A 57671-nucleotide genomic window follows, 5' to 3' on the forward strand; every position below is an offset into this window, starting at 1 on the left:
CGCGAAACGCCTTCGCATTGGCTTCCGGGTTGTCGTAGTAGCCGGCGAAGACGGCGGGCCCCGTGCAGCAGATCTCGCCGGTCTCGAACGGCGCGACTTCCCTGCCCGTCTCGTCCTGGATCGATACCTGCATGCCCGTGCGTTCGGCGCCGCAGGTGCCGAGGCGCACACCGTCGCCGTCCTCTTCCGCGTGCAGCGCCGGGGGCAGCACGGTGATGGCGCCCGTGACCTCGCCGAGGCCGAAATACTGCACCAGCACGGGACCCAGCGTCTTCAGCGCGCGCTTCTGGTCCTCGCGGTACATCGGCGCGCCGGCATAGATGACGTAGCGCAGCGAGGAATGGTCGTAGCGCCGGACGGCCTCGTGCTCGACCAGGAGCTTCAGGATCGTCGGCACGGTGAAGAGGGTGGAGACACGCCAGCGCTCGATCAGCTGCCAGGCCATGTCGATGTCGAAACGCTCGGTCGGCAAAAGGATCGTCTTCACGCCGCGCGCCACCTGCGTCAGCTGGTGGACGCCCGCCCCATGCGACAGCGGCGCGACGACGAGCGCGGCATCGTCCGCGGTGAGGCCCGGCATCAGGTCGCAGAGATGGTTGTTGATGACGAAAGCCATCTGGCCATGCGTCAGCACCGCCGCCTTCGGCCGGCCGGTGGTGCCGGAGGTGAAGAAGAACCAGCAGGGATCGTCGCGATCGACGCGGGCTTCCTCGACTTTCCGCCCGAGAAACGCCTCGACCAGCCCGTCATAGGAAGGGCCGAAATCCGCGTCGCCGATCGCGATGACGAAGCCGATCTCGGGACAGTCGCGCCGGCTGGCGGCGACATGATCAGGAAAGGCCGCATTGCAGATCATGCCGGTGGCGCCGCTCGCCTTGGCAAGAAAGGCGACCTCGTCCGGTGTCTGGCGGAAGTTCGTCGGCACCCAGACGGCGCCGAGGCGGAAGCAGGCGAACATCGATTCGAACATCTGGTTGCAGTTCTGCGACTGCACCAGGATCCGGTCGCCCTTGGCGACGCCGAAGCGCTTCGCCAGTGCCGTCGCCATCGCATCGATGCGGGCGTCGAAGGCGGTCCAGCTCCACGTCGCCGCGCCCCAGACCAGCGCCACGCCCTCCGGCTCGCGGCGGGCGGCCTGGGTGACGAAGCGGGCGAGATTCATCACCCGCACCGACTGCGGCGCCACCCCGCCCTTCGGATCGCCCGTCATTTCGTGCGCTCCAGGATCGACACGTAGTTGGCGACGGCGGCGCCGCCCATGTTGAAGACGCCGGCCAGCGAAGCGCCCTCCAATTGCATCGTGCCGGCTTCGCCGCAGAGCTGCATCGCCGCCATCACATGCATCGAGACGCCGGTGGCACCGATCGGATGGCCCTTCGATTTCAGACCGCCCGAGAGGTTGACCGGCAGCCGCCCGCCCCGCTGCGTCACGCCTTCGCGGATGACGCGATGCCCTTCGCCGGGCTTTGCCAGCCCCATCGCCTCGTATTCGATCAGCTCGGCAATGGTGAAGCAGTCGTGCGTCTCGACGAGGTCGAGATCGTCGAGACCGACGCCGGCACTCTCCAGTGCCGCGCTCCAGGCGCGCCGCGCCCCTTCGAAGGCAATCGGATCGCGCCGCGACAGCGCCAGGATGTCGTTGACATGCGCTCTTGCCCGGAACGCCACCGCGCGCTGCATCGTCGCCGCGACCTCCGCATCGGCAAGGACGAGGCAGGCCGCGCCGTCCGAGACCAGCGAGCAGTCGGTGCGCCGCAGGGGCGTGGCGACATAGGGGTTCCTGTCGGAGACCGTGTTGCAGAACTCGACGGAGAAATCCTTCTGCATGTGGGCATAGGGATTGGCGAGCCCGTTGTGGTGGTTCTTGGCGGCGATCATCGCCAGTTCCTCGGAACGGTCGCCATGGCGCTGGAAATAGGCGCCCGCGATGCGGCCGAAGAGGCCGGCAAAGCCGCCCTCGACATCGGCTTCCTCCTGCCGGAAGGAGGCGCTGAGGAGGATGTCCCCGGTCTCGCGCGTCGGCAGGGCCGTCATCTTTTCCGCGCCGACGACGAGCGCGATCCGCCCGCGCCCGGCGGCGATGAAGTCCATGGCCGAAAAGAGTGCCGCCGAGCCGGTCGCACAGGCATTCTCCAGCCGCACCGCCGGCACGTGGTCGAAGCCATCGGACGCCATCGCGACAAGCGCACCCTGGAAATCCTGCTTGGAGAAGCCGTTGTTGTAGACGCCGACGAAAATGCCGTCGACGTCGCCGGCCGCGATGCCGGCATGCGCCAGCGCCGGACCGATCACCTCGGCCATCAGTTCGCGCGTCGAAGGCGCCTCGGACTTGCCGAATTTCGAATGGGCCCAGCCGACGATCTGCGCTTCTGCCATGGGTATTCTCCTTCAGATCCGATCGCCTCAGGCGGCGGAATGGGATTTCGTGTCGGGGAGAGTGATCCTCGGTGCCCGGGGAGCGGGCCGCCCGTCGCGGAACAGCCGCGCCAGCTTGGCTTCCATGCGGCGAACTTCCTCGCCGAGCAGCGCCGCCAGCTCGGGCTGCCGATCGCGCGTCATCCGGCTGTCGATGGCGGCGATGGACAGCGCCCCGGCCACACGGCCGTCGGGAAACCGCAGCGCCATGCCGATCCCCCAGGAGCTGGCCAGTACCCGTCCCGGATTGAGCGCAAATCCCGTCTCGCGCGTGCGGGCGATGTCGGCGCGGATGATCGCCTGGGAGTAGCCGGGATAGCGCGTGGCCATCGGCTCGACGATCCGCTCGATGATCGCCTCGACTTCGCCGTCGGGCAGCGCCGACAGCATCGCCAGCGAGCCGGCGCCGACGCCAAGCGGGTTCTGGTCGCCCTGTAGCAGCGCATGCGTTCGAACGGGATGCGTGCCCTCCTCGCGGTGCAGGCAGACCGCATAGTCGTCGCGCCGCATCGACAGGAAGCTGGTATCGGTGGTGACGGCCGACAGCCGCCTGAGACTTTCGCCGGCGATCTCGAGAAGTCCGTGACGGCGGGCCGCGAGGAGACCGAGGACATAGAGCTCGCCCCCGAGAAAATAGCGCCGGCTGACCTCGTCCTGATCGACCATGCGCGCCCGGATCAACGCCATCAGGAGACGCCGGGCGGTCGGCTTGTTGAGACGGCTCTCCGACACCGCCTCGCTCAGCGTGACGCCGCGTTCGGCGCCGCGGCCGACGGCGGAGAGCAGGCTGAGGGCCCGCTCCACCGCCTGAGCGCCGGAACCGGCGATGGCGCCCGCAGCTAGGTCCCCGTCAGGAACACCGACCGCAGCGTCGTTCATCGCTTTGCCCACCGCCGCCTGCCCTCGATCAGCCGAGCGGGCGCCCGACAGCCTTTTCGAGGATGGCCCAGGCCTCGTCGCCGTACTTGCTCTTCCAGTCGCTGTAGAAACCGGCCGCCTTGAGTTTTTCCTGGAAGGCCGCGGGATCGGGATCGTTGAAGGCCATGCCCTTGGACTCCAGCTCGCCCCGCAGCGAGGCGTTGAGATCCATGACGTCCTTGCGCTGCATGTCGGCGGAGGCGTTGAAGTTCTTCGACACGATCTCCTTGAGATCGTCCGGCAGTCCTTCCCAGGCGCGACGGTTGGCCAGAATCCAGAAGCCGTCCCACATGTGGTTGGTCATCGAGCAGAACTTCTGCACCTCGTAGAGCTTGAAGGTGGAGAGGATCGCCAGCGGGTTCTCCTGGCCGTCGACGACGCCGGTCTGCAGCGCGGTGTAGACCTCGGCGAAGTTGAGGCTGGCCGGTGCCGAGCCGAAGGCGGTGAACATCGAGGTCCAGAGCGGGCTCACCGGAACGCGGATCTTGAAGTTCTCGAGGTCGGCAGGCGTCGCGATCGGCGCCTTCGACGAGGTGATCTGGCGGAAACCGTTGTCCCAGATCTTGTCGAACGTCACGAGGCCCTTCTTGGCGATCTCGGCGCGGACATAGGCGCCGAGGTCGCCATCCATGGCCGGCCAGACGGAATCGTAGTCCGGGAAGGCGAAGCCGATGCCGCTCAGCGAGGCATTCGGCACCAGGGTCGAGAGGATCAGCGGCGACAGGCTGAACAGTTCGACGCCGCCGGAGCGCACCTGGCTCAGCATGTCGGTGTCGGCGCCCAACTGGCTCGAGGGGAAGATCTGGATCTCCATCCGGCCCGAGCTCTCCTCGGCGATCTTGTCCGCGGCCTCCTTGGCGCGGATGTTCAAGGGATGCGTCACCGCCTGGTTGTTGGCGAACTTGAAGGTGAACTCGGCGGCGCGTGCCGGGGTCGTGCGAATCGAAAAATGCGTCGCGACGCCGGCGGCGACGGAGCCGAGCAGGATCTTTCTGCGGGTGATGGTCATGTCGTTTCCTCCTTTTGAAATGCAGTCTTTTGTTGTTGGCAGTGCTTCAGGCAGACCTCACAGCAAGGCCGTGGACAGGAAGGGGAAGGCGGCGATCAAGAGCAGCCCGATGAACAGGGCGCCGATATAGGGCCAGATCGCCCGCATCACCTGATCAGGCGGCGTATCCCCGATCTTGCAGGCGATGTAGAAGCCGATGCCGATCGGCGGCGCCATCAGACCGATGTTCATCGCGGTGACGACGACCATGGAATAGTGCACGTCGTTGATCTCGAGGCTCCTGGCGACGGGGAACATGATCGGCGCCATCAGGACGATCGCCGGCAGGCCTTCCAGCACGCAGCCGAGCACCATGAAGATGACGATCGACACCCCCATGAAGCTGATCCAGCCGCCGGGCATGACCTGGACGAGGCCGACCAGCTTGCCGGCAAACCCCGTCTGCGTCAGCGCCCAGGCCATGGCCGACGCCGTGCCGAGGATGAGGAGGATGGCGCCCGACAGGGCGGCCGTCTCGGTCATCATGGTGTAGATCCGGGACCAGCGGATGCCGCCATAGACCACCGCGCCGACCGCCATCGCGTAGATGACGGCGATGGTCGACACTTCGGTCGCCGTAGCGACGCCGCCGCCGACGGCCGAGCGGATCAGAAAGGGCAGAACCAGAGCGGGGATCGCGATCAGAAGCGTCTTGCCGACCGTCTTCATCGGCGCGCGCCTGATCCCCTCCATCAGCTCGGCCCTGGCCTTCCAGCGTGCCAGCAGCGCCAGGACGACGAGCAAGACCATCGCGATGACGAAGCCGGAGGTGAAGAGACCGGCGATCGAGACACCGGCCGTCGAGCCGAGCACGATGAGAACGATCGACGGCGGAACCGTGTCGGCCATCGCCGCGCCGGTCGCCAAAAGCGCCGTCATCTCCTTCGGCTTGTGGCCGCGCCGCTTCATCTCGGGAAACAGCGCCGGCGCCACCGTCGCCATGTCCGAGACCTTCGAGCCGGAAATGCCGGAAACGAGGAAAAGCGAGCCGAGGAGGACATAGGACATGCCGGCGCGGACATGGCCGAGGAGGGAAGCCAGGAACTCGACGATCGCCTTTCCCATGCCGGTCGCGTCGAGCACGCAGCCGAGAAGGACGAAGATCGGCACCGAGAGGAGGATCATGCTCGACATGCCCTCATCCATCCGCCCGATCATCACCATCACCGGCACCGAGGTGGTGGTGGCGAGGAAGGCGAGCGTGCCAAGGCCGAAGCAAAAGGCGATCGGCACGCCCATGACGAGGAACAGGCCGACGAAGCCGACGAGGAAGATGGGGATGTTCCAGTTGCCGAGCGTGCGCAGGCTTGGGCCCACCTGCCACAGCACGGCGGCGACGATGGCGATCAACGCCGCCGAGAGGATGAGATGGACAAGCCTCACGCCCCGGAACGCGTTGACGAGAGCGAGCAGCAGCATCAGCGCGATGCCGGCCGGCAGGGCCGAGGCCCGCCAGCTCATCGGAATGTTCAGAGCGGCCGAGGTCACGTAGGATTCCTCGGCGGCGTAGTCGATCGCTGGCCGCAGCATAACGGCCAGGAACAGCGCCATCAGGACCAGGCCCAGCGTGGCGACGAACTGCCGCCGCTCCGGGGCCAGCAGGTTGAGGAAGATGGTCAGGCGCAGATGCTCGCTGCGATCGACCGCCATCCCGGCGCCCAGCATCGCCAGCCACAGGAAGGAGATCGAGGCGACCTCGTCGATCCAGATCACCGGGACGGAAAACACGTAACGCGATACGACGCCGGTCAAAAGCAGGCCGATGATGCCGACGAGCAGCAGGGCCGCGATCGCTTCCACGGGTCGCATCCAGCGCGATCCGGACTGAACCGACGCGCCTTCGAGTCCGGCGAGGAGCGCGGCGTCGCCGGCTGGCTCGTTGACTAAGCTCACGCTTGCATCCTCCCCTCGGCACCATGCCGCATCGATCGGCAACCGTTGTCACCGGGAGGTCTGCAGCGGGGTTTGCACCTTGCGATCGGACTGGCGCCCGAACGCGGATGTGCCGCTCCCCTCCTCCCCGACAGCCGCCTTTGCCGCCCGGGCATCAGGTCCACTGGGTGGATCTTGTTCTGATGCCTTGCCCATCGTCATGGGCGAAACGCCTCAAACTGGCAAGAGACAAAGCCCAGCCACGCCGAAAAGGCGAAATCTCACTCCACAATATGGAACAGAGGGGCGACGCCCTCGCGCCGTTCGCCTCTTCTGGTCTCCCCGCTCAGGTCGGCAGGCTGCCGGACACGGTGACATGCAGCCCGCCATCGACCGGAAGTTCGATCCCCGTGATGTATTTCGCCTCGTCGGAGGCAAGAAAAACCGAGGCCCAGGCGATGTCCCAGCCATCGCCCTGCCGCCGCATCGGCGCGATGGCGTCTCGCTTGCGCCGCATCTCGTCCGCCGACTCGTAGTAGCCGCTGATCTGCTTCTGGATGTGCGGCGTATCCATCACGCCGGGCAGGATGGCGTTCGCACGAACGCCCTTGCCAGCGTACTCGACCGCGACGGCGCGGGTGAAATGATTGAGGGCCGCCTTCGAGGCGTAGTAGGAAATGTAGGGATAGCCGGTCCAGCGGATCGAGGCGAGCGAGGAGATGTTGACGATCGCGCCCTTTCCTTGCCGCTCCATGATCGGCAGGACGGCCTTGCAGGCCAGGAACACGCTGGTGAGATTGACGTCCATCACCAGCCGCCAGCTCTCCTCGGTCGCATCCGCCGCACCGCCCGGCAGGTTGATGCCGACATTGTTGTGCAGCACGTCGATGCGTCCGTAGCGCACCATCACCGCGTCCACCACAGCCGCGATATCGGCCGCCTTGGTGACGTCGGCGCAGAGGGCCAGGCCCTCGCCGCCCTCGCTCTCGATGACGCCGAGGGTGTTCAGCGCGGCATCGAGATGGATGTCGACGCAGGCCACCTTCGCGCCCTCGCGGGCATAGGCGACGGCCGCCGCCTTGCCGTTGCCCCAGCCCTCCCCCACCGAGCCGGCCCCCAGCACGAGCACGATCTTGTCTTTCATTCGATCCATGGGCGTCCTTGGCTGTCTGGTGGGAATTCGGCACGAGGCGCGATGGCTGGGCGATCCGGCGCGGACCGGTGTCGTCTAGCCGGCTCGCGGCGCCAAACCGCGGACCCGCGCCCCGACCCGCGAGGGCGAGGCCGGTACTGACGAGCCTTGCCACAGGCCGCTGCCGCCTGCCGTCGTCCCGGCCGCATTTTGCTGCTCCCGAATGGCCTGACATCGCCCCATCGTCAATATCCGTCGCGGATATCACGGGACGTGGCGGCCACCGGCCCCAGGTCCCGCCATCCTTACTTCGGCTTCGCCGAGGCGACGTTCTCCGGCCAGATCAGCTGGTTCTTGCCTTCCTGGATCTGCGCTACCGGGATCGGCACGAAGTCGGCGCCGGCCTTGATCGCGTGGTCTTCGGCGAACTGGATGCGGCCGAGCAGGCAGTCATAGTCGGTGGCGCCGATCTCCTTCGCGAGCGCCTCCGGCTCGGTACCCGCCTTGTCGATGGCACGGAGCGCGATCTCCATGGTGCAGAAGGCGTGAGCATGGCTGTAGTTGGCCGGCGCGCCGAACTCGGCTTCGATGCGATCGGAAAAGGCCTTCTGATCCGCGTCGAGTTCAGGGGCATACTGCAGCGCCGCCCAGTACATGCCCTCGGCGATGTCGGCGGCTTGCGCCATGAATTCCGGCTTCGTCGGATAGTAGATCGCCAGGTGCGAGGTCTCCAGCGCCTGTTCCTGCAATTGGCGGACAAAGGCGACACCCGAATTGACCACGGTGAACACCGAGACCAGCACATCCGGATCGGCGTCGCGGAGCTTGGAGAGCTGCGGGTAGAAGTCCGTCGTCACCGTCGGCACGGTCTCGGTGGCAACGACCGACCAGCCGTCCTTCTCGAACAGTTCGCCGATCTTCTTGGCATTGGCGATCCCGTAATCGGTGTCCTCGACCACGAAAGCGATCTTCTTGTCGCCGGGGGCAAGGGTGCCCTTCTCGAAGGCCCAGGCATAGAAATCGTGCACCGCGATACCGTAGCCGTCGCTGTTGTAGCCGCCCTTCCAGAACAGCTTGAAGCGGTCCGGGTCTGCCATCACCTTGTCGGCGATCGCCGAGGCGACCGGCTCGGCGCTGAGGATCGGGATGTTGTACTGCGGTGCCATCTCCATCAGCGCCAGCGTCACGTGGCTGTGCAGCGTGTCGCCGATGATCAGCTTGACCTGATCGCGGGTGATCAGGCGCTGGGCCGCGCTGATGCCGACTTCGGGCTTGGAGTTGGAATCCTCCATCACCAGCTTGATCTTCGGCGGGTTCTGGGAGACGTAGTCGCCCTTCCCCTCGTTCCATTCCTTGACGGCAAGTTCCAACCCCTCCTTGTGGGCCTTGCCGGTATTGGCGGCAGGCCCGGTGAGCGGCCCGATCGCCCCGATCGTGACATCCTGTGCGACGGCGGCGGGCGTTGCAGCGGCCATCAGGGCTGCCGACAGAAGGCCTGCCGACAGGAGGCCCGGGATCTTCAATCTTGGCATCGGCTTCGTCTCCTTTGGGGTTTCACGAACTGGCGGTTACGGGTCCAGCGCCTGCGGGCTCAGGTCGCGCGGGCGGCGTCGGTGGCGGAGCGTCCGCGCCACGGGCGCGTCAACCCGGCAATGCCCTGCGGCGCGACGAAGACGAACACGACGATGAGCGCGCCGTAGAACAGCATGCGGTAGTCGCCGACCTCGCGCAGCGCTTCCGACATCACCGTCAGCAGAAGCGCGCCGTAAATCGGTCCAAAGAAGCGTCCGACGCCGCCGACGATGATCATCGCCAGGAGCGTGATCAGCATTTCCGGCCCGGCCACCGAACTTGGCGTCAGGATCAGGACGTAGTGGGCATAGATCGCGCCGCTCAGCCCGACGACGGCAGCGCTGACGGCGAAGGCCAGCAGCTTCCACGTCGACAGATGGATGCCGAGACTTTCGGCGGCGGTCTCGGAATCCTTGATGGCGAGAAAGGTCAGCCCGGGGCGCGACGTCAGGAGCGTGAGGAGAGCAAGGTTCACCGCCAGAAAGAACACCGCCGCCAGGACATAGGAGCCGATCGCATTGCCGATGCCGAAGCGCAGGGTGAGGTCGCCGATCTGAATCGGATCGAAGGGCGGAATTCCCCAGAAGCCGAGTTCCCCGCGGGTGATCTCCTTGAGATTGGAGAACACCAGCCGGACGATTTCGGCGAAGGCGAGCGTGACGATCGCCACGTGCGGCATGGAGCGGATGCGCAGGATCGGCAGGCCGATGAGGAGGCCGGAGACAGCGGCCGCCAGGGCGCCGATCCAGATCGTGATCCACGGGCTGACCCCGCCGTAGAAGGCCACCAGCGCGGAGACATAGGCCCCCATGGCAAAGAAGGCGTGGTGGCCGAGGGTCTTCAGCCCGAGAATGCCGAGCGTCAGGTTCCAGCCGGTGGCGAAGACGGCGAAGATCAGAAACAGCGTCAGAATATGCAGGATGTAGTCGTCGACGGGCAGGAAGGGCACGGCCAGCAGCAGCGCCGCATACAGAAGGAGGAGGAGAAAGGGTCGCTTGCCGAAGACTTCGAGCATGATCTTCCTCAGGCCTCGCGGCCGCTGAAAAGGCCGTTCGGGCGGACCCAGATGACGGCGATGAGGAATGTGAAGGCGATCACGTCCCGCCACTCACTCGGTGCAAAGGCGACGGAGAAGGACTCGATCAGCCCGAGCAGGAAGCCCGCCGCGACCGCCCCGCCAAAAGAGCCGAGACCGCCGAGGATGACGACAGCAAATCCCTTCAGGAGGTAGGAGGTCCCCATCCACGGGTTCACCGAGATCAGCGGTGACAGCAGGATGGCCGCGACGCCGGCAAGCGCTGCCGAGATCGAGAACACCGCCGTGTGGACGAGGCCGGCCGGGATGCCGACCGCCAGCGCCGCTTCCGAATCCTGCGCCGTCGCGCGGATGATGCGGCCGAGCTTGGTGCGATAGAGCACGAGCGCGCAGGCCGCCATCACCGCCACCGCGATGAGGCAGATCGCGATCCGCTGCCAGGGCATGCGCAACTCGCCGATGACGACGATGCCCGGGAAGAAATAGGGCACTGCCTGGAATTGCTCGCCCCAGATCAATTGGGCGCCGCTCTGCAGGAAGATCGACAGGCCGATCGTCGCCGCGACGACCTGGAACGCCCAGTCGTCGCGGCGCAGCAGCGGCGCGATGGTCAGACGCTGGATCCCGGCGCCGAGGATGACGATGATGGCCAGCGTGATCACCGAGGCGACGAGAAGCGGCCAGCCGAGCGTCACGGCAAACAGCAGGATGAGATAGCCCGCCAGCATCAGGAGTTCGCCATGGGCGAAGTTGAGGACGCGCGTCGTGCCGTAGACGAGCGCGATGCCGGAACCGACCAGCGCATAGATCGACCCGGTGATCAGACCATTGATCAGGAGTTCCAGGAAGTTCGCGGTGCTCACGACGCCTCCTCGCGCAGGCCAAGATAGACGCGCTTCACCTCGGGATGCTCCAGCATCTGTTCGCCCGAGCCGCTGAGGGCGACCCGCCCGCCCTCCAGAAGATAGCCGCGATGGCTCATGGCGAAAGACATTTTGGCGTTCTGCTCGTTGAAGAGGATGGCGACGCCGCGCGCATTGATCATCTGCATGATGGCGTAGACGTTCTTCACCATCGCCGGCGACAGCCCGAGGAAGGGCTCGTCCATCAGCAGAATCCGGGGATCGGCCATGAGCCCGCGTGCGATCGCCACCATCTGCTGCTGACCGCCGCTCAGCTTGCCGGCCGTGGCATTCAAATGGCTGGTGATCTCGGGAAGGATGTCCAGAACCCAGTCGAAGGAGCGGCGCGCCTCCGCGCCGGTGCGCGTGTAGGCGCCGAGCATGATGTTCTCGCGCACGCTCATCCGGGGAAACAGCCGACGGCGCTCGAGCACGATGCTCATCCGCCGCTGCGGGCGGACCGTCGCCGACTTGCCGCGCAAATCCTCGCCGTCGAGCATGACCCTGCCGGCAGAGGCCTTTTTCAGCCCCATGGCCGCCTTCAGGATGGTGCTCTTGCCCGAGCCGTTCGGCCCCATCACCGCAACCATCTCGCCCGCGCCGACGGAGATCGACACGTCCCAGAGGACCTGCGTGGCGCCGTAATGGACGTCGATGTTCTCAAGCTCAAGCATCGCCATCGCCCAGATAAATGCGCCGGACGCTCTCGTGCTCGGCGACCTCGGCCATCGAGCCCGAAACGATCACCTCGCCGCGATTGAGGAAGATCGCATCGTCGGCCAGACCAAAGAGCACTTCCATATTGTGCTCGATCACCACGATGGTGATGCCGCGCTCTTCGCGCATCCGGCGTATCAGATCGAGGATCTGCGGTATGCTCGGGCGATCGACGCCGCCGGTGACCTCGTCGAGCAGCAGGAGGCGCGGCTTGGTCGCCAGCGCCCGTGCCAGTTCCAGGCGCTTGCGCTGACCGGTACTCAGCACCCGCGCCGGATCGTCCACCTTGGCCGACAGGCCGACGAAATCGACATAGCTCGCCGCTTCCGCACGCGCCTGCTTCATGGGCGTGGATTTCGCCGCCAGCGCGACCATCACATTCTCGAGGACGGTCAGCCCGCCGAAGGGCTGGGTGATCTGGAAGGTTCGGGCGATCCCGAAATGACACCTCTTGCTGGGGGATTGGTTGGTGACGTCTTCGCCCTGAAACACCACCGTTCCGGATGTCGGATTGACCGCCCCCGCAATGACGTTGAACAGTGTGGTCTTACCGGCCCCGTTGGGCCCAAGAATTGCAGTGGTCTTCCCATCTCGAACAGAAAGATGCACGTCCTTCAATGCGACGATGCCACCGAAAGCGACGGTTACTATCTCGATGCTCAGAAGATCTGCCAGCATTCAACAACCTTTTCTGCGAAGGCAGGCTAGCCGTGCAATTCTGATATGGCAATATGTCCGCGAATTAACTCGCCCAGAATCTGACCACCCGCCTATCCATGTATATTTTGTGTGCTTTCATCTCTTCCGACGGGTTGACGCCCCGCCGCCACCCACCCTATCCAAGGGCGACGCGGCTCGATCGATTGCTCGTTTTTGGAAGAGTTGGCCATGCCCCTCGACCCCGTTGTCCGGCAGGAAATTCTGGAATCGGTTGCGACCGGCTTCGAAGAGCAAGTGGCTTTCACCCGTCAACTCGTGTCGTTTCCTTCCACCCGGGGCGCCGAACACGCGGTCCAGGACTTTGTCTTCCGGGCGATGAAGTCTCGCGGCTACCGTGTCGATCGTTTCGCGATGGACGACGCGGCGCTGGCCGGTCATCCCGGCGGCGCGCCCTTAACGCCAGAACATTCCGACGCGCCGATCGTCGTCGGGATCCATCATCCGCGCGAGGAGACTGGCCGTTCGCTCATCCTGCAGTCGCATGTCGACGTCGTGCCGCCCGGCCCCGCCGCCATGTGGACGGCCGGCGCGTTCGAGCCGAGGATCGCCGGCGACTGGCTGTTCGGGCGCGGCGCGGCGGACATGAAGGCGGGGGCCGCGGCCAATCTCCATGCACTGGACGCGCTCCGGCGCATTGGCCTGCAGCCGGCGGCGACGGTCTACATCCAGTCGGTCGTCGAGGAAGAGTCGACCGGCAACGGAGCGCTGATGACGCATCTGCGGGGCTATGCCGCCGACGCCGCGCTCATTCCGGAACCCGAAGACGAGATGCTGGTGCGCGCCAATACCGGCGTTCTGTGGTTCCAGGTCGAGGTCAACGGCCTTCCGGCGCATGTCCGCGAAATGGCCACCGGCACGAACGCGATCGACGCGACCTACCGCATCATCGGATCGCTGCGAGAGCTCGAGGCGACCTGGAACGCGCGCAAGGACGATCACGCCTATTTCGACGAGACTCCGCATCCGATCAATCTGAACATCGGCAAGATCGAAGGCGGCGACTGGGCCTCGTCGGTGCCCTGCTGGTGCCGGATCGATTGCCGCATCGCCATCTATCCCGGGACCGACGCCTCCCTTGCCGCCGAGGAAATCAGCGACCACATCGCCGCTTTCGCCCGGCACGATCCCTACCTCTCGAACAACCCGCCGCGGGTGGCCTTCAACGGCTTCCGCGCCGAAGGCTATGTGCTTGCTCCGGGCTCGGCAGCGGAAGAGGTTTTGGGGCGGGCGCACGAGAGTGCGGTCGGCGCACCGCTGAAGAGCTTCACCACGCCGGGCTATCTCGATACCCGCGTCTACGCGCTCTACGACCGCGTGCCGGCGCTGTGCTACGGTCCGATCTCCCGCAACATTCACGGCTTCGACGAATGCGTCAGCCTGTCCTCAGTCCAGCGCATTACCGGGGCCATGGCGCTGTTCATTGCCGAATGGTGCGGGACCGAGACGCTGTCGTGAGGGGCAAGGCTTTTGCGCCCGCAGGGCATGAGGCGGCCGGGCGGCTCGGTGCCTTGGCCGGCAGCAGGCGCAGGCCGTAATCTGCAGGGATGGCAGCCGGCAGTCGGGCAGGGCCCGGCCAGGTGGAACTGCCGGGCGAGGAGTTACAGAGATGAGCACGATCAGGACGGTCGAGGAATTGCGGACGGTCTACAAGGCACCGCTGGAGCGGGCGGTCCTGAAGGAGATGACTGGGCTCGACAAGCATGCCCGCGCGTTTTTGCAGCGCTGTCCCTTCGTGCTGATCGGCTCCTGCGCCAAGGGCGGCCGCGCCGATGTCAGCCCCAAGGGTGATCAGCCCGGCTTCGTGCACGCGCTCGACGATCGGACGATTGCCATTCCCGACCGGCCGGGAAACAACCGGCTCGATACGTTCGAGAACATCCTCAGCAATCCCGAGGTCGGGCTGATCTTTCTCATCCCGGGAATGAACGAGACCCTGCGGATCAACGGCAAGGCCGAGATCAGCACCGATGCGGCTCTGTTGGCGAGGTTCGAGTACCAGCGCAAGTTGCCGATCAGCGTCATGGTGGTGCGCACGGAGGAGGTCTATCTCCATTGCGCAAAGGCCTTTCTGCGATCGGGCCTGTGGGACCCGTCCACCTTCATCGAACGCGGCAGTTTTCCCTCTTTCGGCGCAATGATGAAGGATCAGATTGCGCTTGAGGAGACCGCCGAGGAGCTCGACCGTCATCTCGCGGAACGCTACAAGGCCACGCTTTACTGACGGCACTGTCAAACGGGCAAGCCAGCCGGATGTCGCCCCATCCGGCACGCTCCGCGTACCATTTCGGTCTCGGGTTCGATGAGGCCAGCGCCTTCGTACAGGCCTCGCGCGGGTTGGCAAGGAGCGCGGCGGTTTCGCCTTTCTCCACCACACGGTCCGTGCGCATCACCAAGATCCTGTCGGCGAAATTGCGGATCACGGGCAGGTCGGCCAGGAGGGCGATGACCTGTGCCCGGACCGAAACGTCGAGGGCCGGGACGGCTTCGTCGCGGGCGATCAGGCCGGGATCGCTGGCCGACGCCGCAGACCGCCTTGATGTGCCGGAAGGCGCCGCCCTGTCGTCATATGACCGCGCAAAGCCTCGGTTCTGGCGTGGGGACGGTCCGACTGACCGCTCCGGGTTTCACCCGGACGGCAGGAGACGGGCGGCACACGCGGAGGGCGCGGCATCGGCGGTGGCGACCTGGAGGCTCAATATCCAGCAGGACTAGCCAATCCCGAGCTGCGCGTTGAGGTCCCCGAACCGCTCGCCCTGGACGATAATATGCAAGCGGAGCGCATGTTCCGCCGCCGGACCGTCGCCGGCCGCGATGGCGGCGACGATCGTCTCGTGCTCGAGCAGGGACTGACGCATGCGGTGAGCAACGCGCAGCTGCAGCCGGCGAAACGGCTTCAGCCGCTGATGCAGGCGGCCGGCCTCGCCCTGCAGAAAAGTGTTGGCGCTGGCGGCATAGATGGCGGCGTGGAAGCGCTCGTTCTCGTAGTAATAGGCGTCCGGATCGTTGCGGGCCGCTGCCTGCCGACAGTCCTCCAGCCGCAGCTGCAGCTTTGCCAGCGCCGCGCCGTCGATGCGCCGGGCCGCGAGGCGCCCGGCCAGCCCCTCCAGCTCCGCCATGACCTCGAACATCTCGACCATCTCCCCGATACCGACGCGGCGAACGAAAGCGCCGCGGTGACGGATCTGCTCGACCATGCCGATCGAGGCGAGCTGGTTGATCGCCTCACGCACCGGCGTTCGGGACACGCCGAAACGGTTGGCGATCTCGCTTTCGTCGAGCCGCTCACCGGCGGCTCGCTGCCCCATCGCAATCTCCTGCTCGAGATAGTCGCGTATGTCGGCCGCCTTCGGCTGTGCGCTCGCCCCGTTGCGCCGTGCCGGGATGAAGTCGGTGACTGGTTCTGGGGCGGATGGTGACCTGGTTATCATGGAAATCGTATACAACATCGTTGACAACGCATGCAATGAGTCGTTTTCTGACGAACAATGCGCCAATGAGCGCCTATCCTGGGAGGGAACCATGAAGACCGTTGTGACCGCGCTGGCCTGTGGGCTGGCCCTGACGACCTCATCCTTTGCCGCCGACGTGGTGCTGCGCGCTTCCCATCAATGGCCGGGCGGCAAGGGCGACGTGCGCGACGAGATGGTCCAGATGATCGGCAAGGACGTCGCCGCGGCCAATGTCGGGCTGTCGATGCAGGTCTTCCCCGGCGAGTCGCTGTTCAAGGCGAAGGACCAGTGGGGCGCCGTCACCAAGGGCCAGGTCGACATCACGGCCTTTCCGCTGGACTACGCCTCCGGCCGCCACCCGGAATTTTCCGCCACGCTGATGCCGGGCCTCGTCGGCAACCACGAGCGCGCCGCGCGGCTGAACGATTCGCCCTTCATGGACGACATCAAGGCCTCGATCGACAAGGCCGGCGCGATCGTCCTGTCGGATGCCTGGCTGGCCGGCGGCTTCGTCTCGTCGAAGGGCTGCATCACCTCGCCGGAAAGCGCCAAGGGCCAGACGCTGCGCGCCGCCGGTCCCGCCTTCGAGCAGATGCTGGTCGGCGCCGGCGCCTCGATCTCGTCCATGCCGTCCTCGGAAATCTACACCGGCATGCAGCAGAACGTGCTGGACGGTGCCAACACCTCGTCGGGTTCCCTTGTTTCCTATCGCGTCTTCGAGGTCTCGAAGTGCCTCACCGCTCCCGGCGAGAACGCGCTCTGGTTCATGTACGAGCCGATCCTGATGTCGAAGCGCTCCTTCGACCGGTTGTCCAAGGAGCAGCAGGACGCCCTCGTCGCCGCCGGCGAGAAGGCAGAGGCCTATTTCGCCACCGAGGCCAAGAAGCTCGATGCCGAGATGATCGAGGTGTTCAAGAAGAGCGGCGTGGAAGTCGCCGAGATGTCGAAGGCCGACTACGACGCCTGGCTGACGATCGCCAAGGAGACGTCGTACAAGGAGTTCGCCGCCAAAGTGCCGAACGGCCAGAAGCTGATCGACGACGCCCTCGCGGTCGAGTAGGCGCGCGGCCTGACGGGCGGCGGCCGGCGCCGCCCCCGCCCGTCTCCGGCACCGCAGCGTGATGACCTGTCGCGAGATCGGCATCCCGGTGCGGTTCGTTTGTTTTCGCACGGTTCCTTCGGCCGCATTCATGGCGGCCGACGACCGTGCACCAGCAGGGGACGCGCATGCGGCTCTATATCGCCATCGTATCCGCCCTGTCCCGCCTCCTCGCCGTGGTCGCCATGTTCGCGCTGCTGGCCGCGGTCCTGGTGGTCAGCGACATGGTCTTCGAGCGCTATGTTCTCGGACGCTCGACCGCCTGGCAGACCGAATTTACCGCCTATGCCATTGTCGCCGCGACCTTTCTCGGCGCCCCCTGGACGCTGATCGAGCGCGGGCACGTCAATGTCGACCTCCTGCAGATCTCGGTTCGGCCGCGCCTGCGCGTCGTGCTGGAGACTTCTGCAGGGCTCGCCTCGCTCCTCTTCGTCGCGCTTCTCGCCTATGCCGGCTGGCTGCATTTTCACGAAGCCCTGTCGAGCGGCTGGACCAGCGACACGGTGACGGCGACGCCCTTGTGGATCCCGCTTCTGCCCATGCCCGTCGGCACCGGCGTCCTCGCTCTGCAATACATCGCCGAACTGATGCGTCTGTTCAGCGAGACACCGAGCGAACGGGCGACGCGCCACGCGCCCTTTACCGACACCACGAAGGCGGCCCGGCCATGAGCCCCATGATCAGCGGTCTTTCCATGCTGGCGGCCCTTCTCGGACTGCTGGCCATCGGCACGCCGATCGCCTTCTCGCTCGGCCTCGTCGCCATGGGTGCGCTGTTCTCGGTCTACGGCGCCTTCTTCCTCGAGACGCTGGGCGAACAGTTCTTCACCGCCCTCTCCTCCTTCAGCCTCGTCTCGATCCCGATGTTCATCCTGATGGGCGCGGCCGTGGCCTCCTCTCCGGCCGGCAAGGATCTCTACGAGGCACTGGACCGCTGGCTGAACCGCGTTCCGGGCGGCCTCGTCCTCTCCAATCTCGGCGCCTGCTCGATCTTCGCCGCCCTGTCCGGCTCCTCGCCCGCCACCTGCGCGGCGATCGGCAAGATGGGCATTCCCGAGATGCGCCAGCGCGGCTATCCCGCCGAGATCGCCGCCGGCTCGATTGCGGCGGGCGGCACGCTCGGCATTCTGATCCCGCCCTCGGTGACGATGATCGTCTACGGCATCGCCACGGAAACCTCGATCGGCCGGCTGTTCCTGGCCGGCGTGCTCCCCGGCCTGATGCTGACCGTGCTGTTCATGGCCTGGACGATCATCGCCTGCAAACGCCGGGGTCTCGGCCTGTCGGAGCTCAGCCAGCGTTTCACCATGTCCGAGCGCTTCCAGGCCCTGCCGCGGGTGCTGCCCTTCCTCGCCGTCATCGTCGCGGTGCTCTTCGTCCTCTATGGCGGCGTCGCCACGCCCTCGGAGGCGGCTGGCGTCGGCGCGCTGTTCTGCCTCGTCCTCGTCGCGGTGATCTACGGCATCTTCTCCAAGACCTGGAAGTTCTCCCAGATGCGGACGATCTTCCGCGACACGCTGAGGGAGAGCGTGATGATCATGCTGATCATCGGCGCCTCCGAGCTCTTCGCTTTCGCCCTGTCCTCGCTCTACATCACCCAGTCGATCGCTCAATATATCGGCGATCTCGACATCAATCGCTGGGCGCTGATGGGCGTCATCAACCTCTTTCTGCTCTTTGCCGGCTTCTTCCTGCCGCCGGTCGGCGTCATCCTGATGACCGCGCCGATCCTGCTGCCGATCATCATCGGCGCCGGCTTCGACCCCTACTGGTTCGCGGTGATCCTGACGATCAACATGGAGATCGGGCTGATCACCCCGCCGGTTGGCCTCAACCTCTACGTCATCAACGGCATCGCCCCCGACATCTCGCTCGCCCAGATCCTCAGGGGCTCCCTGCCCTATGTCATGTGCATGGTGCTCGGCATCGTGCTCCTGTGCATCTTCCCGCAGATCGCCCTGTTCCTTCCCGATCTCGTCATGGGCCCCTCGCTATGAGCCGGACCTCCTTGCTCCAGGACCTCCTATCGTCGATCGCCACGCGCACCGGATTTCTGTCCGACCCGCGCAGCAGACGCCTGACGCTCGCCGAGACGGCAAGGCTCTGTCACGATCTCGTCTCAGCCCGTGGAGAGCCTTCGGGCGTCAGGATCGCCACGCAGATCCTCCAGACTTTCCGGCAGATGGACGCGGCCGAGGCCGACGGTTTCTTCGCCATCCTGGCGGACGAATTCGGCCCGCCCGCCGAGCCTTTGCGCAAGGCGGCCGAGGCCTATGCCGCGACCCCGACGCCAAAGACCCTCTCCGCCCTACAGCATGCCGCCGAACCCCCGCGACAGGAGCTCTTCCGCCGCCTCAATCTGGCCGCCGGCGGGACAGCGGAACTGGTGCGCCTGCGCGAGCGCCTGCTGCCGCGCCTGAAACAGGACCCGTCCCGCCTCGAGGCCGTGGACGAGGACCTGCGCCACCTCTTCCAGTCCTGGTTCAACCGCGGCTTTCTTGTCTTGAAACGTATCGACTGGGATACGCCGGCCAGTGTGCTCGAGAAGATCATCCGCTACGAGGCGGTCCACACCATCGGCAACTGGGACGAGTTGCGACAGCGGCTCGCCCCCGGCGACCGGCGCTGCTTCGCTTTCTTCCATCCCTCGATCCCCGACGATCCGCTGATCTTCGTCGAGGTCGCGCTGACCGGAGAAACGCCCGCTTCGATCACCGAGGTGCTCGACTCCAACCGACTGGTCCGTCCGGCGGCGGGCATAAACACGGCGGTGTTCTATTCCATCTCCAACTGCCACCGCGGCCTTGCCGGCATTTCGTTCGGATCCTTCCTGATCAAGCAGGTCGCCGAGGATCTCCGGGCCGACCTGCCGGGCTTGAAGACCTTCGTCACCCTCTCGCCCGTCCCTGGCTTCCAGCCCTGGCTGCAAAGCCTCGACGCCACGGCAAACCCGCCCCTCGACGCGGGGGAAGGCAGGGCGCTGGCCATCATCGCCGAAACCGGCTGGGCCGCCGACCCGGCCAAGGTCGAGGCGGCACGGCCCGGACTGCTGGCGCTGGGCGCAAGGTTCCTCGTCAAGGTCAAGCGCCCCGACGGCCAGCCGCGCGATCCCGTGGCGCGCTTCCATCTGGGCAACGGCGCCATGCTGAACCGGATCATGCATCTTGCCGACCCCTCGCCCCGGGGCCTGGCGCAATCGGCCGGGCTGATGGTGAACTACCTCTACGACCTTCCGAAACTGGAGCAGTACCACGAGGCCTATGCGGCCGAGCGGCAGGTGGCCGCGAGCCGCGCCGTCACGTCGCTCCTCTCCAGCCGCTTCAACGATAATCCCAACAGGGAACCGGCATGACCAACCATCTCTATGACGGCCTCCTCGCGGTCGGCGCGGCGACCCCCGACAAGACCTTCGCCCTCCTCCCGGATGGGCGGCGCTTCACCTATGGTGATGTCGGCACCGTTTCGGCACGGCTGGCCCATGCGCTTGTCGCAGCCGGTCTCACACCGGGCGACCGGGTCGCGGTGCAGGTCGAGAAGAGCCTCGAGGCGCTGATGCTGTATTTCGCGACCGTGCGGGCCGGCGGCGTCTTCCTGCCGCTCAACACCGCCTACACCGCCACCGAGATCGACTACTTCCTCTCCGACGCCCGGCCGCGGATCTTCGTCTGCGATCCCGGCAAGGTCGGCGAACTCACCCCCGTGGCAGAAAAGGTCGGCGCCCGTGTCGAGACACTGGATGCCGACGGGTCCGGCTCCCTTGCCGGCGCGGCCGAGACCCAGCCGTCGAGCTTCACCAATGTCGCCCGATCCGCCGGCGACCTCGCCTCCATCCTCTACACCTCGGGCACGACCGGTCGCTCCAAAGGCGCCATGCTGACCCACGCCAACCTTTTGTCCAATGCCGAGGTGCTGCGCGATACCTGGCGGTTCACGGCGGACGATGTGCTGCTGCACGCTCTGCCGATCTTCCACACCCATGGCCTGTTAGTCGCTTCCAACACCGTGACCATCGCTGGCGGCTCCATGATCTTCCTGCCGAAGTTCGCTCCGGACGCCGTCTTCGCCCACCTGCCGCAGGCCACCACGATGATGGGCGTGCCGACCTTCTACACCCGCCTTCTCGCCGATCCCCGGCTGACGCCGGCCGCGACCGGTCACATCCGGCTGTTCACCTCGGGCTCGGCGCCGCTTCTGGCCGAGACCCACCGGGCCTTCGAGGCGCGGACCGAAAAGCGCATTCTCGAGCGCTACGGCATGACCGAGACCAACATGAACACCTCCAACCCCTATGAGGGCGAGCGCCGGCCGGGAACGGTCGGCATGCCGCTGCCGGGCGTCGACCTGCAGATCGCCGATCCGGACACCGGCGCGCCGCTGCCGCAGGGCGAGATCGGGGTGATCGAGGTGAAGGGGCCGAACGTCTTTGCCGGCTACTGGGAGATGCCGGAAAAGACGGCATCGGAATTTCGCGACGGCTGGTTCATCACCGGCGATCTCGGCCAGATCGATGCGGACGGCTACGTCGCCATCGTCGGCCGCGGCAAGGACCTGATCATTTCCGGCGGCTTCAACATCTATCCCAAGGAGATCGAACTGGCGATCGACGAACTGCCGGGCGTCCTGGAGAGCGCCGTCATCGGCGTGCCGCATCAGGATTTTGGCGAGGGCGTCGTCGGCGTGGTGGTGAAGGACGGCGAGACCAGCGAGACGGAGATCATCACCGCCCTCGGGAACCGCCTCGCCCGCTTCAAGCAGCCCAAAAGCATCGTCTTCGTCGACGAGTTGCCGCGCAACACCATGGGCAAGGTGCAGAAGAATCTCCTGCGCGACCGTTTTTCCGATCTCCTCGGCGACAGCCGGAAGGCCGGCTGAAACCTGCCGAAAATCACAGGGTGCATTTTGCGTTGGGCATGCGCCGAAAGGGGCTCGATGCGCAACAGGGGGATCACGGCAAACCTCGACGAAGGTATGAACCAAGCCCAATTTCGCAGAAATGGTCGAAGAACGCAGAGGGCGACCCGTTGCGGACTCGGAGAAATAAGCTGCAGCAGTAACGGGTGCCTGCGGCGCACCACGCAGCGGCACGTCGAACGAGGTCTTCCGTGCCTTTGGCTCTGCGCCGCAGTTCCTGCGTCGGGCAGTAGATCGGCTCCAGCCGATCGCTCTCGCAGGCTGGACGCCCCTCCGCCGTCATCCGGAGGTCGTCATCAGTCCGGCATTCCGGACACAGGGACGGCACGGCCAGAGGCCCTTCATGTCTCCGCAACGCCAGATCGGGTCAGGACCGCCGCCATCCATAGAGATGGACCCCAGTTGTTCGCCCGCGCAGTGGCTGGAGGCCGAAGTCTTCCGCATCGATGGCGACGTCGAGACCATCCTCGCGCTCGAGCGCCTGCATCACCTCAGCTGTCAGCAGGATGTTGGTGTCCAGCGATCGATTCTTGCCCTCAACCCTGCTGGCAATGTTGACGACATCACCGAGAACGGCAAATTCCAGCCGTTTGGCGCTGCCGATGTCCCCAAGGATCACGTGACCCGTGTGGATGCCGATCGCGACGCGGATAGCATCTTCTCCCCGCCGCCCCTTGCCAACGTTCCAGTCGTCGACAGCCGCCTGCATGGCGCGGGCGCAACATATTGCATTCGTCGCGTCCCGCCGCCCCGGTTTTGGCGAGCCGAAGACCGCCATCATGCCGTCGCCCATGAACTTGTCGATGGTGCCGTCATGGGCGAACACCTGCTCGCTGAGGAGTGCCAGCAGCTCTCTCAGCATGTCGATCACCGTTCGAGGATAATTGTCCGCGCAAAACGATGTGAACCCGATCATATCGGCGAACAGGACCGTTGCCGGCTGGTAATGGTCGACCGAAAGCGGCTTCTCGATCGAGATCATGTGCTCGACAAGCTGCGGCGAGAAGAAGCGGGCAAGGTTGGCGCGATCACGCTCCGCCCGCCGCATGCCCTCCTCTGCCGCTTGGCGTTCGGTCAGGTCACGGATGAACAGCGCATAGATGAATTCTTCGCCTCGCGCGATCTGGACAAACGAGGCTTCCGCGAGAAACTCGGTCCCATCCCTTTGCATCGCTATCATCTCGCGACGTTGGGCGGGCACCCCGCGCTTGCGCTCGCGCACGGCTTCCCGGAAGCGCTGCATGTGGCTGGCGCGCAGCCTTTCGGGAACCAGGTGATCGGCGATCCGCTCGCCGATCAGCTCCTCGCGCGAGCGTCCAAACATCGTCTGTGCAGCCGGATTACATTCGAAGGCCACTCCTTCGTCGTCGACAAGGATGATGCCGTCGAGCGCGACGTCCAGCATCGCCGCTCGCATCTTCTCGTTGTCACGCAGCCTGCGGGAGACTCCCTCCCGCGCGACGGAGGCACCGATCAGCGCGGCTGTCGTCTTCAAGAGATGCTCTTCGTCTCGCGACCACTCCCGTTCGTTGATGCAGTCGTCAAAGCCGAGATGGCCCCACCATTCGCCCTCGACATGGATTGGTACCGACATGAAGGACTGGATCTTCTGGTAGTCGAAGTCCTCCCTGAGGGGGCCGCTCAGTTCCCGCGTGTGACCCTTGATCAGTTCGCCGCGGCGTCGCCTCTCGATCCAGCAATCAAACGTTGGACCGAACTGCTCGACAATCTCGCGGGCATAGCGAGCATGGCCGGCAAGTCGCTCGAGCCCCGGCGCGGCCCAGTCGTGAAAGCAGCCCTGGGTGAGGTGTCCGGTTTCAGTACGTCCGATCTCGAAGAGGTAGACCCGGCTGACCTCTGCCGCTTGTCCGAGGCGTGCGAGGAGGACATCGATACCGTCGCGCCAGTTCACCGCCTGCGCCATTGCAGTCGCAGCCAGGGCGATTTCTTCCAAAAGGACGCTGTGTGCAACCTGCTCGCTCATGGGCCGAAATTGCCCGGAGCAATGCTCGATGTCTACTTGGGTTCTGGCACGGAGACGCAGTTCATCCTCGATCTGGTCGATCGTTGTCTGACGTCAACTTTCCACCGAGCACGTAACGGACTCCGCCTGACAGGTACTCTGTCCCGCCGGTTCCATCGAAATATGCCGGGACGACGCGTTCGGTGAGACGAGAGCCGAACCCGTGACGTGTCGGCACCTTCACCGCGGGCCCGCCGCGTTCACTCCAGCTGAAGCCAAACTCTCCCGACGGGCCGTGCGTCCAGGAGATGGACACTCGTCCCTCATCGACGGAAAGTGCGCCGTATTTCGTGGCATTGGTCGCAAGCTCGTGAACCGCCAGCGACAGTCCGAGACTCTGCTGCGCGGAGATGGATACGGACGGCCCGTCGAACGAAAAGCGCTCCGGGCCGTCGGCATGGGCGGCCGTGGCAGCTTCGACCACATCCCGGATCTGGGAAACCTCCCAGTCGCTTTTCGTCAGCATGTCCTGTGCCCGAGACAGGGCCTGGATGCGCTCCGAGGCCAGCCGACCGGCCTCCTGGATGGAGGATGCATGGCGCAGGCTCTGCGTCACGACGGCCTGAACCATGGCCATCGAGTTTTTCATGCGATGCGCCATCTCCTGCGATACCGCCGTACGTTCTTCCTCGGCGCGCTTCATGAAGCTGATGTCGCGGGACACGGCGAGAATGCGGTTCGGACTGCCAGAGGCATCGACGATCGGCGTCACCTGCACATCCCAGAAGCGCCGGTTGCCGCCCATCGTATCGGCAAAGCCTTGAAAGCTGCTGGCCCTGCCTTCCTTCGCCGCCTTGATGGCCGCCGTGGCGTCCGCATTGCCTGCCCCGGCCCAGAAATCGGGCCATGGGCAACCCGCGATGGCGTTGAAGTCCGAGACCTCCATGATGGCCTTACCGCCCTCGTTCATGAAGACGAGCTCGGCATCGAGGTCGAGCACCTTGATGCAGTCGTTCGACGACGCGAGGACACTCTGGAGGAACTGCTCACGCTCGCGCAGTTCCGCCTGGGCATTCGTTCTGTCGGTGACGTCCGACCCTTCGACAAAGATGCCGGCGACATTGCCCGCTTCGTCCCTGATCGGCTGATAGACGAGATCGACGTAGCGTTCGGCGAACGAGCCGCCCGGCACCGCCTGGACGTCGAATCTGGCCCCTGTCAGCGTGAAGACTTCGCCGGTCCGGAAGACATTGTCGAGGAGGCCGACGAAACCCTGCTCGACGGCTTCCGGGAGGGCTTCGGCAACGGTGCGCCCGATGACATCGCGATGTCCGATCAGACGCATGTAGGCAGGGTTGACGACTTCGAAGACGTGTTCCGGTCCGCGAAGGAGCGCGATAAAGCTCGGCGCCTGGTCGAACATCTGCTCGAGACGCTCGCGCTCGGCGGCGGAATGTCGTACCGACCTGACCCTTGCCGTGGTCTCCTCCAGCACGCAGAGAACTCCCCGCACCTCGCCGGATCCGTCCCGCAGCGGCATGTAGGAGAACGACCACCAGGTATCCTCGGGGCGTCCGTTCCGCGTCATGACGAGCGGCATGTCCTCGAAACGCGAGCCCTCACCGGCGAGCGCCTTCCCGACGATCGGCTCGATCTCCGTCCAGATGTCCGACCACAGATCCGCGAACGGCCTGCCGAGCGCACCCTCGGCCTTGGCTCCGAGAAGCGGCCGATAAGCGTCGTTGAAGAAGGAAATCAAGGCGGGGCCCCAGGCCATGAACATCGGGTGCGGCGATGAAAGCATCGTCGCGACCATGGCCTTCAGGGTCTCGGGCCACTGTTCCGGCACTCCCAACGGAGTCAACCTCCAGTCGATCGACCGCAGGATGCGGCCCGCTTCGTTTCCACCGGAGAGAAACCTGCGGGTCGACCTTTCATCGCGGGGAATATCATTCGCCAATGTGAATTCTGCTCCGGACCTTGGGGGCTTCGCGAGCGTGGCAACAATTCGAGTGCAAAATCAAGGAAATCGATGTCCGAACGTCGCTGACGGCAGCATGAACCCGTTGCGAGGACCTGGCGGACCCTCGCTCACGCCTATCCTGGCCTCGGACTTCTTCCATCGACCCAAACCGTTTGCGCGTTGAAAGCGGATGGTCGAGCTGGGCTTCGAAAATGCCACTTGCCGCGAGCCGTTCCATGACATTTGGGGTGCCAATCCCGGCCGAATTCCCAGGGGCGGACCGGATGCCATCGTGAGCTCCGGGTGACCTCCGGCCTTTTCGCCCCGCCGCCCGGCGTCAAGGCTGCTGCGCCATTCCGGGTCGTGTCCGTCAACGTGGTGGAAATTGAGTGTAGCTGAAGCGGCTCCGTTTCAGGCGACTTCGGTGGAAATCTGTTCGGGTTTTGCAGTGTTGCCCATGGCCATGAGGTCGGCCATGGGTTCGGTCTGCATGTAGCGGTTCTGGATCTGCCATTCGTCGTTGGCCTCGAGAAGGACGGCGCCGATGAGCCGGATGATGGATCCCTCGTTCGGGAAGATTCCGACGACGTCGGCACGCCGCTTCACCTCCTTGTTCAGGCGCTCCAGGGAATTCGTCGAATGGATCCGGGTCCGGTGCTGACTGGGAAAATCCATGTGCGCCAGCACGTCGGTCTCGCTGTTGTCGATGAAGGCCCCGAGCTTTGGACACTTTCCCCGAAGCTGGTCGGCGACGTGGCGCAGCGCCTGGCTGGCGCTAGCACGATCGGGCTGGGCGAAGGCTTGGCGCAGCGCGGCCGCCGCCATGCTCTGCTGCGCCTTCGGGACATACGACAGGGCGTTGCGCATCCAATGCACCCGGCAGCGCTGCCAGGAGGCGCTGAACACCCGGCGAATGGCGGCTTTCAGCCCTTCGTGAGCATCCGAGATCACGAGCTTCACGCCGGACAGGCCGCGGCGCACGAGGCTCTTGAGGAAGCTCGACCAAAACGTCTCCGCTTCCGAGGGGCCGATGTGAAGGCCGACGATCTCGCGCTTGCCGTCCGTGTTCACGGCCACGGCGATTATGGCGGCGACCGAAACGATGCGTCCACCCTCGCGCTGCTTCAGGTAGGTCGCATCCAGCCAGAGGTAGGGCCAGTCGCCAGTGAGAGGACGGTCGAGGAAGCCGCCGACGCGTTCGTCGATGTCTTTGCACAGCTTCGATACGGTGCTCTTGCCGATCCCCGACAGCCCCATGGCCTGTACCAGATCGTCGACCCGCCGGGTGGAAACGCCGCTGATCCAAGCTTCCTGAATGACGGCAACCAAGGCCTTCTCCGAGAGCTTTCTCGGCTCCAGGAACGGCGGGAAGTAGCTGCCCTGCCGAAGCTTGGGTATCCGAAGCTGCAACGAGCCGAGCCGCGTGTCGAGCGAGCGGTCGCGGTAGCCATTGCGATAAGTCGCCCGTTCCTGCGTCCGTTCGTGGCGCCCGGCGCCGATCATGCCTTCAACGTCGACCTCCATAAGGAGCTGCATCACGCTCTCGGCTATCGTTCTCAGGAAATCGCCGTCCCCGGCTTTCGCAAAAAGCTCGGCAAGCGGTAGTCTGTCCTCGGTCATCGGGTTCTCCGGTCAGGTTGAAGTCTCGCAACTCCACCTTAGCCGCCCTATCCGGTGACCGCCTCAGCCACACCTTTCAATGTCGGAATTTCCACCACGAGCGCGGACACTACCCCATTCCGCGGCAGACAACGGTCCCTCACCGCCGAACCTTCCTTGTCCTGAAGCGTTGACCTTCGATTCTCCCAAGGTCAGATCCCAGCCGGCAGGTAGTAATGGCTCGTTCCCAGATCATTGCCATTGGTGCTTCAGCTGGAGGTGTAACGGCGCTGCGGGCGATCGTCGCGGCACTGCCGGGAAATTTTCCAGCCCCGATTCTCATTGTTCTTCATGTCGGCGCTTACCGAAGCGAACTCCCCGGTCTGTTGAACACCGCTGGATCCCTCCCCGCAAAACATGCGGAGGACGGCGAAGCAGTACTCCCTGGCCATATCTACATCGCGCCACCGGATAGGCACATGGTCGTCGCCGACGGTCTCCTGCGCCTGTCGCGCGGACCTAAGGAAAACTGCGCGCGACCTGCGATTGACCCTCTGTTTCGGAGCGTGGCCGAACATTACGGCCCGGACGCGGTGGGCGTGATCCTGACGGGCAATCTCAACGACGGCGCACTGGGTCTGTTCGCGATCAAGGAACGCGGCGGCGTCGCCATTGGCCAGGACCCGTCTGATGCTGCCTATCCCGAAATGCCACGCAGCGCCGCTGAGCATGTCGCGCTCGATTATTGTGTCGCGCTTGCAGAATTGCCGGAACGGCTGACTAAGCTTGTTGATCAAATAGAGGAAAGGGACGGGGCCATGTCGGAAGCCTCCCCGCAGCGAGAGGGGCAAGAGTCCAAAATCGGCTATGTCGAAACGTTCGCTCGCCCGTTAACCGTGACCTGCCCAGACTGTGGCGGTGCGCTGAAGAAGTTTCACGTCGGTTCGATCGTCAAATTCGGCTGCCACATCGGGCACAACTACACGGCAGAGGCTATGGCCACGGCGCAGTTCCAGGAGATGGAAAAGGTCATGCGGGCCGCCGTGCGGTTTCTGAACGAACGGGCCGAGTTCTGTCTCCAAATGGCTGAGCATGGCGGGAGCGCCGAGAACGGTGCGTCCAGCGAGTGGCACGCCGCCAGCAGACAGGCGCTCGATCGGGCATACAAGCTGCGCGACCTCGTGCAGCAGGACTGGCTGACGCCCGAGACGACGCGCCGATACGCCGTGGACCCTGACGGCCGCGATCAGGCGCGGTTTCTGGGGTAGGCGGCGGCGTGGTCAGCGTTGGACGCGGGCTCGTTACGCAGCAAAACTCTGCGCGATCGCCCGCTCCAGATCGTCCTGCGCATAGGGCTTTCGCAAAGTCGTACATTGGCGATAGCCATCCATCAGGCCCTCGGCCCCATAACCCGTTGCGAAGGCAAACGGGATGCCGCGCGTCCTCAGGATATCGGCGACGGGAAAGGATTTGATCCCGGCCACGTTGATGTCGAGAACCGCGAAGTCGAAATCGCCGTCGCGGGCGAACACTATGGCCCCGTCGACGCGCGTGGCGTGGGCAAATACCTCATGCCCGAGATCGATTAGAAGATCTTCCAGGTGCATGGCGAGCAAGACTTCATCCTCGACGATCAACACCCGTTTCACTGCCATTCCGGTCAACCCGCCTCGCTCCTCTGTTGACCATCGGGCATGGGTGCGTCGATCGTGCAGACAACCCCGAGTTTCGAATACGCCATGTCCACCTTGCCGCCGAGTTCAGCTGCCAGCACCCTCTGGACCATGAGGGAGCCAAATCCCTTCCGCGTCGGTTCGACCACCGCAGGCCCGCCGCTCTCGGACCACTGAAGCGAGAGCCTTCGATCCCGGCCATCGCCCCTGAGCTGCCAGACAATGTGAACCTCGCCCTTGTCGCTCCTCAGTGCCCCGTATTTCGCCGCGTTCGTGGCAAGCTCGTGCAAGGCCATCGCAATCGACAGCGCGACGCTCGGGGAAAGAAAGAGGTGCGGTCCGTCGATGCGGAAGCGGTTTCGCCCTCCCGAATGCGGCTCGACAGTGTCCGAAACGATGTCACGCAATTCGGCGCCGGCCCAGTTTTCACGGGTGAGCAGGTCGTGCGACTTGCCGAGCGCGATGAGACGCGAGCCAAACACCGAACGGGCCTCCTCCATCGAGGTAGCGCTGCCGAGCGTCTGCGACGCAATGGCCTGTATCGTCGCCATGACGTTCTTGATGCGGTGATTGAGTTCGCCGACGAGGATCTCCCGGTGCTCCTCGAAGCGCTTGCGCTCGGTGATGTCCTCGATGGCGATCAGGATCAGCTCTTCCCGGTTCCCTCCCTGCGAGAGCTTCGATGCGGTGAGCAGCATCGATCGCCGTCCCGTCGTATGGAAATCCTGCTCGAATTCGAAATTGTGAAGTTCCTTGCCCAGCGAAAGAACTGTGTCGAGGAGTGCCCGCAAAGGCGGGTTGTTCCACTCTCCCGTCCCGAGATCGAAGATCAGCTGGCCCTCAAGATCCTCGTCAAAGACCGCGAAAAGTTTGCGAAAGGCCTTGTTGGCGGTCTGAACGTGCAAAGAGCCGTTGAGCACCAACAAGGGATGCTGGACCGTCTGAACAATGGTTTCGGAGTAGACTCGCGCATCGTTAACCGCATCGGCCGCACGTTTGCGATCGGTGATGTCGCTGAAGGTGATGACGACGCCGGCGATGCGGTTGTCCTGTGTGCGATAGGGAAGAATGCGGCGCACATACCAGCGGCTTGCATCGCTCAGCACCTCTGCATCGATGGTCGACAACTTCTCGAGCACCGTCTCCACGTCCTGCAGCAGGTGCTCGTCGTAAAACTTCCGCGCCAGATGCGAGATCGGCCTGCCGATGTCCGACGCGACGAAATCGAAGAGGTCCCTCGTCGCAGGGGCGAACCATCGAATGCAGAGTTTTTCGTCGAGGAACAACGTCGGCGTCTCGGAGCCGGTCAACAAGTTGTTGAGGTCATTGGTCGCTGTTTCCAGCTCGCTAATCTTGTGCTGAAGCTGGCCGTTGACGGTGTTCAATTCCTCGTTGAAGGATTGCAGCTCCTCTTTCGAGGTCTCCAACTCCTCATTGGTCGACTGAAGCTCCTCGTTCATCGAGGTGGCTTCCTCGTTCGCCGCCTTCAGCTCCTCGTTCGTGGTTTCCTGATATTCTATGGTGCTCTGCAATTCAGCGCGGATTGCACTCAGTTCCTCCTGAAGAGCCAGCTCGCCAGCCGAGGCGGCGCCCCCCTCCCGGCGCACGAGAGACGGGGACGTCTCGGTCTCCAGCACCACGGGCGCAAAGCTCACCAGTAGAAAGCTGCCCTGCGGCGACACCGGCATGGGCATGGCCGTGATCGCCACGGCCCGGCCGGGCCTGCTTTCCCGGGTGCGGGCGTTGACCGTCACACTCCGGTTGTCTTTCCATGCTTCCCGGATGGCCCCGCGCAACTTGGCGGCCAGCCCATCGCGGGCCATGGTCAGCAGGTCCCTCGTGGGCTCCCCCGGCGGATTTTCCAGATAATCCCGGGTGGTGCCATGGAAATAGAGAACGCGGCCCTTCCGGTCGATCAGCACCGATGCGGGGGCATAGCGCTCCAGCAAGGCGCGACGCGCCATGTCCGCAGCCGAAACGATCGGCTCGGAATCGAGGGGGGGGAGGCGTTCCATGGTGCGCGGCTCCGATCGGCCGCGCGGCGGCGGATATTCCAAGAGGTCGTGCCGGGTCGATCCCAGACGCCGGTATATGCGCCATTTCTTCGACACCGTCTCGAACAGTTCTTCGTGCCGCCCGATGGTTTCGGCATTGCCAAGAAACAAATGGCCTCCCTGCCGCAGCGCGAAATGACACAGCGCAATGATCTTCTGCTGGGCGTCGGGCTCCAGGTAGATGAGAAAATTGCGACACGACAGGAGGTCCAGTCGCGAGAACGGTGGATCGCGCAACAGGTTCTGCGGCGCGAACACGACCATGTCGCGCAATTCCTTGCTCACCTGATACGAGCCGTCGAGCTTCTCGAAGAAACGGGCCAGTCGCCCGGCCGGAAAGTCGGCCAGGGCGGCCGCGGGATAGATGCCCGCGCGCGCCCTGCGCAGATTGATCTCTTGCGCGTCGGTCGCGAAGACCTTCAGATCGAAGCGCTTTCCCGCCGCCTCGGCAAGCTCGGTCACCAGCATTGCGAGGGAGTAGGCCTCCTCGCCCGTTGAGCAGGCCGGCGCCCAGATCCGGAAAGATGCGCCCGTCTCGCGCTCGGCGACCATGGGCGTGATCACTAAGTCGGCGAGAGCCTCCCAGGCATCGGCATCGCGGAAGAATCCAGTGACGCTGATCATCAGGTCGCCGACAAGCGTGGTGACCTCGTCGGCGTTGGTGCGCAGCTCTTCGATGTAGTCGGCAAGCGTCTCGATGTTCCGCAGACCCAGACGACGGTGAATGCGCCGCTTCAGCGTCGATGGCTTGTAGCCGCTGAAATCGTGTCGGCCGTGGGCGCGCAGGAATTCGAGGAGACGGCCGATCGTCGCTTGGCCGCCCGGCAAACCGGTCTCGATCTCCGCGGTTGCGGCGACATAGCCGTGCCGCATGAAGGCCAGAAGCGTCTCGGGCATCTTTTCGGGCGCCAGCACGTGATCGGCCAGATCAGCCGCAATCGCGCTTCTCGGCATGCCATCGAATTTCGCGGTTTCGGGCGACTGGACGAGAGCCATACCGCCCTCCGCCCTGATATCTCTAAGGCCAGCGGTCCCGTTGCTGCCGGTTCCGGAAAGTACAATGGCGATCGCCCGCTGTTGCTGGTCCGCGGCGATCGAGGAAAACAGGACGTCAACGGGATGGCGATGGCCGCGCGGCTCCTCGGGCGGCGAGACGTGCAGCCCGCCAGCGCGGACCCTCAGATCGGAATCCGGCGCGATCACATAGACATGGTTCGCCTCGATCCGCATGCCGTCCTCGACCTGGACGACCGGCATCGCCGTGTGGGCGCTGAGGATATGGGCCAGTTCGCTTTCACGCTTCGGGTCGAGATGAAGCACGACCACGAGAGCACAGCCGCTGTCGCTCGGCATCGCGTCGAAGAAGCCAATCAGGGCCTCGATTCCGCCCGCCGAGGCGCCGATGCCGACAATCGGCACTGCCGATTTCACGCCGGGATCGGCATCGCCGGCGGCAGAAGGCTCGTCCACCTCTGGCTGGAGGGCAACCTCGCTGCCTCCCTCATCCGCATAGCGGATCGGCGTCACCCTTGGCTTGGGCGCGGGGCGATTGCTCCCTCCTTGAGATTCGTCGGGCATGGCCACACATCCCAAAACCTACGTTTACTCTTATGGATAGGCGGTTCTACTCTTATGGATAGGCGGTTCCGCACGGTCGGGCCGCCTGGCCGTTCATTCAGCGAGGCTTCATGGCACAGCTTCGCACGTCCCTCCACATGGACCAAGCGCATACTGCCCGCCCGCTCGGAGCGCCCCGGCAGACGCGAGAAGAAAATCTGTTCGAAGCCAGAGTTCGCTGCCAATGCGGAGATCGCCGGCCAGCGTCAGTACCGGCGACGTCCCCTCCTGTGACGAGAAGGTCACGGGCCCATCGGCAGCATTCCTGCGGCGATTGCCCGGAAGCTGCCAGTGGGCTGATCCGAGACGATGAAGCAGCGGCGGGACATCCCGCGCTGGACCTTGATGAAGTCGATCGCCTGGGCGAAGGAGGCTGGGCGCGGCGCTTCGCAAGTTCCGCGTCGCGGTCTCGAGCCGTCTCTGCGGCCCCGCCCCCAAACGCTGTCGCCATGTTCTCGATGGCCAAGCGTTCCATTGGCCGACCGCGTTCGGATGCACCCCGCGCCTCTTGGCCAGCTTCGCCAGCGTCAGCTCGCCCCGGTTCGCATCCAGCGCGACCTTGGCCTTGATTTCCGCGCTATATCGCGCCCTCTTCGACATTCTTGGATCATCCCTGTCAGCAGGCAATCCACTTTAAACACTGGTCCGATTTTCCGGGACCATCTCTCTCCGGGGGTGACCGATGCAGCCGTCCCAACCCGCAGTTGGACGACGCTGCAGAGGCCGGACGGCCATGCTCGGTTGACAGTGCCAAGGCCGGGCGTATTGTTAGCATACAAACGTCATGTAAGATGCGGCGGCGGGTGCGATCGATGTCCCAGGAAGAGCAACCCGGCACCCAGCTCGGCGAAGCGAAGGTCCGCTGCGACGCCTGCCCGGTGATGTGCATTATCAAGCCGGGCATGACCGGCGCCTGCGACCGCTACGCCAACCGGGCGGGCGAACTGATCCGCGTCGATCCGCATATCCTGCTCGAGCGCACCGTTTTGAAAGACGGGGGCCTCGTGCCCTTCAGCCAGCCGGCGGACTGGGACGGCACCATCCTCCCGCCGCCCGACCGCTTCGTCACCGCCATCGGCGCCGGCACGACCTATCCCGACTACAAGCCGGCTCCTTTCATCGTTTCCTCCGAGGTCGACGGCGTCGACATGGTCACCGTCGTCACCGAGGGCATCTTCAGCTATTGCGGCGTGAAGGTGAAGATCGACACCGACCGCTTCGTCGGTCCGGAGACGAACGCGGTGCGCGTCGCGGGCGAGATCGTCGGCCATGTCACTACAGGCGAATACGGCTCGCAGATGCTCTCACTTGGCGGCGTGCACCATCTCACCGGCGGGTCGAAGAAGGAGGGTCGCGTCGCCTGCCAGGCGCTGCTCGATCTCTGCAATGGCGGGGCCGTCGAGATGCACGTCGACGCAGGCGCGACGCTGGTGGTCCAGGCCGGCCATCCGCCGATCGTCAACGGCACGACCGAGCAGCGCATGCGCGTCGGCTGCGGCTCGGCGACGATCGGCATTTTTGCCCGACAATGGCTGGGGAAGGTCGACGAGGTGGTGGTGGTCGACGACCACATCACCGGCGTCCTCTCCGAGCACCAGGCCGGCAAGCTCCTCGACATTCCCCCCACCGGCATCCGGCTGAAGGGACGCCGCTCGACGCCCGGCCGCTATTTCCAGGTGGCCGAGCCCGGCACGGGCTGGGGCGGGACGAACATTTCCGATCCGCTGGATATCCTCGGCCCCTTCGACCCGAAGACGGCCTTTCCCGGCCTGCGCCTGCTGATGGTCTCCACCACCGGCGAGCATTCCGGCTATTATGAGCTCGACGAAAGTCTCGTACCGGTGGCGAAAGCCATGCCCACCGACCTCGTCGGACCTGTCGACAAGATCGCCGAGAACTGCGAGCCGGCCATGTGCACCGTGCTCTTCGTCGGCGGCGCTGGCGGCTCGCTGCGGGCGGGCGTGACCGATAATCCGGTCCGCCTCACCCGCTCGGTCAAGGAGGCGCTGACGAAGGTCACCTCGGGCGGCGCGCCGGTCTATCTCTGGCCGGGTGGCGGCATTACCTTTATGGTCGACGTCACGCGCCTGCCCGCCAACGCCTTTGGCTATGTGCCGACCCCGGCCCTGGTCGCCCCGATCGAGTTCACTCTGCGCCTCGATGACTACGAGGCGCTCGGCGGCCACATGGACCATGTCCGCCCGCTCACCTCGCTCGGCGACACCGGGCGCCGACAGGTCGCTCCGCATGCGGAAAATCCCTGGCCCTTTGCTCGCGGCGTCGCGGACAGGCGCCCCAGCTGACGGGAGTGGCAGCCATGCGGCGCGGACCCCAGGTCGCCCTCCTTGCCGACGGCCGCCGGCTGCACCTGCAGGACGGGCCGATCGACCTGATCGTCGAGGCCTTCGGTTCACCCGGTGCGGTCACCGCGGCCTACGAGGCAGCCATCCGGCGGCTGGATGGCCTGCTCGAGGCCCTCTGCCAGGAACTGTCGCTGCTGCGTGCACCGGTCACTCCCGGCAGTGCGCGTCCCCTTGATCCCGTCGGGCTGCGCATGCACGCTGCCGTCGCGCCGTATGCCGCGGAAGCCTTTGTCACGCCGATGGCCGCCGTCGCCGGCGCGGTGGCCGACGCGGTCCTTGCCAGCATGGTCGCAGCCGCGCCGCTCGACCGTGCCTATGTGAACAACGGCGGCGATATCGCAGTGCACCTTGGCCAGGGCCAGCGGCTGGCCGCGGGCCTCGTCGGCCGCAGCGACCGCCCTTTCCTTTTCGGGCGCTGCGAGATCGCCGAGGGCGATCCCGTCCGCGGCGTCGCCACCAGCGGCCGGGGCGGCCGCAGTTTTTCGCTGGGGATCGCCGACGCCGTCACGATCCTGGCGCGTACCGCCGCGGAGGCCGATGCCGCGGCGACGATCGTCGCCAACGCCGTCGACCTGCCGGGTCATGCCGCGATCACACGGGTTGCGGCCGCGGACTTGCAGCCGGACAGCGATCTCGGACATCGTCTGGTGACGCGTGGCGTCGGCCCACTTGCCCCGGACGAAATCGATCTGGCCCTGCGGCGCGGACTGCACAGGGCCGAACGGCTCGTCGGCGCCGGCCTGATCGAGGCCGCCGCGCTTCACCTTGCCGGCCAGACGCTCGTCACCGGCCGCCACGCGATCATCGCCGCTTGAGGGAGAACAGACATGCCGGACATCCTGATGCGCAAGCGCATCCTCGTCGTCGAGGAGATCTTTCACGAAGGCGGCCCGCCAGCCGACAGGCCGCTGCGTCGCGGCGCCGTGCTCGCGGTCCTGCATAATCCCTATGCCGGGCGCTATGTCGAAGATCTCATGCCGTTTATGGACGACCTGAAGCCCTTCGGCCTGGAGATGGCGAGAACGCTGCTCGCCGCCCTTGGCAACGATCCGGCGGCGATCGAAGGTTATGGCAAGGGCGCCATTGTCGGGGCAGGCGGCGAATTGGAGCACGGCGCGCTCTGGCATGCGCCGGGCGGCTACGCCATGCGCGAACTCCTCGGCGCGGCCCGCGCCATCGTGCCCTCGGCCAAGAAGGTCGGCGGCCCCAGCACGCGGCTCGACGTGCCGATCACCCACATCAATGCCTCCTACGTGCGAAGCCATTTCGACTCGATGGAAGTCGGCCTCTGCGACGGGCCGCGCGCCGACGAGATGGTCCTCGTCCTTGTCATGACGACGGGCGCGCGCATCCATGCCCGCACCGGCGGGCTGAAGGCATCGGAGATCAAAGGCGAGGACGGACTGCGATGAAGGCCACTATCCGCAAGATCGTGACGATCACCGAGGAAGTTGCGACCGAGATGGGCCGGCCCGTCGATCCGCCGACGCGGCGTGCCGCCGCCATAGCGGTCATCGCCAACCCCTTTGCATCCACCTATGCCGAGGACCTCACGCCGCTGATCGAGATCGGCGAGGAGCTCGGCGCCCTCCTGACGGCCCGCGCCGTCGCGGCGCTCGGCATCGACGGCTCGCGCGTCCAGAGCTACGGCAAGGCCGCGGCCGTCGGCGAGAACGGCGAGCTCGAACATGCCGCCGCCATCCTGCATCCGAAGATGGGGGCGCCGGTGCGCGCCGCGCTCGGCGGCGGCGCCGCGCTGGTGCCTTCGTCGAAGAAGCGCTGCGGCGTCGGCGGCACGCTCGACGTGCCGCTCGGCCACAAGGATGCGGCCTATGTGCGCAGCCATTTCGACGGCATGGAGATCAGGATCGCCGATGCGCCGCGCGCGGACGAGATCATGGTCGCCATCGTCGTCACCGACAGCGGCCGCCCGTTACCGCGCGTCGGCGGGCTGAAGCATGACGAGATCAAGGGCGAGGACGGGTTGCGCTGAGGTGTCGGTTGGGTTGGCGAGAGGCACCGGCGCCAAGTTTGATAGGCGCCCTCGGTTTTACCCCGCCACGACACTCGGCAGTTTCTCCGCCGGCGGGGTGTTGCGGCTGCGGGAGGAGCGCACGATACCGTCGATGACGGTCATGCCGATGCCCGGCAGATCGCCGAGTTCGATCGAATGCAGGAAATCGCGCCCGGCCGAATGCTGCGCCTTGTCCATGAAGACGAAGTCGGCGGCGCGGCCGACCTCGATCAGCCCGCTGTCGAGGGCGCGGATGCGGGCGGTGTTGCCGGTAGCGAAGCAGAAGGCGGTTTCGGCCTTGACGTCGCCGAGGGAGGACAGCATCGAGATCATCCGGATGATGCCGAGCGGCTGCACGCCCGAGCCGGCGGGTCCGTCGGTGCCGAGCATCACGCGGTTGAGCTCGCCCATCTCGCTGGCGATCCGCAGCGTATAGAGCGCGGCGCGTTCGTTGCCGTTGTGGACGAGTTCGAGGCCGCGCTTGCAGCCTTCGCAGATGCAGCGGATCTCCTTGTCCGGCAGTGCCGTGTGTCCGCCGTTGACGTGGCCAATGACGTCGGGATCGACCTCCAGCACCACGTCGGCATCGATCAGCCCAGAGCCCGGGATCGACGGACCGCCGGTGTGAATGGTGGAATTGAAACCGTGCTTTCGGGCCCAGGCGACCATCTGGCGGCCGGTCGCCCCGTCCTTGACGCCGCCAAGCCCGACCTCCCCGAGGAGATGCACGCCGGCATCGGCCATTTCCTTGAAATCGGCCTCGACCATTCCGGGCTCGATCACCGGCGCGCCGGCCAGAACCTTGACCCCGCTCGGCCGGTAGCCGGTGAAGATGCGCTGGGCATAGATCGCCATCGCCTTCAGGCCGACGATATCGCGCGGCCGGCCGGGGGTGTGGACCTCGCCGGCCGAGATCATCGTCGTCACGCCGCCATGCAGGGACGAGTCGATCCAGTTCAGCTGGCTCTGCCGTGGCGTCCAGTCGCCCGAAACCGGGTGGACGTGGCTATCGACCAGTCCGGGCACGACCACCGTGCCATTGGCGTCGATGACACTGTCGGCCTCGCCGAGATCGAGATCGACCGCCTTGCCGATGCCGGTGATGCGCCCGCCGACCGAAACGATCGTGTCGGCATCGAGGATGGGCTGGCGGATGTCACCTGACAAAAGCAGGCCGATATTGCGGATCACGAGCTTCTCGTTGGCACCCGCCGCCGGCTGAACGTCATGCGCCATGGTCTTCTCTCCCTTGCCTCTGCCGTCCGGTCGTTCAGCACGCGCCCGCTTCGCAACGCACTTTGGTTATTGGTACACAAATGACCTGGACAGGCAATCGGGATGATTTTCGCGCAATCTCTCCTTGGACCGGCGAGGGCGCGACCCTGCGCTCCAACCTGCCCTCATCTGCCCGGATTGCCGCCGGAATCCCACCCCTCCGGCGGACGGCACCGGACGGCGGGCGCGGTCGTCAGATCAGCAGCATCTGGCGCGACGCCGCCGCAGCGTGGCGCGTCGCCCCCTGTCGCGCACCCTGTCTCTGAGCATAGACTGCCGCATGGAGAATCGATTGGACATCAAACCCGGCCCGGCGAGCGAGAGCGACGACTACGCCCTCGACACGCAGGTCGGCTTCGTCCTTCGCCAGGTGCAGCAGCGCCATTCCATCCTCTTTGCCGAACTGTTCGGCGGCGACCTCACGCCGACGCAATGGGCCGTCCTCGCCAAACTCGGAGAGATCGGCGAATGCTCGCAGAACCTGCTCGGGCGCTACACGGCGATGGACGTGGCGACCATCAAGGGCGTGGTGCAGCGCCTTTTCGAGCGCGGCCTCCTCACCCGCCGTCCCGACCCAGATGATCGGCGGCAACTGCTGATCTCGATGTCGCCGGACGGGAACGCTCTGTTCCGGCACCACCTTCCGAACGCTTCCCGCGTGTCGGAAGTCACGCTGGCACCCCTCACCGCGCCCGAACGCGCGCGGCTTCTGAGCCTCCTCGCCCGGCTGCGATAGCGTTGGAACCGTCCCGACGCCGGCTATACGAGTTGCCGCGCTGCGAAATCCGCCCGGTGCCATGCTGCACTGAACAATAAATAGGCGCGCCGAAAAAGTGGCTTGACGGGAGGCACAGCATCATTCGTATACTAATGGTACTGGCAGCCATCGACCGATCCGAAACGCTCCGACCCGTCGGGCACACCGCGCAGATGAGGGCACCCATGACGAAGACGTTTTCCCTATCGAAGCTTTTCGCCGGTCTGGCCACGGGCCTCGCCCTCACCGCCGCAACGGTCGCGGCGTCCGCTCCCGAAGCAGTCTCGGCCGAGATCAAGGTCGGCGAGATCAACAGCTATTCCGCCCTGCCCGCCTTCACCGAGCCCTACCGCATGGGCTGGCAGCTGGCGGTCGAGGAGATCAACGCGGCGGGCGGCATCAAGGGCGACGACCTCGTCGTCATTTCCAAGGACGATGGCGGCAAGCCGGGCGGTGCGATCAGCGCGGCGAACGAGCTCGTCTCGCGCGACGGCGTCGTTCTGCTGACCGGCGGCTTCTTCTCCAATCTCGGCCTGGCGATCTCCGACTTCGCCAAGCAGAAGAAGGTCTTCTATCTCGCCGGCGAGCCGCTGACCGACGCCATCACCTGGAGCCAGGGCAACAAGTACACCTTCCGCCTTCGGCCCTCGAACTACATGCAGGCGGCCATGCTCGCCGAAGAGGCGGCCAAGCTCCCGGCCAAGCGCTGGGCGACGATCGCGCCGAACTACGAATACGGCCAGTCGGCGGTCGCCATCTTCAAGCAGCTGCTGCAGAAGGCCCGGCCGGACGTCGAGTTCGTCACCGAGCAGTGGCCGCCGCAGGGCAAGATCGATGCCGGCGCCGTCTCCCAGGCGATCGCCGCGGCCAAGCCCGAGGCCATCCTCAACGTCACCTTCGGCGCCGATCTCGTCCAGCTCGTGCGCGAAGGCACGACGCGCGGTCTCTTCAAGGACGTCTCCGTCGTCAGCTTCCTCACCGGCGAGCCTGAATATCTCGACCCGATGAAGGCCGAGGCGCCGGTCGGCTGGATCGTCACCGGCTATCCCTGGTACGCCATCGAGACGCCAGCCCACGATGCCTTCGTGAAGGCCTACCAGGCGAAGTTCGACGACTATCCGCGCCTCGGCTCGGTCGTCGGCTATGCCGAGATGATGACCATCGCCGCTATTCTCAAAAAGGCCGAGACGACCGAAGTCGACGACCTCGTGGCCGCGGCCGAAGGCATCAAGGTGGACACGCCCTTCGGGCCGATCGAGATGCGCGCCATCGACCACCAGTCGACGCTCGGCGCCTTCGTCGGCACCACGGCGGTCAAGGACGGCAAGGGCGTGATGGAGAATTTCAGCTATCGCGACGGCGCCGACTACCTGCCCTCGGACGAGGAAGTGAAGACGCTTCGGCCGCAGGATTGACCCCGGCGCCGGGCGCCGGCCCGGCTCCCCCCATGCTCGTTCCGGGGATCGCCTGATGGCCTTCATCGTGGTTCAATTTCTGACGGGCCTGGCCAATGCGGCTTCGCTCTTCCTGGCGGCCTCGGGCCTGTCGCTGATCTTCGGCGTCACCCGCATCGTCAATTTCGCGCATGGCGCCTTCTACATGCTCGGCGCCTATGTCGCCTACAGCCTGACGACGCGGCTGGACGGCGCCCTCGGCTTCTGGGGCGGCATTGTCGTCGCCGCCGGCTTTGTCGCTCTGCTCGGCACGCTGCTCGAAATGACGCTGCTCAGGCGCATCTACAAGGCGCCGGAGCTGTTCCAGCTGCTCGCCACCTTCGGCGTGACGCTGATGGTGGAGGATCTCGTCATCCTCGTCTGGGGCCCGCAGGATCTCCTCGGCCCGCGCGCGCCGGGCCTTGCCGGCGCCGTCGAGGTGATGGGCCTGCCGGTGCCGACCTACGACCTTCTCCTGATCGCCCTCGGCCCGCTGGTCCTGGCCGGCCTCTGGCTCCTGATGCACCGGACACGCTGGGGCGTTCTGGTGCGTGCGGCGACCGAGGATCGCGACATGGTCGCCGCGCTCGGCGTGAACCAGAAATGGCTGTTCACCGCGGTCTTCACCCTCGGCGTCTTCCTCGCCGCCTTCGGCGGCGGGTTGCAGATCCCGCGAACGGCCGTCACCCATCTGATGGATCTCACCATCATCGTCGAGGTCTTCGTCGTCGTCGTCATCGGCGGGCTCGGATCGATCACCGGCGCCTTCCTCGCCGCGGTCCTGATTTCCGAACTCAACGCCTTCGGCATCCTCGTCTTCCCCGACATCTCTCTGGTGCTGATGTTCCTCGTGATGGCCGCCGTCCTGATCGTCCGGCCCTGGGGCTTTCTCGGCCGCCCGACCAAGCCCGACCGCCGACCGGCGGGCGCCGTCAGCCGGCCCTGGAAACCGCTGTCGCCGGCCCTGCAGGCGGCGGGTCTGGCGCTGCTGGTGGTCGCGGCGCTGATGCCGCTGGTGCTCGGCACCTACGGACTCGGCGTCGGCGCGCAGATGCTGATCGCCGTCATCTTCGCCGCCAGCCTGCAGTTCATGATGTCGACCGGCGGCCTCGATTCCTTCGGCCATGCCGCCTATTTCGGCCTCGGCGCCTATGGCGCGGCGCTCGGCGTGCAATGGCTAGGGCTGCCGATGGAGCTCGCCCTCATTGCCGGCCCGCTGATGGGCCTGGCCGGTGCCCTCGTCTTCGGCTGGTTCTGCGTGCGCCTGTCCGGCGTCTACTTTGCCATGCTGACGCTCGCCTTCGCCCAGATCGCCTGGTCTGTCGCCTTCCAGTGGGTCGACGTCACCGGCGGCGACAACGGCATTCTCGGTGTCTGGCCGGCCGACTGGGCGTCCGGACCCGAGGCCTTCTACTGGCTGGCGCTCGTCGCGGCGACGGTCTGCGTCGTGGTGCTGCGCCGGCTGACCTTCTCGCCCTTCGGCTACCGCCTGCGCGCTTTGCGGGATTCACCGACCCGCGCCGAAGCCATCGGCATCGACCGTCGTGGCACGCAATACGCTGCCTTCGCCATCGCCGGCACGGCGGCGGGACTTGCCGGCGCGCTTTTCGCCTTCCTCAAGGGCAGCGTCTTTCCCGATGTCCTGTCCATTCCCTTCTCGATCGACGCGCTGGTGATGGTGCTGCTCGGCGGCGTCGCCACCGTTTCCGGAGCGGTCGTCGGGGCGCTGGTCTACACGCTCGCCTCGATCTGGCTGGTCAGCCAGACCGACCTGTCGCGCCTCGTCCTCGGTGGCCTCATCGTCTTCCTCGTGGTCGCCTTCCCGCAGGGGATCGTCGGCACGATCGCCGGGATGCGGCCTGTCGAGGCCTGGCGCGCCCGGCGGGGTGCCGCGACAAGCGGCCTCGTGGCGGCGGAGCCAAGACCATGACCGGGGCGCCCCTGCTTGAAGTCGAGCACCTGTCGAAGTCCTATGGCGGTGTGCACGCCGTGATCGATGTCGGTTTTTCGCTCCATGCGGGCGAGATGCTGGCGTTGATCGGCCCGAACGGCGCCGGCAAGAGCACCTGCTTCAACATGGTGAACGGCCAGATCCCGGCCGACACGGGCCGCATCCGCATCGGCGACCGCGACACACGGGGCCTGTCGCCGCGCCAGGTATTCCGCCTCGGCGTCGGCCGCACCTTCCAGATCGCCGAGGTCTTTCACTCTATGACAGTGCGCGAGAACGTCCAGGCGGTGCTGATGACGCAGGATACGGGGCTTGGCGGACTCTGGGGTGCCGCCGGCACCCGTCATGTCACCGCCGCGGACTCCGTGCTCGACCTGATTGGCATGGCGGACATGGCCGAGCGTCCCTGCGCCGACATGGCCTATGGCGACGTCAAGAAGCTCGAGCTCGGCATCGCGCTTGCCGCCGGCCCAAAACTGCTCCTGATGGACGAGCCGGCGGCCGGCATGGCCCCGCTGGAGCGCGTCGCGCTGATGGCCCTTACCGCCCGCATAGCCCGGGAGCGCGGAATCGGCGTCCTGTTCACCGAGCACGACATGGACGTCGTCTTCGCCCATGCCGACCGAATGATGGTGCTCGACCGCGGCCGGCTCATCGCGGAGGGCAGTCCTGAAAGCGTGCGACGCGACCCGAGGGTCCGCGCCGTCTATCTCGGCGACGGCCGCGTCTACGACAGCGGTGAGAAATCGGTGCCCGCATGACCGGACAGGCCAGGCTCTCCGTCACCGCGCTGAACGCCTTCTACGGCCCGGCGCAAATCCTCTTCGACGTCGCCTTCGAGCTGTTGCCCGGCGAGGTCGTCGCCTTGCTCGGGCGCAACGGCGCCGGCAAGTCGACGACGTTCCGCGCCGTCATGGGGCTGAGTGTCCGGCGTGAAGGCGAGATCCGGTTCGACGGCTCGCTCATAACGGCACTTCCAACCTATGCCATCGCCCGCCGCGGCCTCGGTTACGTGCCGGAGGACCGACGCATCTTCCGCGACTTGACGGTGGAGGAAAACCTGATGGTCGGCACCCAGAAAATGCGCGAGGGTGCCGCCGCCTGGACGCCGGAACGGCTCTACGCCCTCTTCCCAAACCTTGCCGAGATGCGGCGGCGACGCGGCGGCGAGATGAGCGGCGGGGAGCAACAGATGCTGACCATCGCCCGGACGCTGATGGGCAATCCCTCGGCCATTCTCCTCGACGAACCCTCCGAGGGCCTCGCGCCGAAAATCATCGAACAGATGGCTGACGCGATCCTGGCGATGAAGCGGGAGGGCCTCGCGATCCTGCTCTCGGAACAGAATCTGCACTTTGCGCGGTTGATCAGCAACCGTGCCTATATCCTTGAAAAGGGCCGCATTCGTTTTTCCGGCAGCATCGTCGACCTCGATGCCGACGCCGGTCTTCGCGACCAGTATCTGGCGGTGTGAGGGGGCCATGTCGTCGAAGGTCGCGCGGCCGATCACGCTCCATGTCAACGGCAGCGACCACGTCGTCACCGTACCGCCCGACACTGCGCTTCTGAATGTGCTGCGCAATGATCTCCGGCTGAACGGACCGAAATTCGGCTGTGGCCTTGGCCAATGCGGCGCCTGCACAGTGCTCGTCGACGGGCTGGAAGCGCGCGCCTGCACCATTCCGGTGCGGATCGCCGAGAACCGTACCGTCGTGACGCTGGAAGGGCTCGCCGTTGCCGGTCGCCCAGGCCTGGTGCAGCAGGCCTTCATCGATCACCAGGCGGCGCAGTGCGGCTATTGCCTGAACGGCATGATCATGGCCGTCACCGCCCTGCTCCGCCGCAATCCCCATCCCAGCGAAGCGGAGGCGCGCGAGGCGCTGCGCTACAACCTCTGCCGCTGCGGCACGCATGTCGAGATTCTCGCCGCCGTCGCCGACCTGACCGGCGCCCGCTCGCCAGAGGCCGGGCGCTGATGGATCAGCGCGCGACGGAAAACAGGGCAGGAGCCGCGACCGACGCCGGCTCGCTCGCGATCGTCTCGCCGACCGTTGGTGCGCATGAGGAGATCTTTCTGTCGATCGATGCGGATGGCGTGATCCGCGCCTTCAACGGCCATGTCGACCTCGGCACGGGCATCCGCACCGCCCTCACCCAGATCGTCGCCGAGGAGCTGGACGTCGCGCCGCAGCGGGTCGCGCTGTTCTTGGGCGATACCGCTCTGACACCCGACCAGGGGCCGACGATCGCCAGCGAAACGATCCAGGTCGCGGCCGTGCCGCTGCGCCGCGCCGCCGCGCAGGCCCGGCACCATCTGGTGCAGAAGGCCGCCATCCGGCTCGGCGTTGCGCCCGAGGCGCTGCGTCTGGAAGACGGGCTGTTTTTCGCCGACGAAACCAGCAATGCGCGGATCGGCTTCGGCGAGCTCGTCGGCGGCGAGACCGTCAGGCTGCGGCTCGTGCCCGACGATCGGCACCTGAAACCGGCCTCGGCCTATCGCCTCGTCGGCCGGTCGCTGCCGCGTCTCGACATTCCGGCCAAGGCCACCGGCGAGTTTACCTATGTCCACGACGTCCGGGTACCCGGCATGCTGCACGGGCGGGTCGTCCGGCCGCCCTATGCCGGACGTGACAGCGGCGATTTCATCGGCACCAGCCTCGTCGCCGTCGAGGCGGAGTCGATCGCGCATCTCCCAGGGATCGTCGCCATCGTCCGCGAGGGAGACTTCGTCGGCGTCGTCGCCGAACGCGAGGAAGAGGCCGAGACGGCGATGCGGCAACTCGTCGTACGCTGGCGCCCGGTTCCGTCCCTGCCCGATCTCACCGATATCGCCGCGGCACTGCGCGCAAATCCGAGCACGGCGCGCACCCTGCTCGAGCGCGGCGACGTCGATGCTGCTCTGGCGTCGGCCGAGGTTCGGCTGCAGCGAACCTATGTCTGGCCCTATCACATGCATGCCTCGATCGGCCCGTCCTGCTCGGTCGCGGATTACTCGGGCGATCGCCTGATGCTGTGGTCCGGCACGCAGAACCCGCACATGCTGCGCGCTGACCTCGCCCGTCTGCTCGACCTGCCGCAGAGCCAGATCGACATTCGCCGGCACGAAACGGCGGGATGCTACGGCCGAAACTGCGCCGACGACGTCGGCTGCGACGCGGCGCTTCTGTCGCGCGCCGTCGGCCGACCGGTGCGGGTGCAATTGACGCGCGAGCAGGAGCACGCCTGGGAGCCGAAGGGCGCGGCGCAGCTGATGGACGTCGACGGCGGCCTCGGCCCGGGCGGCACGCTCGCCGTCTACGATTTCGAGAGCCGCTATCCGTCCAATCGCGGACCCAATCTCGCGCTGCTCCTGACCGGCATCGTCCCGCCGTCGCCGCAGCCCTCCGACATGGGCGACCGCACGGCGATCCCGCCCTATCACTACGACGCCGCCCGGGTGACCGTGCACGACATGGCGCCGATCGTGCGGGCCTCGTGGATGCGCGGCGTCTCGGCCATGCCCAACTGCTTTGCGCACGAATCCTACATCGACGAGCTTGCGACCGAGGCCGGCGTCGATCCGGTCGAGTTCCGCCTCCGGCATCTCGGCGATCCGCGCGCCGCGGAACTCGTGCGGGCGACTGCCGAGCGCGCCGGCTGGGTACCGCGGACCGGCCCCCGGAAGATCCGGGACGGCACGCTGTTGCGCGGCCAGGGATTTGCCCAGGCGACCTATGTGCACGGCACCTTTCCCGGCACGGCCGCGGCGCAATCCGCTTGGGTCGCCGACGTCGCCGTGGACCCTTCGACCGGCGAGGTCGTGCTGGAGCGCGTCACCGTCGGTCAGGATAGCGGCCAGATGATCAATCCGGACGGGGTCCGGCACCAGATCCACGGCAACGTCATCCAGTCGATCAGCCGGGTGATGCAGGAGAAGGTGGAATTCGGCGCGACAGAGGTGGCGAACCGCGAATGGGGCGCCTATCCCATCATCGCCTTCCCCGACGTGCCCGCCATCGATGCGCTGATGCTGCACCGGCCGGACGACCCGCCGCTCGGCGCCGGCGAATCCGCCTCGGTACCGAGCGCGGCGGCGATCGCCAACGCCATCTTCGACGCCACCGGCGTGCGCTTCCGCGAAGTGCCGTTCACGCCGGAGCGGATCAAGGCAGGGCTCGCCGGCATCGCCTTGCCGCGCCCGCCAGCAGCCCTGTCGGCCCCCTTGCCGGCGCCCGCGCGGGCCGGGCCCTGGCGGATGCTCGCGCCCCTCGGCGCAACGCTCGCCGCCGCTATCGGCGCCGCCGCCCTCGCGATACCCTGGCGCGCCGAGATCGCGCCGGTCGCCCCGCGTGGCGCCTCGCTCTATTCGGCCGAGACGCTGGAGCGCGGGCGCGTGCTGGCCGAGGTCGGCGACTGCGCGGTCTGCCATACGGCGGAAGACGGCGCGACGAACGCCGGCGGCCGTCGCCTCGAGACGCCCTTCGGCGCGGTGATCGCCACGAACATCACGCCCGACGCCGCGACCGGCATCGGCGCCTGGAGCTATCCCGCCTTCGCCCGCGCGATGCGCGAGGGAATCAGCCGGGAGGGCAAACACCTCTACCCGGCCTTCCCCTACACCGCCTTCGCCAGGATGACCGACATCGACCTCGAGGCGCTCTACGCCCACCTCATGGCGCAGGCGCCAGTGCGTGCCGCGGTGCCGGAGACGCGGCTCGCCTTCCCCTTCAACATCCGCCCGGCAATGGCCGTCTGGAACGCCCTGTTTCACGATCCCGCGCCATTCGGGCCCCGTCCTGAGAAGAGCGAGGCGTGGAACCGCGGCGCCTATCTGGTCGAGGGACCTGGCCACTGCTCGGCCTGCCATTCGCCGCGCAATGCCCTCGGCGTGGAGAAGCAGGGCGCGCTGCGGTTTGCCGGCGGCACTGTCGACGGCTGGGACGCGCCGGGCCTCGGCGCCCATGCCGGCGGCCCCGTACCCTGGAGCGAGGACGCGCTCTTCGCCTATCTGCGCACCGGCCGGAGCGAAAGCCATGGCGTCGGCGCCGGCCCGATGGCCCCGGTGATCGAGGGCCTGCAGGCATTGCCGGATGCGGACATCCGGGCGATGGCCACCTATCTGGCCTCCCTCGGCGAGGCTGCGCCCGTTGCCACCGCGCCCGCTTCCGCCGACGACGGAGTGGCGACGCGTCTCGTGGCAGCGAGCGAAGCCGGCGCCCGTCCGGCCATCGGCACAGGGGCACGGCTCTTTGACGGATCCTGCGCGGCCTGTCACCGGCCGGAGGCGAAAGGCGTCCTCCTCAATGCCGGCATGGCACTTGCCCTCAGCACCAAGGTCCATGCCAACCGGCCCGACAATTTCCTGCGCACCGTCCTCGGCGGCATCGCAGCGCCAAAGGACGGATCCCATGCCGGCATGCCCGGCCTCGCCAGCCTGACCGATGGCCAGATCGCCGATCTCGCCGGTTATGTCCGCGCCCGTTTCGCGCCTGGCCACCCAGCCTGGCCGGACCTGACCACCACCACGCGGCGGCTGCGGGACCAGATGGTTGATCCCGGGCTGTGATGGTCTCGCGCGAGTGGAAGGAGGCATTATCGGTGAGGTTTACCCTGCAAGCGCCACGACGATAGCGGCAGTCTGAACCAACCCGGGTTTGCCGAAGGCTGCCCGCCTGCCTGGCCGTCGGAACGACCGCTGGCGATGCCCCGAAGCGGAGCCGTTCCCGCAAAAGGGCACGAAAGCTCAAAGCTTGAGCATGATCCCGAAAGGTGGCTTCCGGCATTCGGAAAGAGATCATGCGGAAACAAAGAACTAAAGCCGCTCGGCGCTTCGAAGAAAAGCCATCCGCTTTAGGCCAGAAGTCTTGAGCTACTTCATCGGCGTCAACGCCTGCAGCATCACGTCGTCTGTGCCAAGCTTGCCGGATTTGAAGAACAGCGACAGAGGTCGTGGATGATCGGCGACTCAGAGGCCGCCGCCGGAGCCGCGATCCGGCAGACAGCGGACGGTCGCGAGCCCAAGTGCCTCTGCGATGGCGCCGGATGTTTCTCCTCCGGAGACGGCGAGGTGCGTTACGCCCGCCCGACCAGCCCGGCTGCGACGCCAGCCAGGATCGTCTCCGCTCGACGTGCGGCCCCAAGTTTCGTCCTTGCGGGTTTCATGCTGCGAACTCAGAATTTCACGCTGAGCCCGACGCTCGCGGTGTGGTTCTGCTGGCTGTCGGAGAACACGCCGTCATAGCTGGCGCGGATGGTCAGATCCTCGGTCGCCCCGAAGGAGGCGCCCGCGCCGAGGCGGGAGCGGTCGCGGCCGGCATCGGGGCCAAGCACCTCGAAGCCGGTGGGGCTGCCCGCGAAGGCGAGGCTCTGGCTCGGCACAACGTCGGCGAAGGCGTGTTCCCACACCGCGCGGCCGTCCAGCGTCACCTTGCCGCTCTCGGTCAGGATGACGTGGCTCAGCGATGCCGAGGCCGGTGTCGAGCCGCGTCCAGCTCTCGGAGGCTCCGGTGAGGTTGAGCGCGCCCGCGCCGGTCTCGGTGAAGCCGCCATGTCCGGACCAGCCTGCGTCGAGCGTTGCGAGCGGCGAGAGCGTCGTGCCGCCGCCCAGGTTGAAGCCATAGAGCGCCTCTCCGGAGAAGCCGATCGTGTGGCTCCAATAGTCGGAATCGGCCGTGCGGTCGATGCCGCCGAAGACCACACGGCGCTCCGTCGAGATGGAATTGGCGGCATAGGCGAGCGATCCCGCCAGCGACCACGGGCCGTCCGACCAGCCGCCATAGACGCCGATGTGAATGCCGTCGCTGTCGAAGCGCGGCGTCGAATTGGATTCATGAAAGACTGGCCTTGGTCGGGGACGGGATTCTCTATGTCTGGTTTCACAAGCGGTGGCGAGTCGCTTACGAAAGCCCGTTTCGCGATTTCCCGCTGGTGCGGCGCGCCGGGCAAGCAGCCGGTCAAGCTCCGCCCGCGCCTTGCGTTCGCCGACGAATTGCAGGCGACGCTCGACGCGTTGCCGGCAGCATCGATGCGCCCGCTCGGCACGCCCTTGTCGGCTTGGGTAGAGCTCCACATTGAGCAAGGCCCGGTTCTTGAGCGCGAGCAGATCCCTGTCGGCGTCGTGACGGGCGTGCAGGGTACCTGCTGGCTTGAAGTGACGATCAGCGGCCGCGCCGCGCATGCTGGTACGACGCCCCTTGCCTTTCGCCAGGATCCGATGGATGCCGCCGTCTCCCTGCTCAAACTCCTGCAAGAGTCCGTGATGCCCAACGACGCGGATGCACGGCTGACAGTGGGTCGAATCGCGGCGCTGCCCGGCTCGATCAATGCCATTTCGAGCACAGCGATGTTCACGCTCGACATCCGCCATCCCCAGGCAACACAGCTTGCCGAGCTGGAAACCAAGAACCGCTCCCCTGCCGCGAGCTTCGCCGCCGCGCAGGGCTGCACCGCGACGATCGTCCGCACACTCGATACGAAGCCAGTGGCCTTCGATCTGTCCCTGCTTCTGGTCATCGAGGCCGCCTGCGCGCATCACCGGTGTCGCCGGCTTCTCTCAGGCGCGTTCCACGATGCGTTCTTCATCGCGAAGCTCGCACTGAGCGCCATGCTGTTCGTGCCGAGCCGCGACGGATGGAGCCACAACGAGGCCGAATACACCGAACCGGCAGATTGCACGGCTGGGGCGGAGGTGCTGACGAAGACAGTGCTTGAGCTCGCGGAGAGATGAACGCCGTGTCTCATTGCGGACCGGAGCAGCATCGCCGTCCCCGCTGAACTGTCGGTGGCGCGCTTGATCCGCCGCTTCTGCCGCACCTTCAACCCGTTTTGGCGCATCGGTCCGGCGGTGCGACGAAGCTCGATCGCCGAACCGTTGTCGCGCCGCTCATGCACCATGCGCGGGCTGTCGGCTATGCGTAGAAAAGAGGCGCAAGGCGAGCTTGCTCGATGAAACCTGGATCGTGAAGCACGATGAGTTCGCCGGACGTGGTGGCAACGATCTGCTTCAAACGCCGAATGCTGGCCAAGGAGGCGGCGTCATCCATGCTGGAGCCGAGCACTTCGCGCTCGAAATTCTCAGCGAGGTCGGCAGCGTCGCCCGTCAGTACCTTCACGCCACTTTCTGGCAGAGTAATCACCAGCGACTGATGGCCGGCGGTGTGACCGCGGGTGAGGATCAGTTCAAGGCCATTCATCATCTGCCAGTCGCCATCGATCAGATGCCACCGGATACCGGGCGCATCGATCTCGGCGAAGGATCGCGCCTCACGCCGTTGGCCTGAGAACGCCGCCTCGTGCTCCTGCCGTTGCATGGTCACGCGGGCGTGGCGAAAGTGGTGGAGATTGCCGGTGTGGTCGCCATGCGCGTGCGTCAGCACCACTTCCCGGATTTCCTCCGGTGCGACGCCGATGGCGGCGAGCTGCGCCAACATTTCGTGCTCCAGCAAAACCACCGGCGGCGCCGGGAAGGTGGCGTTGACGTAAGCGGCGCGGCTGGCGGCGGGGTCGGCCAGCGTCGCGCTGTCGAGCCCGGTATCGACCAGCACGTAGCCCTGCTTGGTCTCCAAGAGATAAGCCGAGATCGGCACGGTCAGAACGATGTTGGGATCGGCGTCGCGCACGCAGCCGGACTTGCGGATGACTTCGTAGCCGCAGAGAAGGATGTACATTTTGGTGACGTCGGTGGTCATGGCGCGTCCTGTCGAAAGAAGGAACCAGGTGGTTCCGTGAGGCGGGGCTAACGCACGGCTCAGCCCGGCATGCGCTCGTCCGCGCCGATCGCCGCAAGGCCGGCACGCGCGATCGCCACGTCCTCTGCGTCCGGGGCCGAGCCGATGCCGATGCCGCCGATGCAGATGCCGTCGACGACGATCGGCAGGCCGCCAGCCATGTTGGTCAGCCGCCCGCCTGAGGCCGAGGCAAGGCTCGGTGCCATCTCCGCATCGATCTCGGTGGTCGGCCGACGGTGCGAGGCAGCGGACTGCGCCTTCGTCGTCGCGGTGAACATCGACAACAGGTTGGCGCCGTCCATCCGCACGCAGGCGACGGTGTTCCCACCGTCGTCGACGACGACAATGTCGACGTTCCAGCCGATCTCCAGCGCCTTGTCGATCGCAGCATTGATCGCTGTCAGGGCGGCGTGGTGTGTGAGCTTCAGCGTCGGCATGGTGAAGGACATCGAATTTCTCGCATGGGGAAACTGGGCAGCGGTCATTCGACCGGGGGCACCGCAGACCCCCGGTCCGTGCAAGCTAGAGGAAGGTCGGGTCGAACACGTCGGCATAGGCGACGTCCTGTGCGATCATGCCGGAAATGGTGATGATGCTCAGCGTCTTCGCCCATGCTTCCTCGGGCATGGCGCCGTCCTGCTCCCACATGTCGTTGGCGCGGGCGCGGGTCAGGATGGCGTCGAGATCGTCCTTCGGCAATGTCGGGAACTCCTCGGCGGCGATGGCGCGCATTTCCGCCTCGTCATTGAACACGAGGTCGAGCGACTTCTTCGAGGCGGCGACGATTGCCCTGACGAGGTCCGGGTCGCTCTCTATCAACGCCTTCGGCAGGTTGACCGTGGTCCAGGCGAAGGGGCCGAGTTCTTTCGGCATGCTGGCAAAGGGCTCTTGCCAGATACCCGTCTTCACTCCCTGCGCGATCGCCGGCTCGGAGACCATCGCGAGATCCGCCTCGCCGTTCTTTACTGCCGCGACCGTCCCGGCATTGGTGGCGATCTCTAGGAGTACGACGTCGCTGCGCGGGTCGAGCCCGTCGCGCTTCAGCAAATAGAGCAGAATGGAATAGCCCGTGCCGCCGCGGGTACCGACAGCGATCTTCTTGCCCTTGATGTTTTCGGCAAAGGATTTCGCCGGGTCGATGGCGACGCCGGTGCGGGCGACGAGGAACGAGTTGGCGCGGTTGGACAGGCCGATAACGGCGCGCACCGGCTTGCCGCCCTTCACATTCGCAAAGGCGATGTGCTCGGGGCCGCCGATATAGGCGTCGGCATTGCCGGACTGCACGGCCGCCATCGCCTTGCCGCCGCCTTCCGAGGTGACCAGTTGCACGTCGAGCCCGGCCTCTTTGTAGAAACCCTTGCGGATGCCGACGTAGAACGGCAGCGAGTCGGCGGAATGGCCAGGCTCGGTAACGATGAGCGAGCGCATGTCGGCTCGGGCGCGGCGGCTCGTGAGGCCGGTGACGGCGATGCCGGCGGCACCCCCGAGGACTTGGCGACGGTTGAGCTCGAACATGGTGTCTCCTGACGTTGGCTGCGTTGCGATGGTCGACGGGGAAGGTAAAGAGGTTGAGGGGACTCAGATCGTCTTGACGCTCTGGCCCTTCATGAAGCGGCGCTCGAGGAAGGACACGGCGGCGTAGAGGCCCGTCGCGAGCAGCGCGAGGATGATGATGCCGACCCAGATCAACGCCATGTCGTAGGTCGCGCCGGCATACATGATGATCTTGCCGAGGCCGTACTGGGAGGAGATGAATTCGCCGGCGATGGCGCCGGCCAGCGCCAGGCCGATGTTGATGTGCAGCGAGGAGGTAATCCAGGGCAGCGAAGACGGCACGACGATCTTGAAGAAGACGTCACGGCGCCTGCCGCCGAGCGACAGCGTCAGCTTCACCAAGTCGTCGTCGACCGCCCGGACGCCGGCATAGGCGGCGAGCGCGGTGATCACGGCGGTGAAGGCGATCGCCAGGGCCACCTTCGAGGCAATGCCGATACCGAAGATCAGGATGATCAGCGGCCCGAGCGCGATCTTCGGCACCGCATTGAACACGACGATGTAGGGTTGCACGACGGCGGCGGCGTTAACCGACCACCAGAGGCTGAGCCCAATGACCGCGCCAAGCGCCGAGCCGAGCAGGAAGCCGATGATCGTCGCCTTGAAGGTGAACCAGGTGTCGTAGAACACCGAGCCCTCCTGGAACACGATGATCGCCGCGGTGACGATGCGCGAGGGCGAGGACCAGAAGAACGGGTCGATCAGCCCAGTGGCCGCTCCCGCTTCCCAACCGCCGACGATGGCAAGGAAGACCGATACCTGCACCAACCAGATCGTGATTCGTGTCCAGCGCCGCGCCCCGGCGATGACCACACCTTGGCGTCGGCGGACTTTTGGCCGGAGCGTGCCGTGCACGTCGAGCACGGGAGCGAGGCGGATTTTCGTATCGTCGAGTACGGTCATGCGATCTCTTCCCGGTCGGGCGCCGGCTCGGCAGTGGCGAACAGCAGGTCCAGGCAGCGCTGTTTCAGGGCGATGAAGGCGGGTGAGGTGACGACATCCCGGTGCCGCGGCCGCGGCAGGTCGACGGCAAAACGGTCGGCGATGCGGCCGGGGCGCGGCGACAGAACGCAGATCTCATCGGAGAGGAAGATTGCCTCGTCGACGTCATGGGTGACAAAAAGCACAGTGCGGTCGAAGTCTTTCCACAGCGTCAGCAGCCATTCCTGCATGTGGAAGCGGGTCTGCGCGTCGAGTGCGGCGAAGGGCTCGTCCAGGAGGATCACGTCATTCTCGCAGAGAAGAGTCCGCAGCAGAGCGGCGCGCTGGCGCATGCCGCCGGACAGACTGCCGGGAAAATGCTGCTTGAAGGCCCCGAGGCCGTACCGCTCCATCATCGGCTCGGCGATGGCGCGAGCCGCCTTTCGGTCGGCGCCTTGGATCTCGAGGCCGTAGATGACGTTGTCCAATATGTTGCGCCAGGGCAGCAGCAGGTCCTTCTGCAGCATGTAGGAGACGAGACCGGCGCGGCCGGTGATCTCAGTCCCGTCGAGCAGCACGCGTCCTTTCGTCGGGGAAAGCAGACCCGCGAGGATGTTGAAGAGGGTCGACTTGCCGCAGCCGGATTGGCCGATCAGACTGACAAAGCGTCCCTGGGCGACGTCCAGCGTGATGTTTGACACGGCGATCGTATCGGCCGAGCCGGGAGTGCTAAAGTGGTGCGACAGGCCCTCGACCCGCAGGCGTGGAACAACACTGTCATTGCCGATGGCGGTATTGGTCACGAGCAAGCCTCCTCGGCTGGATGGAGGAGCGCCCGACCAGATCGGCGGCGAAGCGGATACAGGTTCGACGCAGTCGTGTTGGGGTTTTGGCGCATGGCAGTCCTCGATCTCGTCAGAAGAACAGGCGCAATCCGCCCATCCTGTGGTGTGAGATCTCCCGGGGTTTTGTCCCGCCGTGCATCGGACGGATGTCTCCCGCCGCGACAGCAGCTCTCGGACCAGCACGTCAAACGACGCCGGAACCCTAGCCACTAGCTCCCTAACCCCGGTGCAAGGCGCGTGCCAATTCATCAGAGCGAGGCGCATCAAGCGCAGGAGTAGCGTGACACCGGCCAATCGATTGCCTTATCGGCAGAATTGAAGATTTCTGCACAATAATGGCTCTTCCGACACAGCCCCTCTGGTCGCCCCCTGCTGTGCAAGGTTTTGTCTAGACGCGTGGCGACGCGTCCACTACACCTTCGCCGACGCGCACCAGGCCGACTATCACACCCGCGTGGTCGAGGATTGCGTCGGCGGTTCGGATGTTGCGGCCCACGACGCCGCGCTGATCGCGATGGAATACCTGCAGCATGGCGCCCGTCGCTCTGCTGCCGAGATGATCGAGGCTTTCCGCGCCCACGCCGCCGCCCAGCCGGCGCTGCTGGCAAAGAGCGCCTGAGATGGCGCGCGCAGCCGCCCTCCCGGTCGCCGAGGGCGACTGGTATCGCAAGACCGATCTCGGCGGCGACATCACGCTGATCCTCGAGCCGAATGTCGACGTGCTGGAGCAGTCCAATCTCTGGCACGTGCGCGGCCGCGACCGCGATCTCCTGATCAACGGCGGCATGGGTATCGTGCCGCTGCGCCCGGCCCTTCCCGAGCTTTTCGAGGGCCGGGAGACCATCGCCTTCGCCACCCACACGCATCTCGGGTAGTGTCCGCGCTCGTGGTGGAAATTCCGACATTGAAAGGTGTGGCTGAGGCGGTCACCGGATAGGGCGGCTAAGGTGGAGTTGCGAGACTTCAACCTGACCGGAGAACCCGATGACCGAGGACAGACTACCGCTTGCCGAGCTTTTTGCGAAAGCCGGGGACGGCGATTTCCTGAGAACGATAGCCGAGAGCGTGATGCAGCTCCTTATGGAGGTCGACGTTGAAGGCATGATCGGCGCCGGGCGCCACGAACGGACGCAGGAACGGGCGACTTATCGCAATGGCTACCGCGACCGCTCGCTCGACACGCGGCTCGGCTCGTTGCAGCTTCGGATACCCAAGCTTCGGCAGGGCAGCTACTTCCCGCCGTTCCTGGAGCCGAGAAAGCTCTCGGAGAAGGCCTTGGTTGCCGTCATTCAGGAAGCTTGGATCAGCGGCGTTTCCACCCGGCGGGTCGACGATCTGGTACAGGCCATGGGGCTGTCGGGGATCGGCAAGAGCACCGTATCGAAGCTGTGCAAAGACATCGACGAACGCGTCGGCGGCTTCCTCGACCGTCCTCTCACTGGCGACTGGCCCTACCTCTGGCTGGATGCGACCTACCTGAAGCAGCGCGAGGGTGGACGCATCGTTTCGGTCGCCGCCATAATCGCCGTGGCCGTGAACACGGACGGCAAGCGCGAGATCGTCGGCCTTCACATCGGCCCCTCGGAAGCGGAGACGTTTTGGTCGAGCTTCCTCAAGAGCCTCGTGCGCCGCGGCCTGTCCGGCGTGAAGCTCGTGATCTCGGATGCTCACGAAGGGCTGAAAGCCGCCATTCGCCGGGTGTTCAGCGCCTCCTGGCAGCGCTGCCGGGTGCATTGGATGCGCAACGCCCTGTCGTATGTCCCGAAGGCGCAGCAGAGCATGGCGGCGGCCGCGCTGCGCCAAGCCTTCGCCCAGCCCGATCGTGCTAGCGCCAGCCAGGCGCTGCGCCACGTCGCCGACCAGCTTCGGGGAAAGTGTCCAAAGCTCGGGGCCTTCATCGACAACAGCGAGACCGACGTGCTGGCGCACATGGATTTTCCCAGTCAGCACCGGACCCGGATCCATTCGACGAATTCCCTGGAGCGCCTGAACAAGGAGGTGAAGCGGCGTGCCGACGTCGTCGGAATCTTCCCGAACGAGGGATCCATCATCCGGCTCATCGGCGCCGTCCTTCTCGAGGCCAACGACGAATGGCAGATCCAGAACCGCTACATGCAGACCGAACCCATGGCCGACCTCATGGCCATGGGCAACACTGCAAAACCCGAACAGATTTCCACCGAAGTCGCCTGAAACGGAGCCGCTTCAGCTACACTCAATTTCCACCACGTTGACGGACACGACCCGCATCTCGACCATATCGGCGCGATGCACGAATTTTCTGAGCGCTGGGTGCACCCGATCGAGGCGGAAAGGCTTGCCCAACCCTCCGGCTCGCTGCTGTCGGAAGACATGCCGCTGGACTTGCGCGAAAAGTTCGTCGCCGCGGGCTACCCGCCGCTTGGCACCTACCTGATCCACGCGCTGCCGTACGAAGGCTACGATCCGGCGAGCTACCGCATCCAGCCGGCACCGGCGACGCGGCAGATTCGCGAGGGCGAGACGGTCAACCTCGGCGACCGCCAGTTCGAGGTCCTGCTGGCCCGGTCACTCGCCGGGCAGCATCGCGCTGTTCGAGCACGCCACCGGCATCCTGTTTGCCGGCGACATCATCTATGACGGCCCCCCGCTCTACCAGGGCTTCGGCATGGACGTCGACGACTACGAGGCCTCGTTCAAGCAACTCGAAGCCTTGCCGGTCCGCATCGTCCACGCCGGCCACGATCCGAGCTTCGGCAAGGATCGGCTGGGCGCCATCATCGCCACCTATCGCGCCCGCTGGCGCGCCGAAGGCATTTTGGCCTGAGTCCCGGGAACATTCCATGACCGACATTGCCGAAGTCCGCGCCGTTTGGGCGACGCTGAAGCCGGAGATCGAGGCGATGTTCGCCGAGATGTGGCTGGTGCCCGAAATGCCGGGCCTCGAATACCGCAGCGTCGAGATTCTGACCGGCTTCCTGAAGCGCTACGGCTTCACGGTCGAGATCGGCAGCGCGGGCGTTCCGACGGCTTTCGTCGCCCGCCACGGTTCAGGCCATGGCCCGCGCATCGCCGTCCTGGCCGAGTACGACGCGCTGGCAAGCCTCGACAACGAGGCGGTTTCCTATCGCAAGGGCACCGGCCGCAAGCCCGGCCATGGCTGCGGGCACAACCACATCGGCCCCGCCAACACCGGCGCCGAAATTGCCGCGGCG

At 65.8% G+C, this 57671-nt stretch carries 50 protein-coding genes, 2 pseudogenes and 1 riboswitch (2 of these 53 only partly in view); of the genes and pseudogenes, 26 read left to right on the forward strand and 26 right to left on the reverse strand.

Annotated features, from left to right (window positions below; genetic code table 11):
* From Sa4125_RS20135 to Sa4125_RS20185, 11 genes are all read right to left on the reverse strand, one after another.
* Positions 1-1210, reverse strand: partial view of an acyl-CoA synthetase gene (locus Sa4125_RS20135; RefSeq protein ID WP_224001002.1) — the 5' portion only. 449 nt of this gene lie to the left of the window's left edge; 1210 of the gene's 1659 nt are visible here — the first part of the coding sequence; its start codon is at positions 1208-1210; its stop codon lies off the left edge, out of view.
* Positions 1207-2376 carry an acetyl-CoA acetyltransferase gene (locus tag Sa4125_RS20140; protein ID WP_224001004.1) on the reverse strand — a complete coding sequence of 390 codons (1170 nt, stop codon included), beginning with the start codon at positions 2374-2376 and terminating at the stop codon, positions 1207-1209. The genes Sa4125_RS20135 and Sa4125_RS20140 overlap by 4 nt, the downstream gene beginning before the upstream one ends.
* Before the next feature lie 27 nt (positions 2377-2403).
* Positions 2404-3294, reverse strand: a complete 891-nt coding sequence (locus Sa4125_RS20145) for an IclR family transcriptional regulator (protein WP_224001006.1) — start codon at positions 3292-3294, stop codon at positions 2404-2406.
* Positions 3295-3322: 28 nt separating this feature from the next.
* Positions 3323-4342 (reverse strand): TRAP transporter substrate-binding protein, encoded by a 1020-nt coding sequence (locus Sa4125_RS20150; protein ID WP_224001008.1) that lies wholly within the window; start codon positions 4340-4342, stop codon positions 3323-3325.
* 57 nt (positions 4343-4399) lie between these two features.
* The gene (locus Sa4125_RS20155) at positions 4400-6190 is read right to left on the reverse strand and encodes a TRAP transporter large permease subunit (RefSeq protein ID WP_224008060.1); all 1791 of its coding nucleotides are present in this window, start codon (positions 6188-6190) and stop codon (positions 4400-4402) included.
* Positions 6191-6599: 409 nt separating this feature from the next.
* Positions 6600-7406, reverse strand: coding sequence for an SDR family NAD(P)-dependent oxidoreductase (locus Sa4125_RS20160; protein ID WP_224001016.1), 807 nt, complete (start codon positions 7404-7406; stop codon positions 6600-6602).
* A gap of 284 nt (positions 7407-7690) precedes the next feature.
* Positions 7691-8917, reverse strand: a complete 1227-nt coding sequence (locus Sa4125_RS20165) for an ABC transporter substrate-binding protein (RefSeq protein WP_224001017.1) — start codon at positions 8915-8917, stop codon at positions 7691-7693.
* A gap of 59 nt (positions 8918-8976) precedes the next feature.
* Complete coding sequence (locus Sa4125_RS20170) at positions 8977-9972, reverse strand: branched-chain amino acid ABC transporter permease (RefSeq protein WP_224001019.1); 996 nt, start codon at positions 9970-9972, stop codon at positions 8977-8979.
* Positions 9973-9980: 8 nt separating this feature from the next.
* Positions 9981-10856, reverse strand: a complete 876-nt coding sequence (locus Sa4125_RS20175) for a branched-chain amino acid ABC transporter permease (protein WP_224001022.1) — start codon at positions 10854-10856, stop codon at positions 9981-9983.
* Positions 10853-11569: an ABC transporter ATP-binding protein gene (locus tag Sa4125_RS20180; RefSeq protein WP_224001024.1), complete on the reverse strand. Its 717-nt coding sequence runs from the start codon at positions 11567-11569 to the stop codon at positions 10853-10855. Before Sa4125_RS20180 ends, Sa4125_RS20175 begins: the two co-directional genes overlap by 4 nt.
* On the reverse strand, positions 11562-12290 hold the full coding sequence (locus Sa4125_RS20185; RefSeq protein ID WP_224001026.1) for an ABC transporter ATP-binding protein: 729 nt from the start codon (positions 12288-12290) through the stop codon (positions 11562-11564). Before Sa4125_RS20185 ends, Sa4125_RS20180 begins: the two co-directional genes overlap by 8 nt.
* A 210-nt stretch (positions 12291-12500) precedes the next feature.
* On the opposite strand from Sa4125_RS20185, the gene Sa4125_RS20190 reads away from it, so the two are divergent.
* Together Sa4125_RS20190 and Sa4125_RS20195 are read left to right on the forward strand one after the other, a co-directional pair.
* Positions 12501-13787 (forward strand): ArgE/DapE family deacylase, encoded by a 1287-nt coding sequence (locus Sa4125_RS20190; RefSeq protein ID WP_224001028.1) that lies wholly within the window; start codon positions 12501-12503, stop codon positions 13785-13787.
* 151 nt (positions 13788-13938) lie between these two features.
* Positions 13939-14553, forward strand: a complete 615-nt coding sequence (locus Sa4125_RS20195) for a pyridoxamine 5'-phosphate oxidase family protein (protein WP_224001030.1) — start codon at positions 13939-13941, stop codon at positions 14551-14553.
* A 487-nt stretch (positions 14554-15040) separates the two neighbouring features.
* Here the strand turns inward: Sa4125_RS20195 and Sa4125_RS20200 are convergent, their stop codons facing one another.
* Positions 15041-15826 carry a GntR family transcriptional regulator gene (locus Sa4125_RS20200; protein WP_224001037.1) on the reverse strand — a complete coding sequence of 262 codons (786 nt, stop codon included), beginning with the start codon at positions 15824-15826 and terminating at the stop codon, positions 15041-15043.
* Positions 15827-15851: 25 nt separating this feature from the next.
* Here Sa4125_RS20200 and dctP point away from each other — a divergent pair, with 25 nt between their 5' ends.
* From dctP to Sa4125_RS20225, 5 genes are all read left to right on the forward strand, one after another.
* Positions 15852-16841 (forward strand): TRAP transporter substrate-binding protein DctP, encoded by a 990-nt coding sequence (gene dctP, locus Sa4125_RS20205; protein WP_224001039.1) that lies wholly within the window; start codon positions 15852-15854, stop codon positions 16839-16841.
* A 167-nt stretch (positions 16842-17008) separates the two neighbouring features.
* Complete coding sequence (locus Sa4125_RS20210; protein WP_224001041.1) at positions 17009-17551, forward strand: TRAP transporter small permease; 543 nt, start codon at positions 17009-17011, stop codon at positions 17549-17551.
* On the forward strand, positions 17548-18876 hold the full coding sequence (locus Sa4125_RS20215; protein WP_224001043.1) for a TRAP transporter large permease: 1329 nt from the start codon (positions 17548-17550) through the stop codon (positions 18874-18876). Before Sa4125_RS20210 ends, Sa4125_RS20215 begins: the two co-directional genes overlap by 4 nt.
* Positions 18877-18887: 11 nt before the next feature.
* Complete coding sequence (locus Sa4125_RS20220) at positions 18888-20231, forward strand: malonyl-CoA decarboxylase (RefSeq protein ID WP_224001045.1); 1344 nt, start codon at positions 18888-18890, stop codon at positions 20229-20231.
* Positions 20228-21751 carry a malonyl-CoA synthase gene (locus Sa4125_RS20225; RefSeq protein ID WP_224001047.1) on the forward strand — a complete coding sequence of 508 codons (1524 nt, stop codon included), beginning with the start codon at positions 20228-20230 and terminating at the stop codon, positions 21749-21751. Before Sa4125_RS20220 ends, Sa4125_RS20225 begins: the two co-directional genes overlap by 4 nt.
* Positions 21752-22157: 406 nt before the next feature.
* Here Sa4125_RS20225 and Sa4125_RS20230 read toward each other — a convergent pair whose 3' ends face one another.
* The 3 genes from Sa4125_RS20230 to Sa4125_RS20240 form a co-directional block, all read right to left on the reverse strand.
* On the reverse strand, positions 22158-23714 hold the full coding sequence (locus Sa4125_RS20230; protein ID WP_224001049.1) for an adenylate/guanylate cyclase domain-containing protein: 1557 nt from the start codon (positions 23712-23714) through the stop codon (positions 22158-22160).
* Between the two features lie 121 nt (positions 23715-23835).
* Entirely contained in the window at positions 23836-25602 is a 1767-nt protein-coding gene (locus Sa4125_RS20235) for a PAS domain-containing protein (RefSeq protein WP_224008063.1), read from the reverse strand.
* Positions 25603-26127: 525 nt separating this feature from the next.
* Complete coding sequence (locus Sa4125_RS20240) at positions 26128-27336, reverse strand: IS256 family transposase (protein ID WP_223998301.1); 1209 nt, start codon at positions 27334-27336, stop codon at positions 26128-26130.
* Positions 27337-27551: 215 nt separating this feature from the next.
* On the opposite strand from Sa4125_RS20240, the gene Sa4125_RS20245 reads away from it, so the two are divergent.
* Positions 27552-28583, forward strand: coding sequence for a chemotaxis protein CheB (locus Sa4125_RS20245; RefSeq protein WP_224001051.1), 1032 nt, complete (start codon positions 27552-27554; stop codon positions 28581-28583).
* Positions 28584-28616: 33 nt separating this feature from the next.
* Here Sa4125_RS20245 and Sa4125_RS20250 read toward each other — a convergent pair whose 3' ends face one another.
* The 3 genes and pseudogenes from Sa4125_RS20250 to Sa4125_RS20260 all read right to left on the reverse strand — a co-directional run.
* A complete protein-coding gene (locus Sa4125_RS20250) occupies positions 28617-28955 on the reverse strand; it encodes a response regulator (RefSeq protein ID WP_345944300.1) in 339 nt (112 codons plus the stop codon).
* 20 nt (positions 28956-28975) lie between these two features.
* On the reverse strand, positions 28976-32620 hold the full coding sequence (locus tag Sa4125_RS20255) for a chemotaxis protein CheB (RefSeq protein WP_224001053.1): 3645 nt from the start codon (positions 32618-32620) through the stop codon (positions 28976-28978).
* Positions 32621-33104: 484 nt separating this feature from the next.
* A pseudogene (locus Sa4125_RS20260) lies at positions 33105-33259 on the reverse strand (transposase); the annotation flags it as partial.
* 212 nt (positions 33260-33471) lie between these two features.
* Here Sa4125_RS20260 and Sa4125_RS20265 point away from each other — a divergent pair.
* The 4 genes from Sa4125_RS20265 to Sa4125_RS20280 are packed head-to-tail and all read left to right on the forward strand — an operon-like array spanning position 33472 to position 37015.
* Positions 33472-34962 (forward strand): 6-hydroxynicotinate reductase, encoded by a 1491-nt coding sequence (locus tag Sa4125_RS20265; RefSeq protein ID WP_224001055.1) that lies wholly within the window; start codon positions 33472-33474, stop codon positions 34960-34962.
* A gap of 14 nt (positions 34963-34976) precedes the next feature.
* Positions 34977-35837 (forward strand): UPF0280 family protein, encoded by an 861-nt coding sequence (locus Sa4125_RS20270; RefSeq protein WP_224001057.1) that lies wholly within the window; start codon positions 34977-34979, stop codon positions 35835-35837.
* Between the two features lie 12 nt (positions 35838-35849).
* Positions 35850-36434: an amino acid synthesis family protein gene (locus Sa4125_RS20275; RefSeq protein ID WP_224001059.1), complete on the forward strand. Its 585-nt coding sequence runs from the start codon at positions 35850-35852 to the stop codon at positions 36432-36434.
* Positions 36431-37015: an amino acid synthesis family protein gene (locus tag Sa4125_RS20280; RefSeq protein ID WP_224001061.1), complete on the forward strand. Its 585-nt coding sequence runs from the start codon at positions 36431-36433 to the stop codon at positions 37013-37015. The genes Sa4125_RS20275 and Sa4125_RS20280 overlap by 4 nt, the downstream gene beginning before the upstream one ends.
* A gap of 57 nt (positions 37016-37072) precedes the next feature.
* On the opposite strand, the gene Sa4125_RS20285 is transcribed toward Sa4125_RS20280, so the two are convergent.
* Positions 37073-38272, reverse strand: a complete 1200-nt coding sequence (locus tag Sa4125_RS20285; protein ID WP_224001064.1) for an amidohydrolase family protein — start codon at positions 38270-38272, stop codon at positions 37073-37075.
* Positions 38273-38603: 331 nt separating this feature from the next.
* On the opposite strand from Sa4125_RS20285, the gene Sa4125_RS20290 reads away from it, so the two are divergent.
* The 7 genes from Sa4125_RS20290 to Sa4125_RS20320 all read left to right on the forward strand — a co-directional run bounded on the left by Sa4125_RS20290 (position 38604) and on the right by Sa4125_RS20320 (position 47997).
* Positions 38604-39047, forward strand: a complete 444-nt coding sequence (locus Sa4125_RS20290) for a MarR family transcriptional regulator (protein WP_224001066.1) — start codon at positions 38604-38606, stop codon at positions 39045-39047.
* A 206-nt stretch (positions 39048-39253) separates the two neighbouring features.
* Complete coding sequence (locus Sa4125_RS20295) at positions 39254-40483, forward strand: ABC transporter substrate-binding protein (protein ID WP_224001068.1); 1230 nt, start codon at positions 39254-39256, stop codon at positions 40481-40483.
* Between the two features lie 55 nt (positions 40484-40538).
* Positions 40539-42431 (forward strand): ABC transporter permease, encoded by a 1893-nt coding sequence (locus Sa4125_RS20300; RefSeq protein ID WP_224001070.1) that lies wholly within the window; start codon positions 40539-40541, stop codon positions 42429-42431.
* Positions 42428-43213 (forward strand): ABC transporter ATP-binding protein, encoded by a 786-nt coding sequence (locus tag Sa4125_RS20305; RefSeq protein WP_224001072.1) that lies wholly within the window; start codon positions 42428-42430, stop codon positions 43211-43213. The genes Sa4125_RS20300 and Sa4125_RS20305 overlap by 4 nt, the downstream gene beginning before the upstream one ends.
* Positions 43210-43926, forward strand: a complete 717-nt coding sequence (locus tag Sa4125_RS20310) for an ABC transporter ATP-binding protein (protein ID WP_224001074.1) — start codon at positions 43210-43212, stop codon at positions 43924-43926. Before Sa4125_RS20305 ends, Sa4125_RS20310 begins: the two co-directional genes overlap by 4 nt.
* A 7-nt stretch (positions 43927-43933) precedes the next feature.
* On the forward strand, positions 43934-44428 hold the full coding sequence (locus tag Sa4125_RS20315; RefSeq protein WP_224001076.1) for a (2Fe-2S)-binding protein: 495 nt from the start codon (positions 43934-43936) through the stop codon (positions 44426-44428).
* Positions 44428-47997, forward strand: a complete 3570-nt coding sequence (locus tag Sa4125_RS20320; RefSeq protein ID WP_224001078.1) for a molybdopterin cofactor-binding domain-containing protein — start codon at positions 44428-44430, stop codon at positions 47995-47997. The genes Sa4125_RS20315 and Sa4125_RS20320 overlap by 1 nt, the downstream gene beginning before the upstream one ends.
* Positions 47998-48602: 605 nt before the next feature.
* Here the strand turns inward: Sa4125_RS20320 and Sa4125_RS24140 are convergent.
* Positions 48603-48980 (reverse strand): autotransporter domain-containing protein, encoded by a 378-nt coding sequence (locus Sa4125_RS24140; RefSeq protein WP_228748754.1) that lies wholly within the window; start codon positions 48978-48980, stop codon positions 48603-48605.
* Between the two features lie 316 nt (positions 48981-49296).
* On the opposite strand from Sa4125_RS24140, the gene Sa4125_RS20330 reads away from it, so the two are divergent.
* Complete coding sequence (locus Sa4125_RS20330) at positions 49297-50157, forward strand: hydantoinase/carbamoylase family amidase (protein ID WP_224001080.1); 861 nt, start codon at positions 49297-49299, stop codon at positions 50155-50157.
* A gap of 47 nt (positions 50158-50204) precedes the next feature.
* On the opposite strand, the pseudogene Sa4125_RS20335 reads toward Sa4125_RS20330, so the two are convergent.
* The 6 genes and pseudogenes from Sa4125_RS20335 to Sa4125_RS20360 form a co-directional block, all read right to left on the reverse strand.
* A pseudogene (locus Sa4125_RS20335) lies at positions 50205-50333 on the reverse strand (IS3 family transposase); the annotation flags it as partial.
* Between the two features lie 5 nt (positions 50334-50338).
* Complete coding sequence (locus tag Sa4125_RS20340) at positions 50339-51118, reverse strand: N-acyl homoserine lactonase family protein (RefSeq protein WP_224001082.1); 780 nt, start codon at positions 51116-51118, stop codon at positions 50339-50341.
* A 59-nt stretch (positions 51119-51177) separates the two neighbouring features.
* Positions 51178-51606 (reverse strand): heme-binding protein, encoded by a 429-nt coding sequence (locus Sa4125_RS20345; RefSeq protein ID WP_224001084.1) that lies wholly within the window; start codon positions 51604-51606, stop codon positions 51178-51180.
* Positions 51607-51679: 73 nt separating this feature from the next.
* Entirely contained in the window at positions 51680-52672 is a 993-nt protein-coding gene (locus Sa4125_RS20350; protein ID WP_224001086.1) for an ABC transporter substrate-binding protein, read from the reverse strand.
* 63 nt (positions 52673-52735) lie between these two features.
* Positions 52736-53614: an ABC transporter permease gene (locus Sa4125_RS20355; RefSeq protein ID WP_224001088.1), complete on the reverse strand. Its 879-nt coding sequence runs from the start codon at positions 53612-53614 to the stop codon at positions 52736-52738.
* A complete protein-coding gene (locus Sa4125_RS20360; RefSeq protein WP_267461343.1) occupies positions 53611-54435 on the reverse strand; it encodes an ABC transporter ATP-binding protein in 825 nt (274 codons plus the stop codon). Before Sa4125_RS20360 ends, Sa4125_RS20355 begins: the two co-directional genes overlap by 4 nt.
* Before the next feature lie 152 nt (positions 54436-54587).
* Positions 54588-54694: riboswitch (guanidine-I (ykkC/yxkD leader) on the reverse strand.
* 141 nt (positions 54695-54835) lie between these two features.
* Here Sa4125_RS20360 and Sa4125_RS20365 point away from each other — a divergent pair.
* The 6 genes from Sa4125_RS20365 to Sa4125_RS20390 form a co-directional block, all read left to right on the forward strand.
* Positions 54836-55096, forward strand: a complete 261-nt coding sequence (locus Sa4125_RS20365; protein ID WP_224008069.1) for an isochorismatase family protein — start codon at positions 54836-54838, stop codon at positions 55094-55096.
* A 1-nt stretch (position 55097) separates the two neighbouring features.
* Positions 55098-55352, forward strand: coding sequence for a hypothetical protein (locus Sa4125_RS20370; RefSeq protein WP_224001092.1), 255 nt, complete (start codon positions 55098-55100; stop codon positions 55350-55352).
* A 109-nt stretch (positions 55353-55461) separates the two neighbouring features.
* Positions 55462-56670 carry an IS256 family transposase gene (locus Sa4125_RS20375; RefSeq protein WP_223998301.1) on the forward strand — a complete coding sequence of 403 codons (1209 nt, stop codon included), beginning with the start codon at positions 55462-55464 and terminating at the stop codon, positions 56668-56670.
* 75 nt (positions 56671-56745) lie between these two features.
* Entirely contained in the window at positions 56746-57096 is a 351-nt protein-coding gene (locus tag Sa4125_RS20380; RefSeq protein ID WP_224001094.1) for a hypothetical protein, read from the forward strand.
* Positions 57071-57283 (forward strand): hypothetical protein, encoded by a 213-nt coding sequence (locus tag Sa4125_RS20385; RefSeq protein ID WP_267461382.1) that lies wholly within the window; start codon positions 57071-57073, stop codon positions 57281-57283. The genes Sa4125_RS20380 and Sa4125_RS20385 overlap by 26 nt, the downstream gene beginning before the upstream one ends.
* 16 nt (positions 57284-57299) lie before the next feature.
* Positions 57300-57671, forward strand: partial view of a hypothetical protein gene (locus tag Sa4125_RS20390; RefSeq protein ID WP_224001096.1) — the 5' end (the start) only. It continues 426 nt past the right edge of the window; 372 of the gene's 798 nt are visible here — the first part of the coding sequence; its start codon is at positions 57300-57302; its stop codon lies beyond the right edge, outside the window.

It is taken from the genome of Aureimonas sp. SA4125 (assembly GCF_019973775.1).
Classification (GTDB): domain Bacteria; phylum Pseudomonadota; class Alphaproteobacteria; order Rhizobiales; family Rhizobiaceae; genus Plantimonas.

Coding starts and splice junctions, on each gene's coding strand:
- Sa4125_RS20230 (WP_224001049.1), bottom strand. CDS start 23,714: ATGGCGCAGGCGGTGAACTGGCGCGACGGTATCGATGTCCTCCTCGCA.
- Sa4125_RS20375 (WP_223998301.1), top strand. CDS start 55,462: ATGACCGAGGACAGACTACCGCTTGCCGAGCTTTTTGCGAAAGCCGGG.
- Sa4125_RS20245 (WP_224001051.1), top strand. CDS start 27,552: ATGGCTCGTTCCCAGATCATTGCCATTGGTGCTTCAGCTGGAGGTGTA.
- Sa4125_RS20295 (WP_224001068.1), top strand. CDS start 39,254: ATGACGAAGACGTTTTCCCTATCGAAGCTTTTCGCCGGTCTGGCCACG.
- Sa4125_RS20240 (WP_223998301.1), bottom strand. CDS start 27,336: ATGACCGAGGACAGACTACCGCTTGCCGAGCTTTTTGCGAAAGCCGGG.
- Sa4125_RS20210 (WP_224001041.1), top strand. CDS start 17,009: ATGCGGCTCTATATCGCCATCGTATCCGCCCTGTCCCGCCTCCTCGCC.
- Sa4125_RS20140 (WP_224001004.1), bottom strand. CDS start 2,376: ATGGCAGAAGCGCAGATCGTCGGCTGGGCCCATTCGAAATTCGGCAAG.
- Sa4125_RS20270 (WP_224001057.1), top strand. CDS start 34,977: ATGCGGCGCGGACCCCAGGTCGCCCTCCTTGCCGACGGCCGCCGGCTG.
- Sa4125_RS20190 (WP_224001028.1), top strand. CDS start 12,501: ATGCCCCTCGACCCCGTTGTCCGGCAGGAAATTCTGGAATCGGTTGCG.
- Sa4125_RS20310 (WP_224001074.1), top strand. CDS start 43,210: ATGACCGGACAGGCCAGGCTCTCCGTCACCGCGCTGAACGCCTTCTAC.
- Sa4125_RS20280 (WP_224001061.1), top strand. CDS start 36,431: ATGAAGGCCACTATCCGCAAGATCGTGACGATCACCGAGGAAGTTGCG.
- Sa4125_RS20340 (WP_224001082.1), bottom strand. CDS start 51,118: ATGACCACCGACGTCACCAAAATGTACATCCTTCTCTGCGGCTACGAA.
- Sa4125_RS20275 (WP_224001059.1), top strand. CDS start 35,850: ATGCCGGACATCCTGATGCGCAAGCGCATCCTCGTCGTCGAGGAGATC.
- Sa4125_RS20345 (WP_224001084.1), bottom strand. CDS start 51,606: ATGTCCTTCACCATGCCGACGCTGAAGCTCACACACCACGCCGCCCTG.
- Sa4125_RS20165 (WP_224001017.1), bottom strand. CDS start 8,917: ATGCCAAGATTGAAGATCCCGGGCCTCCTGTCGGCAGGCCTTCTGTCG.
- Sa4125_RS20150 (WP_224001008.1), bottom strand. CDS start 4,342: ATGACCATCACCCGCAGAAAGATCCTGCTCGGCTCCGTCGCCGCCGGC.
- Sa4125_RS20155 (WP_224008060.1), bottom strand. CDS start 6,190: ATGCGACCCGTGGAAGCGATCGCGGCCCTGCTGCTCGTCGGCATCATC.
- Sa4125_RS20355 (WP_224001088.1), bottom strand. CDS start 53,614: ATGACCGTACTCGACGATACGAAAATCCGCCTCGCTCCCGTGCTCGAC.
- Sa4125_RS20145 (WP_224001006.1), bottom strand. CDS start 3,294: ATGAACGACGCTGCGGTCGGTGTTCCTGACGGGGACCTAGCTGCGGGC.
- Sa4125_RS20185 (WP_224001026.1), bottom strand. CDS start 12,290: ATGCTGGCAGATCTTCTGAGCATCGAGATAGTAACCGTCGCTTTCGGT.
- Sa4125_RS20320 (WP_224001078.1), top strand. CDS start 44,428: ATGGATCAGCGCGCGACGGAAAACAGGGCAGGAGCCGCGACCGACGCC.
- Sa4125_RS24140 (WP_228748754.1), bottom strand. CDS start 48,980: ATGGCGGCTTCACCGAGACCGGCGCGGGCGCGCTCAACCTCACCGGAG.
- dctP (WP_224001039.1), top strand. CDS start 15,852: ATGAAGACCGTTGTGACCGCGCTGGCCTGTGGGCTGGCCCTGACGACC.
- Sa4125_RS20225 (WP_224001047.1), top strand. CDS start 20,228: ATGACCAACCATCTCTATGACGGCCTCCTCGCGGTCGGCGCGGCGACC.
- Sa4125_RS20350 (WP_224001086.1), bottom strand. CDS start 52,672: ATGTTCGAGCTCAACCGTCGCCAAGTCCTCGGGGGTGCCGCCGGCATC.
- Sa4125_RS20300 (WP_224001070.1), top strand. CDS start 40,539: ATGGCCTTCATCGTGGTTCAATTTCTGACGGGCCTGGCCAATGCGGCT.
- Sa4125_RS20330 (WP_224001080.1), top strand. CDS start 49,297: ATGTCTGGTTTCACAAGCGGTGGCGAGTCGCTTACGAAAGCCCGTTTC.
- Sa4125_RS20255 (WP_224001053.1), bottom strand. CDS start 32,620: ATGCCCGACGAATCTCAAGGAGGGAGCAATCGCCCCGCGCCCAAGCCA.
- Sa4125_RS20195 (WP_224001030.1), top strand. CDS start 13,939: ATGAGCACGATCAGGACGGTCGAGGAATTGCGGACGGTCTACAAGGCA.
- Sa4125_RS20370 (WP_224001092.1), top strand. CDS start 55,098: ATGGCGCGCGCAGCCGCCCTCCCGGTCGCCGAGGGCGACTGGTATCGC.
- Sa4125_RS20215 (WP_224001043.1), top strand. CDS start 17,548: ATGAGCCCCATGATCAGCGGTCTTTCCATGCTGGCGGCCCTTCTCGGA.
- Sa4125_RS20170 (WP_224001019.1), bottom strand. CDS start 9,972: ATGCTCGAAGTCTTCGGCAAGCGACCCTTTCTCCTCCTCCTTCTGTAT.
- Sa4125_RS20305 (WP_224001072.1), top strand. CDS start 42,428: ATGACCGGGGCGCCCCTGCTTGAAGTCGAGCACCTGTCGAAGTCCTAT.
- Sa4125_RS20265 (WP_224001055.1), top strand. CDS start 33,472: ATGTCCCAGGAAGAGCAACCCGGCACCCAGCTCGGCGAAGCGAAGGTC.
- Sa4125_RS20180 (WP_224001024.1), bottom strand. CDS start 11,569: ATGCTTGAGCTTGAGAACATCGACGTCCATTACGGCGCCACGCAGGTC.
- Sa4125_RS20285 (WP_224001064.1), bottom strand. CDS start 38,272: ATGGCGCATGACGTTCAGCCGGCGGCGGGTGCCAACGAGAAGCTCGTG.
- Sa4125_RS20380 (WP_224001094.1), top strand. CDS start 56,746: ATGCACGAATTTTCTGAGCGCTGGGTGCACCCGATCGAGGCGGAAAGG.
- Sa4125_RS20160 (WP_224001016.1), bottom strand. CDS start 7,406: ATGGATCGAATGAAAGACAAGATCGTGCTCGTGCTGGGGGCCGGCTCG.
- Sa4125_RS20315 (WP_224001076.1), top strand. CDS start 43,934: ATGTCGTCGAAGGTCGCGCGGCCGATCACGCTCCATGTCAACGGCAGC.